We start from the raw sequence: 57,671 nt of genomic DNA on the forward strand, positions 1-57,671 counted from the left end.
TAAACCCAGAGCAGCGCGTGCGGCGTATTCTGCTACAGTGCCAGCCCCCATTATAACTACTTTGCTTGGTGCCACTCCGGTTATGCCGCCAAGTATAACCCCTTTGCCTTCGTTACTGCTGCTCAGGTATTCTGCAGCAATAAGCATCACGGTGCTACCCGCGATCTCGCTCATAGCCCTTACCACCGGCTTCGACTCTGATTTATCACGGATTAGCTCAAACGAAATGGCATTTATCTTTTTACGCAACAGCGCATTCACAAAATCTGCTGTCAGGCTGCCAAACTGAAGGGCGGATATGAGTGTTTGTCCCGGTCTGAAGTATTCAACCTCCTCGTAGGTTGGCGGGGCTATCTTAAGTATAATATCTGCTTCGTATACTTCTTCGGTAGAGTAAACAATTTTGGCGCCTGCCTCTGAGTACTCGTTATCTGAGAATTTGGACGGTCCACCGGCTCCTGCTTCGATGCGGATGCGGTGCCCGTAGTCGGTAAGTTGCTTTACGGCATCAGGTGTCAGGCCAATTCTGTTTTCTTGGAAAGATGATTCCTTAGGTATACCGATAGAAAGGCTTCGGCGACGTTCCTCTACAGCCATCATCGACTCTTTGGGGTAAAGAGCCGGACTTGTGGCAAGTTTTCCCAGGTCTACGGCAAACTTTTGCGTCATGCTATACTTCGTTTATGGTCATGGTACGCACCTGGCCATCGGCATCAGGCTGCAACGTTACAAGCAGGTAGTGCTCCGGCAATAAACTCGGGATCATAGACGGCCACTCGATCAAACAGAGCCTGCCTGAGTCGAAATATTCCAACGCGCCTATGTCCAGTGCCTCACGCTCCTGATTTAACCTATAAAAATCAAAATGGTAAATTAGTTTCCCGTCAGTACCTGCGTATTCGTTCACAAGCGAAAAAGTAGGACTGCTTACATTGTCTTTTACACCTAGTTGGCGACATACTTCTTTTATCAGGGTTGTTTTGCCAGCGCCCATGGGCCCCTCAAAAAGTATGATCGGCTCGCTTTTAGCCTCCTCTATAAGCACAGAAGCCGCCGCTGGCAGATCAGCCAACGACGACATCGTGATAGTTTTTCTTTCTACTCCTGTATTATACATTTTTAGGTGTAAGCGTGATAAACGGAATGATCACCTCCTCCAACGACACACCTCCGTGCTGGAACGTGTCTTTGTAATAATTAACATAGTAATTATAGTTGTTGGGGTACGCAAAAAAGTAATCCTCTATTGCGAACACAAACGTAGTGGAAACGTTTGCTTTTGGCAAGAAAAATCTCTCCGGTTTGCGCACTGTAAACACATCTTTATCGGTGTAACCCAGGTTCTTACCGTGCTTGTACCTTAGGTTGGTATTGGTGTTGCGGTCTCCGATGATTTTAAAAGGCCTTTTTACACGAATAGTACCATGGTCTGTGGTGATTACTAGCTTGCCTTTTTTATCGGCTATCATCTTCAGGGTATCGTACAACGGCGAGTGAAGGAACCATGACCTTGTAATAGAACGGTAAGCCGACTCGTCAGGGGCCAGTTCGCGTACCATGTTACTGTCTGTGCGGGCATGCGAAAGCATATCCACGAAGTTGTAAACGATAACGTTAAGCTTGTTGCTATCCAGGTTACTAAACTTGTTCAGCAGGTCGCGGCCAGCCTGCACGTTGGTAATTTTATGGTAGCTGTGCTTGTCGGTAACCTTGTTCTGCTGAAACTGTATGTCCAGGAATTCGGATTCGTGCAGGTTTTTGCCTTCGTCCTCGTCGTCATATACCCACATATTCGGGTACTTCTTCGCAATCTCGGTTGGCATCATGCCAGAGAAAATAGCGTTACGGGCATAGGCTGTGGTAGTAGGAAGTATAGAGTAGAACATTTCCTCTGAGTCTACACTAAAGTATTCAGAGATCAGCGGTTCCAGAATCTTCCATTGGTCGTAGCGCAGGTTGTCGATCAACACAAAGTATACAGGCCGGTCCGTTTCTTTCATGATCGGAAAAACACGCTCTTTAAACAGCTGATGCGACATAAGCGGTACATCGTCGCTGTCGCCGTTTATCCAGTCTTCGTAGTTATCCATAATAAACTTAGCAAAGTTGGAGTTAGCCTCGTCTTTCTGCATGTTTATTACGTCTGCCATACTTTTATTCTCTGTCTCGTCTATCTCCAGCTCCCAGAAAACAAGTTTCTTGTAAATGTCGGCCCATTCTCCCGGACTAAGGCGTTCGCCAAAAGCCATGCCCAACTGCCTGAAATCGCGCTGATAGCTCATGTTCGTCTTTTCAGACACCAAGCGCTTGTTATCCAGCACTTTTTTAACTGAAAGCAGAATCTGGTTCGGATTGAGAGGCTTTATCAGGTAATCGGTTATCTTAGATCCGATGGCTTCCTCCATAATGTGCTCTTCCTCACTTTTGGTGATCATGATCACAGGCACTGCCGGACGGATGATTTTAAGCTCATTCAGGGTTTCCAGACCACTGATGCCTGGCATGTTTTCATCCAGAAAAACAATATCAAAATTCTTTTCCCGAAACTCCTCAATGGCATCTGCGCCACTGTTAACCGGGGTAATGTCATAGCCCTTATCCTCCAGAAAGAGAATATGTGGCTTAAGCAGGTCGATCTCATCATCGGCCCATAAAATGTTATATCTTTGCATAGTTTTATCTGAATAAATTGCTAAATGGCTTAACTGTTTAGTTTTTACTTAGTTATATTCTCATAAAGTACTGGGTTGGCGGATCTCTAAGAACTATACCTGTATACACGAATAGATTTACTTTAAAGTATAACTTAGGTTACTTTTAATACTAAACATGCTTTTTTATTCTTTCTAATCTGGCTACACTATTTTAAAGTATAAACCTGTATCGTAAAAGTATAGATAGCCGGTTAAAATGCTATGAAAGATTAAATCCGGATGCTTAACCAGCTAACAATTAACCAAATTAACAGTTTAACAATCAAACAACTCAACCACCTGCTCTGTGAATAAAAAGAAAATATTCAATGATCCTGTTTACGGGTTTATAACTGTTCCAACCGATCTTATTTTCGACATCATTGATCACCCCTACTTTCAGCGCCTCCGCCGCATTAAACAGCTGGGCTTAACTGAAATGGTTTACCCCGGTGCACTGCATACGCGTTTTCATCATGCGCTGGGTGCCATGCACCTGATGAACACCGCCTTAAATACTCTAAAGAGTAAAAATAACGAAATTTCCGATAAAGAATTTGAGGCATCGCTTATTGCCATACTTTTGCACGACATCGGCCACGGCCCCTTTTCGCACGCACTTGAGACGGCTATATTTAAAAATGTGCACCACGAGCACCTATCGCTGCACATTATGCATTTACTTAACGAGCAATTTGACGGGAGGCTGAGTCTGGCGATTGAGATATTTACAGGCAATTACCACCGTAAGTTTTTCCACCAACTGGTTTCAAGCCAGCTAGACGTTGACAGACTGGATTACCTGAACCGCGACAGCTTTTATACTGGTGTATACGAAGGAAAGATAGGCGCAGACCGGATTATTAAAATGCTGGATGTTGCCAACGATAAACTGGTGGTAGAGGAAAAAGGTGTTTATAGTATAGAGAACTTCCTGGTAAGCCGTCGCCTGATGTACTGGCAGGTATACTTGCATAAAACGGTTATCAGCGCCGAGAACATGGTGTTGCGTGTAGTGCAGCGTGCCCGCGAACTGGTACAGAAAGGCATCAACGTACCTGCCAGCCCCTGCCTTAAATTTTTTCTGACCTCTGATGTAACCATGCAGGATTTCCAGCAAGACAGCAGCATTCTGGAGCGTTTCGTTAGCCTTGACGACCATGATGTTTGGAGTGGCATCAAAGAATGGGCCTACCACCCTGACAAGATACTCTCTTACCTGGCCAACAGTATACTTAATCGCAAATTGTTTAAAGTGGTTATCTCTAACCAACCTATTGATGCAGAACTGCAACTGGGCATAAGCGAACTGGTGCAATCGCAGTTTAATATTGGAGAGGAAGAAATTAAATACCTGATGATAGCCGGGAAGATAGGCAATAATGCCTATGATGTAGAAGGCCAGACTATTGATATGCTGACCAAGTCAGGTTATGTGATAGATGTAGCTGAGGCTTCTGATCTGCCAAACATCCGGGCACTAAGCAATAAGGTAGAGAAATACTACGTGTGCTACCCGAAGGAGGCGGCGCATTGATTCCACCAGATGCAATTAGAGGTTGCGTTGATGATACAGTTTCAGTAATGCAGCCTGCTTGCGGGCAGAAGGCACAATATATCCTTCCGCTAGCTGAAATCTGGCGGAAGGAATCAACTGGTATCATTTAATCACCGAGATTTTCAAAACTAATATCCGAAGCAGCGGCTTTTTAGACCTAGCAACTTGCGCAGCTCCTGCTAGCGTTTGGCAGGCAACAATAGTATTCAAGCAACTCTCTCCCTCTTCATCCGAAAGTTATATATCAAATAATGAATGGCACTATAGCAACAAGTTGATACCAATGAGTATAGGCAAGTTTACTTTTTTGTTAAGTTTGCATCCCTGAAGCATTAGCACTTTTAAGTTTTTGCTATAATTTTACAAAATGGAATTTACCGTTCAACAGGTTGCTGACCTTCTGCAGGGAAAAGTAGAAGGAGACAATACCATAAAGGTCAGCACATTAGCTAAAATAGAGGAGGCCAAACAAGGTGCTCTTGCTTTTTTATCCAATACTAAATACGAACCATTTCTTTACAATACGCAGGCCAGTGCAGTTATAGTTGCCCATAATCTAGAGCTTAAACAACCTGTAACTGCTGCCCTTATTCGTGTTGAAGATCCTTATACAAGCTTCTCTACTCTACTGCAGTATTACCAGACAGCTGTGATTGCCTCTAAGGCAGGCGCAGAAGAGCCGTGTTTTATCGGCCAGGGATCTGTTGTAGGCGATAATTATTACCGTGGCGCCTTTTCATACATTGGCGCAAACTGCAAAATCGGTGAGAATGTAAAGATATTCCCGCAGGTATACATTGGCGATAACGTTACTATTGGCGATAACACCACCATTTTTGCAGGTGTCAAGCTCTATACCAACACCGTGGTTGGCAACAACTGCACCATCCATAGCGGTGCCGTACTTGGCAGCGATGGCTTTGGCTGGGCGCCTCAGGCAGACGGCACCTACAAAGCTGTGCCGCAAATTGGCAATGTAGTGCTGGAAGACGATATTTCTATTGGCGCCAACACTACTATAGACTGTGCTACCATGGGATCGACTATCATCCGTAAAGGCTCCAAAATAGATAACCTGGTGCAGATTGCCCATAACGTGGAGATTGGCCAGCACACCGTAGTTGCCTCCCAAACAGGAATTTCGGGTTCTACCAAAATTGGAAACAACTGCGTGATTGCCGGCCAGGTTGGTATTGTGGGCCATATTACCATAGCAGATAAAACCACCATTGGTGCACAGTCCGGTGTATCAAAATCAGTAAAAGAATCAGGTAACATTATACAAGGCTCTCCGGCATTCGACTACAAGCAAAACCTGCGTGCCATGACGGTTTTCCGCAAACTGCCGGAGCTACAGCGCGAACTGGAATTGCTGAAAGAGAAAGTATAGCCGGTTTATACTTTGGTAACACGCGTTGCCCATTAAAATAAATTGGCAAGGTGGTGGATTATGTCTTAAGTTTGCAGCGGCAAAAGGTTAAACTCAGCGGCTTACAAATAGAAACAAAGCGTTAGCCCCATAGCCGGCTCCCGTTAACAGAAGAGAGAAATACGACTACAGATACGTGAATGAACGATAAACAGCATACTATCAAGGCCCCGGTAACTGTATCCGGTATAGGTTTGCATACAGGTGTGGTTTCTAACATGACGTTTAAACCGGCTCCTATCAACCATGGGTACAAGTTTCAGCGCATTGATTTACCCGGCCAGCCTATTGTAGCCGCTGACGTTGATAACGTGGTGGATCTTTCGAGAGGCACTACCATTGAGCAGAACGGAGCCAGAGTGCATACTATTGAGCATACTTTAGCTGCGCTGGTTGGTTTACAGATAGATAATGTGCTGATTGAACTGGACGGACCTGAACCTCCGATCATGGATGGTTCTTCTATTGAGTTTGTAAAGCCTCTAATGGAAGTTGGCCTGGAGGAGCAAAACGCGCTTCGCAACTATTTCGAGATCACCAAAGGCCTTAGCTACAAAGATGATAGCCGTGGGGTAGAGATTGCTGCACTTCCGCTGGATGATTATCGCCTTACTACCATGGTAGACTACAACTCGCCTATACTTGGTAGCCAGCATGCTTCTATCACGCACATGGACCAGTTTGTAGATGAGATCGCACCGTGCCGCACATTTGTGTTCCTGCACGAGTTGGAGGCCCTGTACAAGCAAAACCTGATCAAAGGCGGAGATTTGGATAATGCCATCGTAATTGTGGACCGTGTAGTGCAGGATGAAGAACTGGACTATCTGTCTGATCTGCTGAAGAAACCGAAGGTAGAAGTAAAAGAGGAAGGTATACTTAACAATACTGAGCTTCGCTTTAAAAACGAGCCGGCACGCCACAAGCTACTTGACCTGATGGGAGACCTAGCCCTGATCGGACGCCCGATTAAAGGACAGATACTGGCGGCACGCCCTGGCCACGCAGCAAATGTTGCCTTTGCCAAGAAGGTAAAGAGAATGATCCATGAGGCTACGATCAAAAACGTGCCTAACTACGATCCGAAGAAAAAACCGGTGATGGATATCAATCAGATTTCGGCTACTTTGCCGCATCGTTATCCATTTCTGCTGATAGATAAAATCATACACTTAGACGAAACAACGGTTACAGGCGTTAAGAACGTGACCATGAACGAGCCTTTCTTCCAGGGCCACTTCCCCGGGAACCCGGTTTTGCCTGGCGTGATCCAGATTGAGGCCATGGCCCAGACTGGCGGGATTCTTGTTCTGAACACTGTTGAGAACCCTGAAGATTACTGGACTTACTTCCTGGGCATTGATAAATGCCGCTTTAAGCGCAAGGTTATACCTGGCGATACCATAGTATTTAAATGTGAACTGCTGGCTCCAATCAAACGTGGAATTGCCAAAATGAGCGGTCAGGCTTTTGTAGCCGGCCAGCTGGTGATGGAAGCTGAAATGTCGGCAAGTATAGTAAAGAAAGACGTATGAACCAGCCATTAGCTTACGTACACCCAGAGGCAAAAATTGCACAAAACGTTGTAATTGAGCCATTTGCCAGCATTCATAAAAATGTGGAAATTGGCGAAGGCACTTGGATTGGCCCGAACGCGGTAATCATGGAAGGTGCCCGCATTGGCAAAAATTGCAAGATTTTTCCTGGAGCGGTAGTTTCTTCTGTACCACAGGACCTGAAGTTTGCCGGTGAGGTTACCACCACGCACATTGGTGACAATACGGTTATTAGGGAGTGTGTTACGGTCAGCCGCGGCACCATTGATAAAATGAAGACCGTAATCGGCCAGAATTGCCTCATTATGGCTTACGCACACGTAGCCCATGACTGCATTGTAGGAGATAACTGCATTGTAGGCAATGCCGTGCAAATGGCCGGCCACGTAGAGGTTGGCGACCATGCCATTATCAGCGCAGCTACGTTGGTACATCAGTTTGCAAAGATCGGTGTACATGCCATGATCTCCGGTGGCTCTCTTGTTCTTAAGGATGTTCCTCCGTTTGTAAAGGCAGCCCGCGAGCCACTTTCGTATGCAGGAATAAACTCGGTTGGCCTGCGCCGCAGAGGCTTTACCAGCGAGCAGATAAACGAGATACAGCAAATCTACCGTATCCTGTTTATGAGCGGTTTAAACAACTCTCAGGCCCTGGATAAGATAGAACTGGAGTTACCGCCAAGTAAAGAGCGCGACGAAGTGGTTAACTTCCTGCGTAATTCCGGCCGTGGCGTTATCAGAAGCTATTTCTCAAAAGATGCAAATTAACCTAAGCAATTTAGGTAAACGATACAACTACGAGTGGATTTTCCGGAACCTGACTTATACTTTTGAGTCAGGCACCTCTTATGCCATACTTGGGCATAACGGTTCCGGTAAATCCACTCTTCTTACTGTAATAGCCGGGCACAACCTGCATAGCGAAGGCGACATAGCCTATACTTTGGGCTCCAAAACAATTGCCCCCGACGAAGCCTATCGCCACCTATCCCTTACAGCACCATACTTAGAACTGGTAGAGGAGTTTACGCTGTTGGAGATGCTAGAATTCCATACCCGCTTTAAGAAACTGCGCCACAACCTGACCAACCTAGAGTTGGTAGACAGAATGGGCCTGCAACGGTCTAAAAACAAATTTGTAAAAGATTTTTCGTCAGGCATGAAGCAGCGCCTGAAACTGGGCCTTGCCCTATACTCCGACACAAAACTGCTGCTATTGGATGAACCTACCACAAACCTTGACCAGGAAGGTGTAGCCTGGTACCAGGAGCATGTGGATAAAAACAGAGCTGATAGATTGGTAATTGTAGGCTCTAACATTAATCACGAGTATGCCTTCTGTGATCAGCACCTACGCATTTCAGATTACCACTTAGCACCGCGTGTTCGTTAGTTGCTGGTTAGTAGTTATTGGTTAATTGTTAATGTAGAGACGCAATATTTTGCGTCTTGTTTGCTATGGGGTAATCTTTCTAAAAGTATAAAGTATGGCTTTTAGAAGTATAAACTTATACTTTGCACTATCTTAAAGTATAACCTGTGGCTCACGGAAGTCTGAAGACTTCCCATTATTGCAAGCCACAAGTCACGCTATCGCTTATGACTTGTGCCAGAAATAATATACACCCAACAACGAATAACCGACAACCAATAACGAAACCCATCACCCTGTAGTCACCAAGACGCAAAATATTGCGTCTCTACATTCCCGAATAACGATCAACGAATAACCAGCAACCAATAACGAATAACCAAAAAGACTACCAAATTAAACAGAAGCTGCCTAACTTTGTATACCACATAACACACACTATGGGACGCGCATTTGAATTTAGAAAAGCCCGCAAGTTTAAACGCTGGGACAAAATGTCGAAGGCATTTACCCGCATCGGCAAAGAGATAGTAATGGCCGTTAAAGAAAGCGGTCCAAACCCTGAGACAAACTCACGTTTACGTTCGGCTATACAGAACGCCAAAGGCGTTAACATGCCAAAAGACCGTATAGAGGCTGCCATTAAAAGAGCATCTTCTAAAGAGGAAAAAGATTACGAAGAAATTGTATACGAAGGCTATGCACCTCACGGCATTGCAGTGGTAATAGAGTGTGCTACTGATAACCTGAACAGAACGGTAGCCAACGTGCGTATGCACTTTTCTAAAGGCGGCGGCTCACTAGGCAAAACCGGATCCCTGGACTTTATGTTTGACCGCAAGGGTATCTTTAAAATACCTGCCGAAGGCGTTAACCTGGAAGACCTTGAGCTGGAGTTGATCGACTTTGGTGCAGAAGATATTTATGAGCACGAAGGTGAGATTATCATTGAAACCCCTTTTACAGAGTTTGGCACCATGCAGAAAGGCCTTGAAGAAAAAGGGCTTGAGGTAATCAGCTCTGAAGTGCAGCGCATACCTACTACCAGAACGGAGCTGACCGAAGAGCAGGAAGAAGAAGTAATGGGCTTGATTGAGCGTTTCGAAGAAGACGACGACGTACAGGCCGTATATCATAATATGGCTTAAGTCAATAGGTTACTATAAAATATGGCTGCTCAGACAAATGGGCAGCCATATTCTTTTATAGCCTATTGGCCTTATTACCCGTATCATTTCTAAAAATCACCAATCCTAGTTATGCTTTTATACTTTCTGTTTATAGTAGGCTTTATTTTCCTGATCAAAGGCGCTGATATTTTAGTTTCGGGAGCTTCTTCCATCGCCAAGCGTTATGGGCTTTCCGATATGGTGGTAGGCCTTACTATCGTATCATTTGGTACGTCTTTGCCAGAGCTTATCATTAACATACTTTCCAGTTTGCAGGGACAATCGGAACTGGCTATTGGTAACGTGTTCGGAAGCAATGTTGCTAACCTACTGCTGATACTGGGTATAACAGCTCTCATTTGCCCTTTGCCAATTAAGCGTAACACTATACTTACAGAAATTCCCTTTTCGCTAATAGCTACCTTACTCGTTGGCTTTTTAGCGAATGCAACACTTATTGATAACCGAGCTGAATTATACATCAGCCGCACAGACGGTGCTATACTTCTCTTCTTCTTCGTGCTGTTTATGGCTTATATCTACAACATTGCCCGCACTAATAAAGACGAGGTTATACCTGACGATGTAGATGAGGATATGCCAATTGGTAAAGCAATTATATACATTCTACTTGGCGTAACAGGGCTTTTTCTGGGTGGCAAATGGGTAGTAGACGGTGCAGTAGATATTGCCCAGAACTTTGGTTTAAGCGAGTCCTTTATAGGCCTTACGGTTGTTGCCATTGGCACCTCTCTTCCGGAACTGGTTACTTCTGCCATGGCCGCATACCGCCGTAACATCGATATAGCTGTTGGCAATGTGGTAGGTTCCAATATCTTTAACCTGCTGTGGATATTAGGAATAAGTGCGTTGATCAACCCGCTGCCTTTTGATGTGGTAAGCAATTCCGACATTGTCATGATGATCCTGGCAAGTACTTTACTGATCATCACCATGCCAATCGGAAAGAAAAACACGATTGATCGCTGGAACGGAGTACTCTTCCTGGCAGTGTATATTGGCTATATCGTATTTCTGGTTCAGAGAGGGTAAAAAGAGGCGATTTTAGCTTTAAAATCTCAAAATGTAATCAGTTAAATTTTCACTACGATCCAGTTCCAGGCGCTTTCGCAGACGGTAACGGCTAATTTCGACACCGCGTACTGATATACTTAAAAGCTGTGCAATTTCTTTTGTACTTAGGTTAAGGCGCAGGTACGTACTAAGCTTTACCTCCTGCGGGGTCATTTCCGGATAACTGTCCTGCAGGCGTTTGGTAAAGTCTCCGTGCACGTGGTTAAAATGGAGCTCAAACTGCTTCCAATCCGAATCACTGGTTATATTCTGCTCAATATTCTTAATGATTCGCTTTACTTCCTCGCTGTGTTGTTGCAGTTCTCCCTGTTTCACAATGGATTGCAACTCCAGCTTCACGTTATTTAGCAGTTCGTTCTTGTTTATTAAGTGAAAAGTAGAAGATGCAAGTTCGCGATTCATGTGTTCAATCTCAGATTGCTGTTTTTCGTGCTTTAAGCGCAAAATCTTTTTCTCGCTTAGTTTAGCTACCTCTTTTACTTCAGTATCCTTTTCACTTAGAGCACGCTCTTTGTCTTCAATGATCTTTAGTTTTTCTCGCCGGTATCGCTTTTCAAGGTAGTACAGCAAAGTACCTAGTAATAACAAACCTAAAATGATATAGACTACAATGGCTAATCTGCTGCGGTAAAAAGGCGGCGCAACGGTAAAAGCGAAACTTTCTGCCTCGCTTATATTGCCATGAATGTTTTGGGCACGAACATGAAACACATAACTGCCCTCCGGCAAGTTGGTATACTCTTTTTCGGTTTTTGATGTCCAGTTAGACCAGCTTTCGTCAAAATTCTCTAAGTAATATTGATACTGTGTTTTTTCCGGACGCTCATAAAATGAGCTGGAATAGGTAAAGCTGAGTGAGTTTTGTTTATAGGGCAGGTCTAACTTTTCGCCTTCCTTAAATGCCCGCTCAGAAAACAACAGGGAGTCTTTATCAAAAGACGTATTTATAACTTTTGTGATACGTGTGTTGAAAGGGTAAAGCGTTTTGTTCTTTAAACCATCGTAATGTATAAAGCCATCTTTGGCCCCAAGGAGCACATTGTTCAGGTCGAGTATCTTAATGTAAGGCAGGTCATCGTTCAATCTGTCACTGATGGTGTTAAACTCTTTGCTCCTTATCTCCGGCTCACCAAATTTATTCAGGGTCAGGATACCTACACGTTGGTCTGATATAAAGTAAATGTTTCCCTGTACATCCTCTTCCATTTCTGCGATGTGCTCTTCCGGCTTAAAGTATGAAGAAAACACACTGTCTTTCACAAATATTTCTTTACTATAATCAAAGCGGTAAATCCCGGTAAGAGCAGGAAAGTATAATTTCCCCTGCAATCGCTCCATATTTACAAGCTGGTCTGAGGGCAATCCATTTTTAGAGTTAAAAAAGCTAGTAGTCTTTATTTTACTATAATCCGGCGCAAACCTGATCCTGAACACTCCTTTATAACCGTGCGCTATCCAGAGATTTCCCTTTTCATCAAACTCCAGTACCCTAGATGACTCCTCAAAGCCTTTATACTTGCGAACTAACTGAAAGTCATTACCATCTTCCTTTAAAAGACTGATGCCGTCATAAGAGCCTAGTATAAAGTATCCTGGTTTATCGGGAACCGGAATATAGTCCCATGACCCGTTACCAGCCGCAAACTTCTGAGCCTGCCCATTTTTGATGATGTATGGTCCGGTATGATGCCCCATCAGCAGTTTATCGTGATAGTGACGTAGCTTATACACTTGCCCAGTTGAATTCGGTACTGATTTATAGCTGTGGTTTTGTCCTATCTCGGCTTCATACAAACTACTTGTGGTGCCTAAGTACAGCTTATTATCTATTTTAAGGGCGGCATAACCAGCCCCGGATACCCCCATGGCACCGTCAATCCTGCTAAAAGGTGAACTAATCTCTACTAAGGATAAACCATTATTTAAACCAAGCCACAGGTTTTCATGAGCATCCTGGTAAAGCGTATGAATAGTGTTATCGTAAAGTCCGTCAGCTTTTGTAAGATGCAGTAACAGGGCGCCTTGCTTATTCATGATGTACAACCCATCATTCTGTGTACCTATGGCATAAGTACCATCTTTTAACAGCAAGGCCTGATTTATGACAAGATGCTGTAAAACAGCTGCGTCATCCATTTTCATCAAAACAGGGCTGATGCCGTTGTACAGGTACACGCCGTCTTGCACTGTGAAGATAAGCAGGTTGGCCTGGTCAAAAGGAAGTATGGAAGCAATTCGACTTTTGGCAAATTTGTCGCCACCGGGCAACAGTTTTAGCTTGCCACTCTCAAGCTCTGTCAGTCCTACCCCCCACTCCATTGTATAGAGTTTATTCTTTACTTTAAAGGAAAACTCGATAGGATTTTTGGGCGCAACAACAGTTATTTTCTTATCAGGAGTATAAATATAGATGTTCTTGAAAGTAGTGAAGCAGATTTTCCCGTCAATCTCGTAGATGCGCCATACTTCATCAAAATTTCTATGCTGCTCAGGAATCAGGTCCTTCAAAGAGAAATACTGTAGGTTCCCAAGCTTATCTGTCTCAAAGTACCCGAAGTCTGACTGACTTCCAACGTATACCCTTCCCTGCGATTTGGAAGTATACAGCGATCTGACTTTTGTACCGTTGTTGACAGGATACCTGTTCCACTCAGCACCATCATACTCCAGAAGACCGAAGTTATTAGCTACATAAATCACTTCGCGTTCATCTTGTGCAATGCCCCAGCTTTGTATCCCCCCTTTAAAGTCTTCTGTACTAAAGTTCCTGACAAACGGATTACCCCAATAGCGTGACTGTGCCAGCAACGGAAAAACGGATGATAGCACAAACAAAACCGAATAAATGAGGGAAAACTTTACAACAGACTTCATAATTACCTATCTTATAACATAAAGCTATCAATTTCACATTGATGTATTCAATTTATAACAAAAGCCGCACAAATGAAATTATAATTCTTCATTTACAAGCATTAAATAAGCCTTTTTGTCTATTTGATGTATTATTGATGTATATAAAAAACCCTGTTGATGTATTCTTGATGTAGCTAATTTCTGGTTTTTACTGGAATAAATCTAGTACTTCAAGCAAATAAATGATCACTCACCTATAAGCGTTTATTATGAGGAAAATAATACTCTTACTGTTACTTCAACTTTACGGAGTGGCATACGCACAAACTACCATTACCGGGCGGGTAACAGCCGCTAAAGAAGGCATACCACTGCCGGGGGTAAGTATCGTGGTAAAAGACATGACTATAGGCACTACAACTGATGCGGCAGGAAACTTCTCCCTCAGTGTGCCGGAAGCAGGTAAAGTACTACGCTTTTCCTTTATCGGCTATGTTTCGCAAGACGTGCCTATCAACAACAGGGCAGTGATCAACATTAAACTAGCTGAAAACACTAAACTACTGGAAGAAGTGGTGGTGATTGGATACGGTACGCAGCGCCGTAGCGAACTGACAGGTGCCATAAGCTCAGTTAAGCCAGAAGATATTATAGAAACACCAGTGTTACGCGTGGAGCAGGCGCTACAGGGTCGAGTAACAGGTGTACAGGTGTCAAACGTTTCTGGTCAGCCAGGCGATGCTCCTACAGTTCGCATCAGGGGTATAGGTACTTCTGGCAACGCTGCTCCTTTATATATAGTGGACGGCTTTCCTGTTGGTGGTATCGATTACCTTAACCCAAATGATATTGAGTCGATGGAGGTGCTTAAAGATGCGGCTTCTGCTGCTATTTATGGTGCCCGCGCTGCCAATGGTGTAGTTCTTATTAAAACCAAGAGTGGCTCTAAAGATGGCAAAATGCATGTGTCTTATGAAGGTTATGTTGGTGTTCAGAACCCATGGAAAAAGCTTGACCTGCTGGATGCCCGCGAATATGCCATCATGATGAATGAAGGCGCTGCCAACGCAGGCGTTACACCACCATATTCTGATGTAAATAAGTTTTCTGGAGGCACTGACTGGCAAAGTGAGCTTTTCGGAGAAAATGAAAAGATCATGAACCACCAGATCGCTGTAAGCGGCGGCAACGACAAAACCAGCTACTACACCAATTTCTCATACTTCGACCAGAATGGTATTGTAGGAGGTGATAAGTCTAACTTTAAGCGTTATACGTTAAGATTAAATGCAGACAACCAGGTTAAAAGCTTCTTGAGAGTAGGTACTAACTTAGCCTATACTAACATTAACCGCAGGGCCATAGACCCTAACCAGGAATTCGGGGGTCTGCTTAGCAACGCGATCAACCTGGACCCTCTTACTCCGGTTTTTGAAACAGACCCTGCCAGACTAGGATCGTCTCTTTATGCATCTCCTTATATTGTTAGAGACGCTAATGGTAATGTGTATGGCATTTCTCCTTATGTAGCACAGGAAGTAGTAAACCCACTTGCCAGGCTGGCCGTGATGAACGGGACAACTAAAGTAGATAAACTGGTAGCCAACGCTTATGCAGATGTGGAGCTAACGAAAGGCCTTACTTTCAGATCTACTTTTGGTATCGACCTGGCTTATGTTACCAACAATAACTTTAATCCCAGATACTATTTAAACTCTGCCCAGCAAAATACAAACTCCCTGGTTTCTAAAGAGACCATTAAATACTATACCTGGCAGGCAGAAAATGTACTTAACTACTCAAAGGCTTTTGGCGAGCACGACCTGGGGCTAACATTGGGTACTACAGCCTTGAGAAGCGAGGCAGATAATGTTTTTGCTTCTAAAACCGGCTTAGTGACCAATGACCCTGCCATGGCTTACCTAAACCTGGCGACTGATGCAACTGGTGCACAAGCAGGAGGATATTTCGGAGAAAATGCCCTTCTTTCATTCTTTGGCCGGGTAAACTACAATTTCAATGAAAGATACCTGCTGTCAGGTATACTAAGAAGAGACGGTTCTTCCAGATTTGGCCGTGAGAACCAGTTTGCTACCTTCCCTTCTATCTCAGCCGGCTGGATCATCTCAAATGAAAGCTTCTTTCCTGAGCAGAGCATTGTAAACTTTGCCAAGTTGCGCGCTTCCTGGGGGCAAAATGGTAATGAGAACATTGGAAACTACACTTGGGCTTCTGTAATCGGAGTGGGTCGTGGTTATACTTTCTTTGAAGGCGATGAGCGCTATATAAGCGGAGCTTCTCCGGTGAAAGTAGCTAACCCGTTCCTGGAGTGGGAAACTTCGGAGCAGACAGATATTGGTCTTGACCTTTATTTCTTTGATAACCGCTTATCACTGGAAGCAGACTATTATATCAAGACTACCAAAGGTTTACTTGTAGATGCACCTATACCAGGCACAGTAGGTAACAATGCCCCTACGGTAAACGGCGGTGAAGTAAGAAACAAAGGTATAGAACTGGCGCTTACTTACACAGGCAATATCAACGACTTCAGCTATAGAACTTCCATCAACGGTAGCTTTAACCGCAACGAAGTACTAAGTATAAATAACGCGGAAGGTGTATTGATCGGTGCTAACTTCGCAACATATGGCATTGTGTCCAGAAGTATCCCAGGCCAGCCGTTTGCTTATTTCTGGGGATATGAAACAGACGGAATCTTCCAGAATGCAGAAGAGGTAGCGTCTTACAAAAATTCATCAGGAGCTTTGCTTCAGCCAAACGCACAGCCCGGTGATATTCGCTTCAGAGACCTGAATGGTGACGGTGTAATCTCAGATGCTGACAGGACTAACATCGGCAATCCTACTCCAAAGATGGTGCTGGGCTACAACCTGGATCTGAAGTATAAAAACTTTGACTTTAGCGCTTTTTTTAACGGCGCTTTTGGCCACCAGATCTTTAACGGTACACGCCGCCATGACCTGGTTACTTCTAACATGCAGACCAAGTTCCTGAACCGCTGGACTGGAGAAGGATCATCAGACAAGTATCCACGCTTTACCTGGAATGATGCGAACGGTAACTACACCAGGATCTCTGACATCTATATTGAAGACGGGGACTACGTTCGCTTGAAGACTTTACAGGTTGGATACAACTTCTCAAACAATGCCCTGTCTAAAATCTACCTTTCCAATATGCGCGTGTATGTTTCGGCTGACAACCTGCTGACATTTACCGAATACACTGGATTTGATCCAGAGATTGGCGCCCGTAACACACTGGATATTGGCGTGGACAGAGGTATTTACCCGCAAGCCCGCATTTTCAGAGTTGGTCTAAACGCAACTTTCTAAAGACAAGATTTTTATGAGATATATAATCAAAAATACTGCAAGAATTGCTTTTGTAGCCGCACTGGCTCTAAGCACGACAAGCTGCGACGATTTCCTGGATCTTCAGCCTAAAGATGCCCGTGTAGAATCTAACTTCTACCAGACAGAAGCTGACGCCATGGAAGCACTGGTAAGCATTTACGATGTACTGCAATGGAACACGGTAGTAGGCTTCCATCCTACCCCGATGTTTCTGGACATTGCCTCTGATGATGCCTTTGCAGGTGGTGCCAGCCGCACAGATGCCCCGAACATCATTGAAGTGGACATGCACAACATTAGAGTAGCAAACCCAGAAATACAGGGCATGTGGAAAAAGCACTTTATCGGTATTTACCGCGCTAACCTGCTGCTGGAGAAAATTGATGGTGTGAATGCAAGCCAGGAATTTAAAGATAAGGTTACTGCTGAGGCTAAATTCCTAAGAGCACACTTCTATCTTGACCTGGTTCGCATGTATGAAAATGTACCACTTGTACTTAACACACTTGTAAATCCTGGTGAGTATAACCAACCACAAGCTTCGCCGGAAGAAGTATACAACCAAATAGCCAAAGACCTCGAAGAAGCAATTCCTAACCTACCGGAAAGCACGCTTCGCAATAACCAGGGGCGCGTAACCAAATGGGCTGCTAAAGCTTTGTTAGCTCGTACTTACCTGTTCTACAATGGCGTATACAATGCCCAGCTAAAAGCTGGTAGCACCACCGTAGATGCTTCACGTGCTCTTAATCACTTAAAGGATATCATCGACAAAAGTGGTCACATCTTGCTGGCCAACTATGCAGATAACTTTAAAAAGAGCGGAGAGTACAGCTTGGAGTCAGTTTGGGAGATTTCTTACTCAGACAAAAATCCATGGTGGGACTGGGGCTATATACAGGGTGGTGAAGGCAACATGCAGCCGCAAATGCAGGGCCCGCGTGTTGTAAGCCCTGCTATAGAGAGCTACGAACGTGGCTGGAGCTTTGCAACAGCAACCCAAGCTTTATATAATGCCTTCGAAGCCAACGACCCACGCAGAGATGCCACTATTCTGGAACAAGCAGAGCTAAACGGTGAACTGGATAAGGGTTATCAGCACACAGGTTACTTCAGCCAAAAGTATACTACATCTAAAGATTATAAACCAGGAGCCGGTCAGCCGGAGTTGAACTGGGGTAACAACTACCGCTCTGTTCGCTTTAGCGATGTGTTGTTAATGGCAGCAGAACTGGCAGTAAAAACCAGTGGTAATGCACAGCAATACTTTGATATGGTACGCAGCCGGGTTGGTTTAACACCTGTACCAGCTACACTGGATAATATTTACAAAGAAAGACGGGTAGAACTGGCTTTGGAAGGCCACCGTTACTGGGATCTTTTAAGACAAGGGCTAAACGTTACCGAGCAAAGAATTACAGTTAGCGGCTCACGCGGACCGCTGTACGTTGGCGACCAGGTAGATTTCAACGTGACATTTAAACCTGCCACAAAAGGCTTCTTCCCGATACCACAAAGCGAAATTGCTATTTCGAATGGTATCCTTAAGCAAAACGCAGGTTATTAATCATTTAAAAGACTTATATCATGAAAAGATATCTTTCCTATATCGTTGCGCTCCTGCTGCTAACGTTTACTTTCAGCAGCTGTGAAGAAGAAGATGGTAGCTTAGGGCCAGCACCAACTTCCGATGAAATACAATTTACAGCCCAGGCTGACGCCACTAACCCGAACATTATCAATTTCAAAGCAAATGCCCCAGGCTTTAAAGCGGTTTGGGACCTTGGAAACGGGGAAACTGCAACAGGAATGCAGGTAACAGGTTCCTATCCATTAAAAGGTGAGTATATTGTAACACTCACCATGTACACAAGTGGTGGAGCTGCATCTAACAGTAAAAAGGTAACTATCGCGAATACAAACCCTTTAATGCTGGACCGTGATGATTATAATTTTCTGACAGGCGGCGCCAATGCCTTAGAAGGCAAGACATGGGTGTTTGATCCGGTAGGTCCAATGAATTTTGGCGGTCCACCAGAAGCCCCATCATCATGGTGGAATCAGACGCTTGCTTCTCAGAACGACTGCATGAAAGACGATAAATACACCTTTAAACTAATTGGTTTCCAGTTTGAGAATAAGAGTGGGGGCGCTATGTGGGGTATTGATGGCGGGCAGGAAAATGTTTGTGTGCCACAAACCCCAGTAGCCAGCACCTGGAGCATCTATCAGGAAAATGGCAAAACCATGCTTTCTGTTAGTAATGGCGAAACTATTGCCTGGGATGATAACCAAGGAACCTATGAAGTAATGGAACTTTCTGAGAACCGGTTACATATCAGAAAAGTGTGCTGCGGCGGCGGCGGCGTACGAAACTATGTACTTGTGCCGGAAGGATATAAAGCACCTGTGGTAGTTAAGCCCTACAAAGAAGCAATTGATCTGAAAGATGACTTTGACACGCCAGGCAATGTGGTTTGGCAAACAGACAATCTTACATTTAACGAGACTTACGACAACCCTGCTCCCCTACCAATTAATACTTCTGCTAAAGTAGCTCAGTATATAAAGAAAGAAGGTGAAGCCTTTGCGTTTGCAAACCTTTTCTATACACTGGATCACAAAATAGATCTGACTACAAAAAACAAAATCAAATTAAAGGTTTTCATGCCTAGCTACAACGATTATACTAAGGAAGCAGGTTATGACTGGGCTGTTAAAAATCTTCTGAAGCAGGTATCTGTGAAATTGCAGAACGCTGAAAGTGGCGAGCCATGGGTGACGCAGGTAGAAGTAAAACAGCAGGTAACACAGCTTGACAAATGGGTAGAGCTAACCTTCGACTTTAGCAGCGCTGCCAGCCGTAAAGACCTTGACCGTATTGTGATACAGATCGGTGGCGAAGGTCATTTTAATTCTGGCATCTTCTATATTGATGATTTTCAGCTTATCCCTAATTAATTTCTAAGCAGCAGCACTTCAGTCTACACTCTGAAGCGCTGCTGCCTTAAACCTATTTCAATGAATACTTTATATAAAACCATAACAGCACTTACACTGCTGCTATGCTCGTCACTGCCTTTGCTTGCCCAAAGCACAGGCTTTAACGAGATGGTGTGGCACGATGAGTTTGAAGGCGAAGGTGCGCCTGACCCAACTTACTGGAGCTACGACCTTGGAACCGGCCAGGGCGGCTGGGGTAACAATGAAGTGCAGTCTTACACAAACAACAGCAGCAACGTACGACGTAGCGGCGGTAAACTAGTAATTGAAGCTAACAAAACCAATGGCGCCTGGACTTCTGCCCGCATTAAAACACAGGGCAAGTATAACTTTACGTATGGCCGGGTAGAGTTCAGGGCTAAACTACCAAAAGGCGCTGGTACATGGCCTGCGCTCTGGATGCTGGGTGAAAGTATAACTACTAAAGGTTGGCCTGCCTGCGGGGAAATAGATGTGATGGAACATGTAGGCCGTGATCCGGGAAAGATACACGGCACATTGCATACACCATCCAGCTATGGCAACACTGTAAATACCAATTCTACAACAGTTAGTGATTACGGCGACAGCTTTCATGTATATGCTGCCGAATGGACTCCCGAAGCCATAAAGTTTTACGTGGATAATAACCTGTTTTATACTTACGCACCTGTAAACAAGGATGCCGCGACATGGCCTTTTAATGATCCACAGTTTATCATTATCAACCTGGCTATGGGTGGTAACTGGGGCAGCGACACCAGGTATGAAACCAATGGTCTGAAAAACGGCATAGACCCAACCCTTAACACTGCACGCTTCGAAGTAGATTATGTACGCGTTTATCAAACATTCTCTGAGTTAAAACTGACTGGACCTGCATCGGTAAACCCGGGTGCACAGAATTTAACTTTTAAAGCCAGTAACGTAACTGGTGCAACATATACCTGGACCATACCAAACGGAGCCACGATTACATCTGGAGCAGGTACATCTGAAATAAAAGTTAACTGGGGTACAACTGCCGGGCAGGTTAAGGTACAGATGAACCTGAACGGACAAACATACCAGCAGGAGCTGAACGTGAACACCACCAAGACACCCGTAGGCGATGCTTTTTTAATAGAAGACTTCAATACTTTGCCGGCTACTAAACTAAACAGCAGTGGCGGCACTTTTGATTTCAGTCATGAGAACAGCGCCTTAAAAGTCAGCTACCAGGTAACGAATCCGAATTCTCTTCCGCAGATAATTTATACCCTAACAGAGCCGCTCAATATGAGCGGCTATCCTGTTTTAGCAGCCACCATAAAAACCCGCAACGAAAGTAAAAACGTGTTGCTCCGCATCGACTTGGTAGATGAAACCGGGAAAACTACCGGGACAAACAATGTTTTTACACTCACACCACTCATCGACGACAATGAATTTTATACTTACCATTTCGATTATAAAAACCTGTATGGTACAGGCTCCGGGCAAATAGACGGAACCAAAGTAAAGAAGATCAGGATACTTGTTAATTATGGCATCTTAGGCTCTGCAGGAAATGATGTTTTCTGGATTGATCAATTCAAAGTACTGCAAAATACCCCCACTGTTCCTAATCGTCCATCGCACCTGAAACTAACAAAATCAACAAATTCGGTTACGCTAAATTGGCAGGATAATGCTTCTAATGAAGAGAGTATTAGAATATTCCGCTCCCAATCACAAAATGGCCCTTTTACCGAAATAGCCTCCGTCGTAGCCAATGCACGGGAATATACGGATGCAGTTATACCTGAAAATGGTTACGTGTACAAAGTACAGTCAGTGAATAGCAATGGCACTTCCACGTTCTCTAACCTGGTTGCAAGCAATGCTGGCCTGCTAAGTATAAAACAAGAATATGACAATCAACAAGTGCGGGTTTATCCTAATCCCTGCACAGGAGATTTTAACATACAGCTCAACTATACTTTAAATGTAAAGGATATCCGCTTTTACAATGCCTTTGGCAAAGAGGTAGCTGCCAACATCACGCAAGACACTACCAATTTGCTGCGAATAAAAACAGATGTTGCCCCGGGTTTATACTTCTGCCATCTGCACACGCAGGAAAGCATCATCATTAAACGGATACTGATTATTTAATTTTCACTAGCTAATTCCTTTCGCCATACTTTAAGCAAGGGGTTTACTAAAAAGAAATAATATGAGAAAGACATTTATCCCTATCCTTCTGGTAGTCATACTTGGTTCTGCCATGCTCTTCTCTTCTTTTAAGACAGGAGATAAAAAGGATAAAACGGAACAGCGCGTAGAAGACCTGCTCTCGAAAATGACGCTGGAGGAAAAAGCCGGACAGCTGAACTTTGTAGTAGGCGACCTTTTTAACACCGGTCCCACCGTTCGCACTTCCGAGTCTGATAAGTTTAACGAAGCTATCCGTAAAGGTGAGATCACCGGGATATTCAATATACATGGCGCAGCCTATACCGGAAAGTTACAGAAATTAGCAGTAGAAGAATCTCGTCTGGGAATTCCGCTACTGATTGGCGCTGACGTGATTCACGGTTTTAAAACTGTGTTTCCAATTCCGTTGGGCGAAGCTGCAAGCTGGGACCTTACAGCCATAGAGAAGAGTGCCCGGGTTGCTGCCAAGGAATCTGCCGCTTCCGGCATTAACCTGACCTTTGCCCCGATGGCCGATGTGGCCCGTGATGCACGTTGGGGCAGAACAGCAGAAGGTGCCGGCGAAGACCCATACCTGGTGTCATTGATAACGGCTGCCCGCGTTAAAGGATTTCAGGGCAACAGCCTTTCTGATCCGCTAACGATAGCAGCCTGCGTAAAACACTTTGTAGCTTATGGCGCAGCAGAAGCCGGCCGCGACTACAACACAGTAGACATGTCGGAATATGAGCTTCGTAACACTTACCTACCCCCGTTTAAAGCTGCCCTGGATGCTGGGTCTGCCACACTCATGACTGCGTTTAACGAGCTAAACGGTGTGCCAGCCACAGCCCATACGAAAGTAATGCGCCAGATACTGCGTGATGAGTGGGGTTTTAATGGTTTGGTTATTTCAGACTGGCAGAACATCTGGGAAATGACATCGCATGGCTATGCACAGGACAATGCTCATGCCGGAGAACTTGCTTTAAAAGCCGGAACTGATTTAGACATGATGGCTGAAATTTACCTCAAAGAGCTTCCGCAACTGGTGAAGTCTGGTAAAGTAGAACAAAAGTACCTGGATGATGCAGTGCGTAGAGTGCTTTGGCTGAAGTTCAAGCTTGGCCTGTTCGACAACCCATACTTATACAGTAACACTAAAACAGAGAAAAAGCAGGTACGCTCCAAAGAACATTTGCAGGCAGCCTTTGAAGTAGCACAACGCTCTATCGTTCTTCTGAAAAATGAAAACACCTTGCTACCACTTAGCGCATCAAAAAAGCAGAAAATAGCCGTTATCGGTCCGCTGGGCAATAATAAAGAAGACATGAACGGCACCTGGTCTTTCTTCGGAGAAGCGCAGCACCCTGTATCTTTCCTGGAAGGTATAAAGAAGTATGCTAAAGGCACCGAAATAACCTATGCAGAAGGTTGTGAGTTGTACAGCGACTCTAGAGCAAAATTTGATGAAGCTGTGGCTGCCGCTAAAAAGGCCGATATAGTAGTAATGGCGATTGGCGAAAGCGCTGTGATGAACGGTGAAGGCGCATCCAGAGCTAATATTAGTTTACCAGGTGTGCAACTGGACCTTGTAAAAGCAATCCATGCTACAGGTAAGCCAATCATCGCTTTGGTTAGCAGTGGTCGTGCATTGGAGCTTACCTGGCTGGATGAGAACATCCCAACTATACTTGCCACCTGGTCTTTAGGATCTGAAGCTGGAAACGCTGCGGCAAGCGTGTTGTTCGGCGAATATAACCCATCTGGCAAATTACCGGTTTCTTTCCCAAGATCAGTTGGGCAGTTGCCTTTATACTACAATCACAAAAACACAGGCCGTGTTTACGAAGGCGACCATTCAGAGCCGGGTTCTGAGCGGGTATATAAATCTAGGTACCGCGATGTGCCCAACACTGCGCTTTACCCATTCGGTTACGGACTAAGCTATACAACTTTCAAGTATGACAACTTAAAGCTAAGCACTGATAAGCTTGCTCCGGCAGGACAGTTGCAGGTAAGTATAGATGTGACTAACACAGGAAAGTATGCCGGCGAAGAAGTTATTCAGCTGTATACCCGCGACCTGGTTGGCAGCATTACAAGACCTGTTAAAGAACTGAAGAAGTTCCAGAAGCTGACCTTTACTCCTGGCGAGAAAAAAACCGTCATGTTCACTTTAACCCCGGAAGATCTTGCCTTCTGGCGCGCTGACCTTACTTATGGCACAGAGCCTGGTGATTTTAAGGTGTTTGTAGGTCCTAACTCACGTGATGTGCAGGAAGTGTCTTTTACGCTGCTGAAGGATGGATCCGTAAAATATGAATCAAGCATAAAAAACTAACCTAAACGCTAACCACGACTAACATTTATACTATGGCTGTAACCTCACCTTCATCCAAACCTACTGTTGTCTCGTCAGGTACTGATCTGGATAATAGCAAAAGCTTTACCGGACCTTTGATCGTCGTAACGCTGCTGTTCTTTATGTGGGGCTTTATTACCTGCATGAACGACATTCTTATACCAAAACTGCAACAGGTATTTGTATTGCAGCACTGGCAGGCAATGCTAATCCAGACAGCCTTCTTCGGAGCTTATTTTATCATTTCGCTGCTATACTTTGTCTTCTCCATGACAAAAGGAGACCCGATCATGAAGATAGGCTATAAGAACGGCATCATAGTAGGTTTATTAGTTGCTGCTATTGGGTGTGCGCTGTTTTATCCGGCAGCCGATTTCCATAGTTATGGTTTCTTTTTAATGGCGCTTTTTGTGCTGGCTTCAGGCATTACCATACTTCAGATTGCTGCCAACCCTTACGTTACAGTACTCGGAAGACCAGAAGGAGCAGCAAGCCGCCTAAATCTGACTCAAGCCCTAAACTCATTTGGCACAACGGTGGCTCCACTAATTGGCGGTTACCTGATCTTTGAGACTGTGCAAACTATGGATACTGACACTGCAGCATCAGTAAAGCTTCCATACTTAGGGCTAGCCGCTACGCTGTTAGCTATTGCTGTTTTAATTAAACTTGCCAACCTGCCGCATATCAAAGGAGAAGGACGCATTATAGCAGATGCAGGAGCTCTTAAATACCGTCACCTGGTGCTTGGCGTGATCTGTATCTTCATGTATGTAGGCGGCGAAGTAGCCATTGGCAGCATGTTGATCAATTTCTTCAGCTTACCTGAGATTGCCGGTCTTTCGGAAGCGGAAGGCGGACATTACCTGGCATTTTTCTGGGGTGGTGCTATGATCGGAAGATTCTTCGGAGCCGTGGCGCTTGCCGAATTCAAGAACAAAAACCGCAAATACATGATTATCGGGGCTATCACTGCCATTGTGGTTACGATGATATTTGCCATTTATGGGCAGCAGGAAGCGTTGATCGTACTAGGTCTTATTGCTATAAACTTCCTGGTGCTGTTGCTTGGCAGGTTCTTACCTAACAGAACATTGGGTTTCTTTGCCACTGCTGTAATCACCTTACTTCTGATCACGATGCTTACTACAGGTGCTGTAGCTATGTGGTCTGTAATTGCGGTAGGATTGTTCAACTCAATCATGTTCCCCACAATTTTCACGCTTGCCATTAAAGGCTTAGGCGTACATACTAGCCAAGGCTCTTCGCTTTTGGTAATGGCTATAGTAGGTGGTGCAATCATTCCGCCACTGCAGGGGTATGTAGCGGATGTAACAGGTAGTCTTCAGTTATCATTCATCGTACCCCTTATTTGCTATTTATACATTGTATACTATGGTTTTGCGGGCTCGAGAGTAGAGAAAGTAGACCCTAGCGTTGAAGTATAGCCCTTAAGCTGAATATTGGCTTACAAGATAAGATAGCAGCTTTTGTAAGTATAAATCACCAATAGTATTCTCATTTAACAGATCAGAAGCCTGCAGGACTTTGTCGCTGCAGGCTTCTTTCTTAATCGGGAAAAGAGTTTGTGTTTTCTTAATAATTCCACGGATACAGGTCAGGTTCTTTGCCTGAAGTGCTCTTCATGTGGAGTGGATGTACAGCCTCGGTTTCATCAAAATAAACAAAGGCATCGTAGCGACCTGGTATAACAGTAGGCACGTAATTACCGAACATTTCATATTTAGGATCATACACTACGCCTATGGCACGGTTGACAATTTTCTGCCGCAATGCGGGTACATCTGCCAGGTCTCTTGAAAGTATGATCTTATCTTCTGTGCTTATTTCGTGCAGCATGTGCTCCCAACTACCCTCAACAGCTGGCGGCACTTCCATTTTCTGCATAGGCGCACCCCAAGATTTACTTGCAATTACACTGCCCTGGTAAGTGCCAAAGCCAACTAGTTTCACCTGATTCTGCCCATACTGTTTACGTGCTAGTTCGCCTATATTATACATCCCATCGTCGGCCATATCGGTAAAGCTGGCATCCCCTATGTGGGTATTATGCTCCCATACTATAGCTTTGGAATCAGGCCCATGCAGTTCAAGCAGCCTGTCCAGGGTTTCCATCATGTGGCTGTCGCGCACATTCCAGGAGCTGCCGCCGCCCCGTATCATGGCACGGTAATATTTCTCGGCGTTAACTGCCACCAGTGCGTTCTGCCGGGTGTTAAAATCACTTTCGGGATCGTCGGTAAAAGTGCGGTGGTGCTGTATTTTCTGCAACATCTCAACCACTTCGTTCTCGCAGTCAGTAGGTACAAAGGCTGTGGCCCTTGCGTAGGTCTGCGGATCGCGGTTAAAGGGCTCAAAGCAGTTTATGGCCATTCTGGCAGCTTCAGCAGCCTGCCCATCGTTGTTCTCCAGAAACTTGAGAATCTGCTCCAGTGATTCCCACAAACTGTACACATCAAGACCGTAAAAACCGATTTTCTCGCTACCATTACGCAGGTGGTTAAAATCCCGCATCCATTCTATTAACGCTGCTACTTCCCAGTTTGCCCACATCCAGGTTGGCCATCGCCTGAACACCTGCAGCACATCGGCTATCTTACTGCCTGATTTCTGATACCCTTTAATAAAGCGGTTTACTGCATAACACTCCGGCCAGTCGCCTTCTACAGCCACAAAGCTAAAGCCTTTTTCCTGCACAAGGCGTTTGGTAATGGCTGTGCGCCATGTATAATACTCCGAGGTGCCATGCGATGCCTCTCCTAACATTACAATGCGTGCATCCCCGATCTCCTCAATCAGTATATCTAAATCTCTTTCCTTCGTGATCGGACTGTACTTTATAGATTTGTTTTCCATAGTATAATAAGCTGGTATTCAGGCAATCTAGTAAATGGCAATTTTGCTGTATTGTACTTTTATTCAACAGTTTATGTTCCACAAAAAAAAGCACCCGCCTTACTTCTGAGTAAAACGGGTGCATAGCCTTGTAAAAGCCTCTATATCTTAAGACTGATTTTCTTTTGTAAAAACGCGGCGCAATAGCTCTGTCGTCCGTGCAATGGGGTTTTCACGAATTTCTGCCTCTTCCTGGGCTACAAGTATAAAAAGTCCGTCAATCGCTTTTTGCGTTGCATAGTCGTCCAGGTCCGGGTTAATTTTTTGTACCAATGGGATTTTATTGTATTGGTTAACCAGGTCTGCATAGTGCTTGGTGGCATTGGTTTTCTCCAGCGACTTTACCATAACCGGATTAAATGCATTGTACAATTGCTGCGATGTGGTACGCTTCAGGTACTGCGTAGCTGCATCTCTGTCGCCTTTAAGTATAGCCCATGCATCGGCAATGGTCATTTGCTTAATGGCACTCACGAAAATTGGCACAGCGCTTCTGGCCGCATCTTCCGCCCCACGATTAAGGGTAAGTATAAACTTATCTACCTCGTTACCCAAGCCAACCTGCCGCAAGGTGTTCTCCACGCGTTGTACATCCTTCGGAAAAGGAATCCGGATAAGAGAGTTTTTATAAAAGCCATCGGTTTGCGAAGCCTGGTTCGCCCCATTTTTAATGCCAACTTCCAAAGCCTGCTTTAAACCGGAAGCAACTTCCGTCTGGGTTACAGGGCCTCCGGTGGTTCCGGCCAGCACGCCATCTACAGTGCGCTGTATATCAGTTACCGTACAGGCAGAGGCACCAAGGGCTACAGCTATAAAAGAAGTGTAAAGTAGTTTTTTCATATCGCTAGAACATCTTTAACTTGAATCAGTTTAACAGACCTACGCATAAATCAGACCAAAATATATATGAAAGCCGTTATTGCCGAAATTATCACCATCGGAGACGAAATTCTCTACGGCCAGATAGTGGACACAAACTCCGCCTGGATGGGTGCAGAACTCTCTAAATTGGGCATTAGAGTAAATCAGATTACCTCCATTTCAGATAATGCCGATCATATTACAGAGGCTTTGGATAATGCCGGAGCCAGGGCCGATATTATACTTATGACAGGAGGCCTAGGCCCAACCAAAGACGACCTGACAAAAGACGTTCTGACTTCATACTTTAACACCACTTTAAAGTTACACGAGCCTTCGCTGGCAGATATTGCTGAGATCTTTAAAAACCGTTGCCGCGAACTTACAGAGCTAAACCGTGAACAGGCATACTTACCAGCCGCCTGCACCCCTGTTCGAAATGTATTGGGTACTGCCCCGGGCATGTGGTTTGAGCACGAAGGCAAAGTATACGTGTCTATGCCGGGTGTGCCTTTTGAGATGAAGCACATGATGACGGATATTGTGCTGCCGCAATTAAAAGCATACTTTAAAACGCCAGAGATAATCCATAAAGTGGTTCAGACTGTTGGCATAGCCGAATCCATACTTGCCGCTAAACTGGAGAACTGGGAAACAAGCCTACCGCCACACCTCAAGCTGGCATACCTGCCGCACCTGGGTACTGTGCGCCTGCGCCTTACAGGCCATGGAAGCGATGCAAAGGTGTTGGACCAAGAAATGCAGGAAGAGGTAAACAAACTACAGCAGATCATTCCGGGCTATATTTTTGCCTTTGGCGAGATAAGTCTGGAAGCAGCCGTGGGACAGATGCTAAAAGAACGAGGTTTAACCATTGCCACCGCCGAAAGTTGCACAGGAGGTTACCTGGCGCACAAAATAACAAGTATAAGCGGAAGTTCAGCCTATTACCAAGGTAGCGTTATTGCCTACCACAACGAAGTAAAAACCCGTGAACTTGATGTAAAACCTGAAACCCTGCAGCAGCATGGTGCCGTAAGCGAACCTACTGTAAAAGAAATGGCAGAAAATGTTAGGAAAAAGTTCGGCACCGACATAGGGGTGGCTACCAGCGGTATTGCCGGCCCTGATGGCGGCACACCCGATAAACCTGTTGGCACGATCTGGATAGCTTACGCTGACAAGTATAAAACTGAAACAAAACTGCTGCAATTTAACAAAGACAGGTTACTGAACATTGAGTATACAACGCTGGCCTTACTTAACCTGGTGCGCCAAAGTTTAACCGCAACCGTTGAGGAATAGGCTAAAATCCTTAACTTTGTCTGGGTTTTTAAGAAAAAAGAGTATTTGACAAAGGATAAAAGACTCATTTACTGCTTGCTTCCTTTGTCTTTTGTCCTTTATCTTTTATCATAAAAGAACAAAAAAAACGATCAACTATCAACAACAAAATATGGCACTTGTAGAAATGGTTATGCCCAAAATGGGCGAAAGTATCATGGAAGGTACTGTACTTAAATGGCTCAAAAACGTGGGTGATACCATTGAGCAAGATGAGTCGGTGCTGGAAGTTGCTACAGATAAAGTTGACACTGAAGTTCCTGCTATACAGGGTGGTGTTTTAAAGGAGATACTTGTACAAGAAGGTGATGTGGTTGCCGTGGGTGCGCCTATCGCCATCATTTCTACCAACGGAGAAGACACAGGCGCTGCTGCTCCTGCTGCTTCCGAAGCTCCAGCCGTTGCTGCTCCACAGGCCACTGCGCCACAGGAAACAGCTGCTCCTGCTGCAACTGCCTCTTCTGCTGCTAAACTAGATCAGCCTGCATCTGGCCGTTTCTACTCTCCGCTGGTGCTGAACATTGCCCGCGAAGAAGGTATCTCGATGCAGGAACTGGAGTACGTGCCAGGTACTGGTAGCGAAGGCCGCGTGTCTAAAAAAGACATCATGGCTTACCTACAGAACCGTGGCGCTGAACCTCAGCAGGCAGCTGCTCCGCAGGCACCGCCACAGGCACAATCACAAGCTTCTGCCGCTGCACCAACTCCTGCTGCCCAGCCACAGGCTGCGCCTCAGGTTAAGCCTGCTGCCTCTTACGGCGGCAACGTAGAGCTTATTGAAATGGACCGCATGCGTAAAATGATCGCTGACCGTATGGTTGACAGCAAGCGCATCTCGCCGCACGTTACCTCGTTTGTAGAGGCAGATGTTACGAACATTGTGAACTGGAGAAACAAGTGGAAGAATGAGTACAAGAAGCGCGAAGGCGAGAACTTAACCTTCACTCCTATCTTTATTGATGCCATTGCCAAAGCGATCAAAGACTATCCAATGATCAACGTGTCTGTAGACGGTGGTACCATTATTCGCCACAAAGACATTAACATTGGCATGGCTGTAGCGTTGCCAAGTGGTAACCTGATCGTACCAAACATCAAGAACGCTGACCAGTTGAACCTGAACGGCCTGACCAAGAAAGTAAACGATCTGGCAAACCGTGGCCGTATGAACAAACTTACGCCAGACGATCTTGCCGGTGGTACTTATACCGTTTCTAACGTTGGATCTTTCGGTAACGTAATGGGTACGCCTATCATCATGCAGCCGCAGGTGGCTATTATGGCCGTTGGTGCTATCAAGAAAAAGCCAGCTGTTATCGAAACTCCGGAAGGTGACCTGATCGGTATCCGTCACTTTATGTACTTGTCGCACTCTTACGACCACCGCGTTGTAGATGGATCGCTGGGTGGCATGTTCGTGCGTCGCGTGGCTGATTACCTGGAGAACTTTGACGTAAACCAGACGATCTAATTTTTGACAAAGGAGTTTTTTGAATTTAGGACAAAGGACTTAGAGTATAAAAGCCTGCTTCGGTTATCGAGGCAGGCTTTCTTTTTAGATGATCATAAAAAGCTGTCCCCAGTTTTTCTACTACTTTTCTTCCTGTTATCCTGGAAGAATCTTGTGCGAAGGGAGGTTAAGCTCTTACTACAACCTCCCCAACTATAGCTTTACAAATATCTTTTTCCTAATATTAAAAGTATAAGCTAAAGCTGCTACCTAAAGCAGCAAGTATAAACAACCTAAAATTATGAAAAGTATACTTCCCTGGCTATTAGTGGCTACTTTCCTGTTTCTGGCCCTATACTTTTACTGGCAGAAAAACGAGGCCGAAAGCAGGCTGAACATTGCCGATAACAAGGTAGCTGAGATAGATAGGGAGCTGAAGCAGGAGCGAACTGAGGCAGACTCACTGGAAGGTATGATGCTACCACCCGACACCATGCAGATGACTACTCCGCAGAGTGCCGCTTTTGTAGATGAACTGGGCTCTCTGAGCCAAAGCGACATGCAGCGTCTGAAACGCAAGGGCCTGCGCAACCCGGAGTCGGACCTGATGAATGACCTGAACCGCAAGCAAAGCCAGCTTATTCCTGTAGATGGTACCATGGGTGGCACCATGGCCATCCGCGACAGCCGCATTTTAAATGACCGCTACGCTATGGCTTACTATGAAGACGGCCACAACGGCGGTTACCTGTTGCTAAAGTATGAAGTAAACAACGGCAACATCAACTGGAAGGTAGTAGATCATTCTAAACTGTAAATTTCTAGCACAACATTTGAGCAGGAGAAGTATAAAGTATAAACCATTTACTAAAATGATGTTACTACACGCTATACTTCCCCTGCTCTTTGCATTTATACTTGCCGATACCAGCCAACTTAAACTGCAGCAGGACATACAGAAAGATGTTGCCAAGCTGCAGCAAAGCAATAGTTACTTTATCAGCGACAATACTTCCGAAACAGCATCGCTGCAAAGTATATTCAACGACCTGCAATTATTCGGCATGGTCTCTAACCTGGACCTTAGCAAGGCAAAGTATAGCCAGCACCAGCAAGGGCCACACCAGATACAGCAATGGATATTTGACCAGGGACAGATCAAAAGTATAACTCAACTGGAAAGCATCATTGCTCTTGATACGGTAGTTACCCAGCATTACCTGGAGAACCGCCCTCCTTCCCAGCATCGCATAACCAACAACTTTGTATTCAGGGCGTACCAGGTTTCTACTGCTACCGAGCCGGCAAAGCTTTTTTACCTGACAGAGTCAGAGCAAGGTTTGTTGGCTTACCACCTTGAAGAAAAACAGGCACACATAAGCTATACTTCATCTAAAAACGGGCTCAACCACCTTTTGCCGAAGTATCATGCCGAGGTAGAGGCTATTTTAAAGCAAAGTATAAAGTAGCATTTTTCTGTAAAAGTTGCCCAACCGCCCCTGCCTCAATGCCGTCAATTTTAGGATTCAAGTATCCGTGTTGTCATTTCGAACACAGTGAGAAATCTATTTAGAATTAGTACAGAAAGAGCTTTGAAAAGATCTCTCCTTTCGTCGAGATGACAGCTTTTGCTAGTGTTGACGGCATAGGAGGTCAAGGGTGGTTGTATTAGGTACTGCAAAAAACAAAAAAAGGCCACTGCTTTTACAGCAGCGGCCTTTCCCATACTTAAAAACTATACTTTACAGCGATGCTAAACTTTGCTCAATGGCATTGATCTTAGCTTCTGCATCAGCTTTTTTCTTACGCTCGTTGGCGATAACAGACTCTGGTGCACCGCTAACAAAACGTTCGTTGCTCAGCTTTTTATCTACTGAGATCAGGAAGCCTTTAGTATACTCCAGTTCCTTGGTTAAACGCTCACGCTCTGCTTCAACATCAATGTTTCCTTCCATCGGAATAAAGAACTCGTCGCCGGAAACGATGAAGCTGACAGCGCCTTCGATATTCTCCTCTACATACTGCACTTCGCTAAGGTTTGCCAGCTTACGCATAACACCAAAGTATGGCTCATATTGATCATGGCTCATTACTTTAATAAACAGCTCGAGTGGCTTGGTATTAGGGATATTTTTAGAATTACGGATATTACGAACAGACCCGACAATGTTTATCACACTCTCCATCTGCTCGACAATATGCTTGTCAAATTTATCCTTCTTAGGCCAAGGCGCTACAATCAGGTACTCTTTCTCTTTACGCTCTTTCAGGTCGTGCCAGATTTCTTCGGTGATAAACGGCATAAACGGGTGCAGCACCTTCAGCACATCTTCCAGGAAATCAACTGTTGTATCCAGCGTTTGCTTATCAATTGGTTGTTGGTAAGCAGGCTTGATCATCTCTAAGTAGTTAGAGCAGAAATCATCCCACACCAACTTGTAAACTGTTAGCAACGCATCTGAAATACGGAATTTGCTGAAGTGGTCTTCTATCTGAACAAAAGCCTCGTTAAAGCGAGAATCAAACCACTTGATGGCGGTTTCGTTCGGGCATGGCAGGTTCTCGTCTACTTCCCATCCTTTAATCAGCCTATAGGCGTTCCAGATTTTATTACTAAAGTTACGTCCCTGCTCCACCAGTTTCTCGTCGAACAGCAGGTCGTTACCAGCCGGTGAGCTGAACAGCATACCCGCACGCACACCATCGGCTCCGTATTGCTCTATCAGATCGAGCGGGTCTGGTGAGTTACCCAACGATTTAGACATTTTACGGCCCTGCGCATCGCGCACGATACCAGTCAGGTACACGTTTTTAAATGGCATCTCGTTACGGAACTCGTAACCTGCCATGATCATACGCGCTACCCAGAAGAACAGGATCTCAGGGGCAGTTACCAGGTCGTTGGTTGGGTAATAGTATAAAATATCCTTGTTGTCGGGATCTTTAAAGCCATCAAATACAGAGATAGGCCACAACCACGACGAGAACCAGGTATCCAAAACGTCTTCGTCCTGGCGCAGATCAGATAGCTGCAGGTTCTCGTTGCCGCTCTCTTTGCGGGCCAGTACCAGAGCCTCCTCAGCGGTTGTTGCCACTACATAAGAGCCATCCGGCAGGTAATAAGCCGGAATCTGCTGGCCCCACCATAGCTGGCGAGAAACGCACCAATCACGCACGTTCTCCATCCAGGAGCGGTACATGTTCTTAAACTTAGGCGGATGCAGGCGAATCTCATCGTTCATCACCGACTCCAGCGCTGGGCCAGCCATTTTGTCCATCTTGCACCACCACTGCATAGACAAGCGCGGCTCTATTACAGCACCGGTACGCTCTGATGTCTGCAGTACGCTGGCATACTCTTCTACCTTAACCAGTAAACCGGCTTCCTGAAGATCTTTTACAATATTACGGCGTGCCGCGAAACGGTCCTGCCCTACATACAGCTGTGCCTGTTCGTTTAGCGTACCGTTGTTGTTCAGGATGTCGATGGTTGGCAGCTTGTGCTTCTGGCCCAGTTCGTAGTCGTTAAGGTCGTGAGCAGGGGTTACTTTAAGGGCTCCCGTACCAAAATCTATACTTACATACTCATCCAGTATAACCGGAATCTCCTTGCCCAGCAACGGAATGCGGACAGACTTGCCATGCAGGTGTTTGTAACGCTCATCGTTCGGGTTAACGGCCACTGCTACGTCGGCCATAATAGTCTCAGGGCGTGAGGTAGCTACGGTTATATAAGTTGGTTCTGCTGCACTGTTTGCTACTACTTCGTAGTTCAGGTGGTACATTTTAGCCATCGTGTCTTTCGGGATAACCTCTTCGTCAGAAAGAGCAGTCTGGCCCTGCGGGTCCCAGTTTACCATGCGCACGCCACGGTAAATCTGACCTTTGCGGTACAGGTCTACGAACACCTCTATTACAGCCGCGCTTAGGTCGTCTTCCATGGTAAAGCGGGTGCGGTCCCAGTCGCAGGAAGCGCCTAGTTTTTTCAACTGCTCCAGAATTATGCCGCCATACTTCTCTTTCCACTCCCAGGCGTACTTCAGGAATTCCTCGCGGGTAAGGTCGCTTTTGTTAATGCCTTTTTCCTTCAGCATAGCCACTACCTTTGCCTCCGTAGCAATAGAAGCATGGTCGGTGCCTGGTACCCAACATGCCTCTTTGCCCTGCATACGCGCACGACGGATAAGCACATCCTGGATGGTATTGTTGAGCATGTGGCCCATGTGCAGCACACCTGTAACGTTTGGCGGCGGAATTACAATGGTATATGGCTCTTTATTCGGGTTAGGCTCTGAGTGGAAGAAGCCGCGCTGCATCCAGCTATCGTACCACTTCTTCTCTACTTCCTTAGGGTTATATTTTGTTGAAATCGACATCTTAATACTTTATTTTGCTGCTTTTCGCGCTAAAAAGCAAAAATAGGCAATTTACCTTAAATTGTTGATCGTTAATTGTTGATTGTTATCTTGACCACAGATTAATGGGGATTTGATTGATTAAAAGGATTTATGATCGTAAATGATCTGGTTAATCTGTGGATCAGCATCATCTAACCCATTTAAAATCGTTTTCAATGAAATCTTTCTTGAAGATACTGGAATGCCCTGCTGTGGTGCATTTTAAATCTTACTAATCAATCAAATCCCCATTAATCTGTGGTTCAGACTATTTGCAGGTTATACTTTGTAAGCAGGCCCTGCAAGCTATACTGCGAGAATTTTGCTTTTTTGATGGCGTTGATCTCCGGATCAATGTCAAAGTTGAAGGCTGTGGAAAGGTCTGCACCGGTCAGGTTGGTGTTATGGAAGATTGCCCGCTCCAGGTTTGTATCGTCAAGTATAGCGTTGCTTAAATTTGTACCAGAAAAATCAACGCCTTTTAATGTGCATTTAATAAACCTGGTTTTAGCCATTTTAATCCTGGCAAACGACGCATAATCCAGCAGGCAGTTTTCAAAGTATACTGTAAACAACGTGTCTTCGCACTCGCTGAAGTTTATACCTGTAAGCTTGCACTCTTTAAAAATCACATTGTTTAGCGAAGTATGGTTGAGTTTTAGCATGGCCAGGTTACAGCCTATAAAAGTACAGTCGGTAAAGCGGTTCTGCGAAAAATTGCTGCCCGAAAAATCACAAAGCCTGAAAGCACATTTCTCAAACTCCCTATTTTTAATCTCTTTAACCGGGTAAACGATCTTTTCAAAAACTTTGCCTTCGTGAGTTAACTCTTCCATTGTCTTATGCCCTGCGCTATACTTTAAACAAAAAAACCTGCCCTTTTACAGACAGGTTTATACTTTGCTGGTGCTTTTATACTTAGGCCTCCTGGTGTAGCCAGGATTTCTTGGCCAGCAGTTCTTCCTCTGTTTCGCGGTAGTCAGGATCGTCTACGCAGCAATCAACAGGGCAAACGGCGGCGCACTGCGGCTCTTCATGGAAGCCCATGCACTCAGTACATTTATCTGACACGATGTAGTAAAACTCATCTGAAATAGGCGTTTGAGCAGCATCTCCGGGAATAACTTCTCCGCCGTCGATCTCTACCTCTTTCAGCGCTGTACCTCCACCCCAGGTCCAATCCGCACCGCCTTCGTAAATGGCAGTATTCGGGCATTCCGGTTCGCAGGCACCGCAGTTAATACACTCGTCAGTTATCATTATCGCCATAGTCGTATCTCCTGTATATTTTATACTTTTGTACTTCTTCGTTTATTAATTAACAAAATTAGGAACAATCGGTATCCTTATCAAATAATTTTTCGCTATACCTACTGCCATGACGTTAGAGAACCGCATAGAAGCCTTTATAAAACTAGGCCAGCAGATACAGAACCTTACCCCAGAAGACCGCAAAACGTGGGCATACCAGGCTGCATCGCGTAATACTTGGTTTGATGAGCAAAACGTTTCTGCTGCCATTAAAGGTGTTGCCACGCTCTTGAACGAGCAGTACGTCCGTGAATGGCTTTACCCGTACCACCTGAAACAGGTTACACCCAAAAAAGTTGGTGTTGTAATGGCAGGGAATGTGCCGATGGCAGGCTTCCACGATTTTATGGCGGTGTTACTAAGCGGACACTACCTGCTGGCCAAACTGAGCCCTGAGGATGAAGTACTGATGAAACGACTGGCTGACATGCTGATCGCCATTGAGCCTGCCTTTGCCAACCAGATAGAATTTGTGGATAGGTTAAACAACGTGGATGCCATTATCCTAACAGGAGCCGACAACACAGCCCGTTACCTGGAGCAGTACTTTGATAACCGCCCTCACATTATACGCAAAACCACCAAATGCATTGGCGTGCTTACCGGCCACGAAGAAACAGATGACCTGAAAGCCTTAGGCAACGACGTAATGCAATATTTTGGCCTTAACTGCCGAAACGTATCAAAGGTATTTGTGCCGGAAGGGTATACTTTTGATAAGTTTTTTGAGGCAAATGCCCACCGCAGCAACATACTGGACCTGCACAAGTACCAGAACAATTACGATTACAACAAATCTATACTGCTGGTTAACCGCGTACCTCATTTCGACAACGGTTTTATGCTGGTACAGGAAAGCGAAAACCTGATCTCTCCTATCTCGGTGCTCTTTTACGAGACGTTTACCTCACTGGCAGACCTGAGGCAAAAACTGGCGGCAATAAAAGACAAGACACAATGCATTGTGTCGGCGCACGGTTGGCTGGAGGGTAGCATCCCATTTGGCGAAGCGCAATACCCCATGCCATGGGACTATACAGATGGGGTAGATACAATGGCTTTCCTTCAAAAAATTTAGTCAATCTATATTCCGTACCGCTGTAGCTTTCGTACTTAAGTAGTATAGTCTTAGGTGTTTTACATTAAAATGCACCACTCATGAAAGCTCAGGTAAACAGAATACCCATGGTGGAGAAGGAGATGATTCCGTTCTTCCATTTTACCCACGACGATGTGCTGGAGAACACAGAAGCCAGAAAAAAGCGCTTGTGGGATTTAAACCGCGCTTCTATACTGGGCAACGGCTACCGCGGAAAAGTTGAAATAACATTCAGAACGGCAGAGGGAGAACTAAAGCGCGTAGATACAACTATTTGGGCTGTAGATGACAAATACATGATTCTTAAAGCCGGTTGCTTTATACCTATTGCCTCTGTTGTTGGTGTAGAGTTCTTTTAAAAGTTTATCTTACCAGGTATAAAAACTGCCCCCTTTCCGGCTGTTGCTGAAAAGGGGGCAGTTTTTATGGTTTATACATTCTAAATTCTATCCAGCACTTTCAGGATCAGGTCATCGATCACGGCTTCGGCGTTTTCGGCGAACTTTTGCGAGATACGGTTAGCAACAATAGCATTAAGCGACAGCACCTCGTGGCCCAACAGGCGGCCCATGCTGTAGTAGCCTGCTGTCTCCATTTCAAAGTTAGTCAGCCTGAAATCGCATACCCTGAACTCGTTATAGGTTTTAAGTAGATTTTGATTTTTTAACCCGGCACGTAGCACACGCCCTTGTGGCGCATAAAATCCTGGGCAGGTAAGTGTATTCCCCGGTATCATGTCAAAAGCGATCTTCTGGATCAGTTCCTGAGAACCATTTACACAATAAGGTCTGAAGCTAAGGCCCAGGTCTTTTTGCAAAGCCTCTGTTATACTTTGCTCGTTCTCATCCTGCTCCAGCGGGTAAAATTCCATCAAGCTATCAATACCAATGGCATAATGCGACGCTAACAGGCTACCCAAGGGCACATCATCCTGCAAAGCTCCGGAAGTACCCACACGTACGATCTTCAGCTTTATCTTTTCCTCGTTTACTTCTCTGCTCGTAAAATCGATGTTCACCAACGCGTCCAGCTCATTCATGAGTATATCGATGTTATCAGTGCCCATACCTGTTGAGATAACCGTAATGCGCTTGCCTTTGTAGTAGCCTGTGTGGGTTACAAACTCACGCTTTGCGATCTGCACATCCATCTCATCAAAGTGCCTGCTTACGCGTTCTACCCTGTCCGGGTCGCCTACGGTTATAATGGTATCTGATATGTGCTCTGGTAGCAGGTTGAGATGATACACGCTACCATCTTTGTTTATGATCAGTTCTGATTCCGGGATTACAGCCATTCGTTTCTGGTGTTGTTATTTTGTCGTTATGCTTTGGTGCTCAACTATTTTTTGTACAAGATCTGCTAGTATGACGAAATCTCATGTAATTGTTATTTACAAGATACATAAAAAACGAAAAGCGCGGCCATACAAAGGCTGCGCTTTTCTTGAGCTTTAGAGAATACTTATACTTGTACGTCAGTTTTCTTCTTTCGGTTGAAACCTTTTAACGGATTATAGCCATTCATCTCTTTTTGGTAGTAACCGGTGCCATCGTAAGGGCGCTTTTCCGGGTGCTCCTGGCACTCTACAGAACAGGCTCCGTCTAGCTTTACGCCACATTCCTCACAGATAGGCACATGCAGGTTGCAAACCGGGTTGGCGCAGTTCACCATTCTGTCGGATTTGGTGCTGCACACGTGGCAGGTAGAGATTATTGTTGGATTCACCTTATTCACATCCACAGCTACGCGGTTATCGAACACATAGCATTTGCCCTCGAAATCTTCGCCGCCGGCTTCCATGCCATACTTGATAATGCCTCCGTGCAACTGGTACACGTTCTCAAACCCCTGGTCCAGCAAAAAGGCACTTGCCTTCTCGCACTTAATGCCACCGGTGCAGTAGGTTAATATTTTCTTGTCCTTATACTTCTCTTTCAGTTCGCCCACCTTCTCCGGAAACTCACGGAAGTTCTCGATATCCAGCGTAACGGCATTTTTAAAACGGCCCACGCTGTGCTCATAGTCAGAGCGAACATCCAGCACCACTACATCTTCCTTGTCCTTGAGTTCTTTGAACTCCTGAGGCGAAAGATGCACACCGGTTCTTTCATTTGGGTTGATGTGTCGCAGGCCAGAGTGTACGATTTCAGGCTTATAACGCACATGCAGCTTGGTGAAGGCATGTTCCTCAGCCGGATCAACTTTAAAGTCGGTGTGGGCAAAACGCGGGTCTGCGTGCAGGCGTCTCATGTACTCGTCGCAGTCCTCTTTCAGGCCCGACACAGTACCGTTTAAGCCCTCGTCGGATACAATGATGCGGCCCAGCAGGTTAAGCTCCAGGCAAAGCAGGTGGTGTTCGTCGCGGTAAGCTTCCGCGTTCTCAATCTGCGCGTAGCAGTAGTAAAGTAGTATGCTGTATGGTTTGTTCATAACTGCTTAGTTTCTCGCTAAGTGTTAAATTTTAATTGTTGATCAGGATTTTCAGGATTAAAGGATAAATAGGATGACCTTCATATATCATTCACTCATCCACTCAATCACTCATTCAAAATTATTCTGCAAAAGTACAAGCTGCTCCTATACCTGAAAATAATTTTTATCAGTTCTGTAACAGCTTAAGCAAGTATAAAAGTTTACTTTACCTGTGCAGCAGGGTTTCCGAAAACTGTGGCTTTGGCTGGCACGTCGGCAATTACAACGGCACCTGCACCTACACGGGCATTTTTACCAATCTTAACGCCAGAAACAACTACGGCACCAGACCCTATAAAGGCTCCTTCTTCCACTTTCACTTCTGAGTTGATCACAGCGCCTGCACCTACCTGCACAAAATCAGCGATCTCGGCATATGTATCAACCACAGCGTTAGAGTGGATCAACGTATAGTTTCCGACCTTCGCATTGTTGTTTACTACCGCACCGGCGGCAACCATATTACCGTGGCCCAGCCAGGCAGATTCAGATACCGCACTAAATTTGTGAATAGCGTTTACAGGTACAACTTTCTGCTCGTCCTTCAGCATTTTGATAAGGCCTTTGCGTGCAGCTGAGTCTTCTACGGCTACGAATACGTCGCACTTTTTGCCAACAAGCTTCAGGAATTCATTATCCTCTGTGCTGCTCATTACGGCCACGTTGTTCACCTCCTGCTGCTGCAGGTCTTTGCTATCGTCGAGGAAGCAGTACACCACCACGTTGTTGCTGTTAAAAATATCTAATGCTGCGGTACCCAACTTCTGGGCACCTAGTATGATGACAGGATTTTGCATAGCTCTCTTAAATAAAGCGCAAAGGTACGAAGAAGCGCGGGAGTTTGAAAATAGACAGGTTTGTGGTTGTTGGTTGCTAGTTTTTGGTTGTTGGTTATTCAGCAAGAGCTTATCAGAACCTGCTGTATTGTCGGGAGCATTTTTTTGTAGGGACAGGTCGCGACCTGTCCGTGTTTCTGTTAACACGGCCTTTGCTATAACACATCCCTACCCCTCTCAAGAGGGGAATTCTGTTACTGCTTTAGTAGAAGTATACGTTTTATAGCCTCTGCCAATCTGCGGACAGGTCGCGACCTGTCCCTACGAAGGGAATGGCTACAGCAGCTATGAATTAATTTTGCATACCTATGCTTCACACAAATTTTACAACCGCAGTTTAGCCAGCAGCTTATGGATATATTGGTTCTGCAGGAGCAGGTACACCAGGAAAGGCAGTAATACAATGCGGTAACGGCTAAGCGTACCAAAATTAGGTGTGGTTAGCCCGATGATCACCCCAAAGCAGATAATCATCAGCACAAAACACACCTGCAAAAGGGTAATCTGTTTTAAGCCGTTTTTAAACAGGCTGAAAGTGGCAAGTATAGCAAGTGCAAGTATAAGCAGGTTCTCCAGGCTCATGAGCAAGTATAAAACATTTACCGCTTCCCAGATAAATGGCCGGAACACAGCGCTTAAAAAAGCCTTTGGTGCATTGACAAGTATACTTCCTACAGTAGGCTCTAGACTACTAAAGGAAATGTGTGGCCGTTCTTGTGATAGCTCCAGAATGCCCTCGTAAGTATAAACCAGGTTACGTAAGAAGAAAGCATCATTAATATTCACGGCCAGGTATAAACCCACCAAAGCTAGTGCACTAAAGCCAATCAACAGCACCGCTATCTGACTTTTTATTTGCTTTAAGGAACCTGATCGTTTTGCTATAAACCTGATCAATAAGAATAAAACCAGTAGCGGCAGTAGGATAAGCGCCAGGAAAAACTTGATACGAATAAACAGGTAAAGTATAAATGGCAGCAGCAACCAGTTAAGTATACGAAGGCGCTTACCTTCTGAGAGTTCTACAGCCACAGCAAATACCCAACACATGCTCCCGAAAAGTATGGCATCTTTCAGCACACCGGAACTCCAGAACACCACCGACGGAAAGTATAAAAACGCCAGCATAGCAGCCGATTTATACTTTGGGAAGTGCTTAACCAGTGTAGCAACCAGTGCTGCCGTGCCCCAGAAGCTAAAAAGAGAGAAGTACAGTGAGTTGAGGTAATATTGACTGTTGGTAAGCAGGTTGAGCAGGCTCAGGAGTTTTGTAAAGAAGAAGGAGTTTGAAAAATCAGGTAATCTCGAAAAAGGCACAGTAGCCCTGAAAGCCTCACTTTCGAACTCGTTGAAAAGTATGAGTTTTACATAACCCGCTGGATTTTGTAGAGCGTACTCAGAAAGTATAAGAGAGGCATTTTTGAAAGTAAGTGTGTCGCCTTCGTGGTAATAGTGGTGGTAGAGCAGGCCCAAAAGTATACCAGCCAGCAACTTTAGCACCAACGCCGGCAACAGGTGTTTTTTTATACTTTGTAAGCCTGGATTCCTGTACAGTAGCGAGATCAGTCCACAGATTAGCAAAGCATTTAGTAAGTATAAAAACACCTCCATACTTAGCTTGCCCGCTGTTTCATGATTTTATTCCCGATGCCACACTGCATGCAGTTTACCGGCTCGCAATAGAACCTGAACAAGCCCAGCGCCGCCTGGTTATCTGACGCAGATTTTGCCTGCCAGCCTAGTTCCTCGTAAAGGCGCGTGTACTTATTGCTTTCCTCCTTTACTTGCTCCAGCAATGCAATGGCTTTTTCCTGGTATTGTCTGTTGCCGGTATGCCTAGCGTAAGCAGTTAACAGGGGCACCACTACATTAATTACCAGGTTATGCGCACTGCTTCTACCCATACTTTGCTGCTTGCCCTTGGCCTTTCTGCCCAACATATAATGCTGCTGCCAGTACTCCGACACCTGCGCCCTGAAAAGTATCTCATAGGCTTTAATAGTATCAAGCTCCAGCAAAGTAGCAAAAAGCGATGGCCGATTATGAAGTACAGCCGCCAGTTGTGCCAGCCGCACCGTAGGAAAGTTGCCGGGGCGCATGCGCAGGAAATTCCATTGATGCGGTTGCATGGGCTGCAGCTTATACTTATACGCCAGGAAAGTATACTCCTTTGCCAGCTGCGCCGCATAATCATCTTCAGGCTCAACCAGAAAACCTGCCAGCCCAAACAGCAAAGCCTCCAACTGATGCTGCGATGCCACATGCTGCCGCACTACTTTAAAAGGTAGAGCCTTGGCCAATAGCTCAAAGGCTAATTGGTTCGTTTTAAAGCCGAAGCTGCGAAGCAAAGTATAGTAAGCCGTTTGTTCCCAATCGTTGCCGGTACTATGGTAAGTTTGCAGCACCTCCTCCCCTTTCAGCTCAAGCCGTTCGATCAGGGCGCGCTCCATCATGGCGAGTTTGGTAACCTCCGGCACCGTTGGCCAGAAAGCAGCGCAAGGTATAGCATGATGCGCCTGCTGTAGTTGCTGGTACCTATGCAGCATCTGAAGATTCACCTTCCCCTGAAGCTCAAGCACAGGTATTAGCGAATCGTCCTGCCTGTAAACTGGTTTATCGGCCTCCCATACTACATGCAGCACCACCTGGTCATACTTGCCATCGGTGTGGTGCTGGTGGCGTTGCCAATCAGACGCTTTTAAATGGATCTCCACACTACCCGACCACTCTACCCCACCTATTTTGATGATGGCTTCTTTAAAATCGGGACCGGCTTCGGTGTTGTAAAAGCCGGTTCTGATTACCTGCACAGGTTCCCCATCGGTGGTGGCTACCTCCGTTTTCTCGAAATACTGATGCCGCCAAATGTAGTGCAGGAAATCTTCTTTCACGATGGGAAATGGGTTGGTGAAGTATGATTAGCTTTCCTGGCCGTGGTACTTCAGCTGCATGCCGTGCAGGAAGTTGCGCAGTATCTGATCTTTTAACGGACGGTACTGGCTCTGGCTCGGGTTACGGAAAAAGGCACTTAACTCAGGCTTGCTAACTCTAAACCTTACCAGCTCAAGTATGTTTATAATGTCCTCATCCTTCAGGTTAAGGGCAATCTTGAGCTTGCGAAGTATAATATTGTTATTCAGTTTCTTCTCCGGTGCAGGCTGCTCTCCTTCTTTTTTGCCGCGCTTCTCGTTGATAAACCCATTAAGGAAGGCCGCCAAGTGCTCATCGCCTATCTCTTTTGTCTCCGGGTCGTCCTCTTTCTTAAGCCAGTCGCTTACCTCGGCACGTGTTACCTGCATACCCCCAGAGGCAAACAGCTCAATCATCTGAGCGTCGTTGTAGTCGAAAGTATAGCGGATGCGGCGAAGTACGTCGTTGTTAGTCATGATGTTAAGTTCTTAAAAAATATTCTTTTGCAGTTCTTTCTGCTCTTTCGGACTTCCAAGTCCGGAAGCTTTCTGCCGGGGACTTCCTTGTCCCCATATTTACTAACATTACACAGACAAGAATGTCCGTAACGGCAGTTATCAGACTACTTTATTTTAATTCCTTTTTAAAACAAAGGCTGATTTTTATTTCTGCATACTGTCCGAAGTTCGGTATTTGCTTATAGCCTAAACCTGAATACAGGCCAATTGCCTCCGGTTGCTTAATGCCTGTTTCTAATATAGAAAAAGTATAACCCAGCTCTATAGCCCATGCCTCCAGCGCTTCTAAAACTGCTTTCGCAACGCCACTCCCTCTAAAACGTGGATGCACAAACATACGCTTAATCTCTGCGGTTTCGCCATCATACTTTTTGATTGCTCCACAACCTGCAAGCTCCCCGTTTATATAAGCTACGATTACGTGCTTAATATCATCCAGTTTGTTAAATGGCGCAATAGCAGCATGTTCCTCCCCGTACCTGCCTTGTACCTCCTTGTCCAGCAGTTGTACCAGGCATAGAAAGTCGCGATTGCTGGAATCGGTTCGGGTTAGGGTAAGCATTTTACGTACTATACTGATGTGGATGCAGAAAGTAAAAAGCGTGAATGAAAAGATATTTTATTCCTACTGCTCCAACACCTTCTCGAAGCACAAACTGTTTACTACTCCGGCGTACTGGCCGTAGTTTGGTATTTGCCTGTAGCCGCTGCTCCTGTACAATGCTATGGCCTCCGGTTGTTTTGTACCTGTTTCCAGGATAGTTGCTTTATACTTCAGCTCCTTTGCCCATGCCTCTAAGCCTGCCAGTATACTTTTAGCAATACCCTGCCCTCTGAAATCCGGGTGCACGAACATGCGCTTTACCTCAGCCACGCCATCGGCATATTGTTTTATAGCACCGCAACCAGCAGCTTTACCGTCTACATACGCCATGATTACATGCTTTATACTATCAATCTTATTAAACTGCGCATAAAAAGCATGCTCTTCACCGTCTCTGATGGCAAGGTCCTGGTCCAATAAAACGATAAGGCTCCGGAAATCGGGGTTGTCGGAAGTGGTGTGAGTTAGGGTGAGCATTTTCAAAATTCCCTTAAAATATTCTAGTAATTGATTCGTTGTTTTCGATACGTCTAAGATAATCTTGTGCCCTTTCTACACCTTTAGTTATATTCTTGTATCTGTATGTATTAACTGCAGATTTTAGTTGGCTTATTACTCCATCTTTATCTCCTAACTTTAAGTAGATGTCGGCATAAGGAAAAAATCTATAATTGTAAGTCTTTCCATAATAAACTAAGTTAGCTCCAGGTGTGGCTTTACTTTTAAGTGCTTTTTTATATTCTAATTTGGCCCCTTCTATATCATTGAGTTGCATTTTAGCATCACCACAATACACATGTACAGAAAAACGATATGGATATTTCTTTATACATTCATTTGCTTCTTTAATAGCATCTATATAGTTCTCTTTATTAATTAACCTTTTTATTACTTCACAATAATCTGAATAGCTTTTCTTATTTAATATTTCTTCAGAATTTGATGTTATTGATTTGTACAGTTCCAAGTATAACTCATCTCCTTCATTAATCTTTGCACTTAGAAAACTGTTTGCAGTTTTAGTATCCTTTGCATTAACAATCTTTAATATATTTAATACATCAGCTACATCCCCCTTTTTATGGAGATAATTAGCACTAGCCACATATTCTTCTACCTTAATATCATCATAATTCATTATTCTTCCAAAGTCAGTAGCTTGACTTCTAGAGAATTGATTAATTGAGTTCTCAGGTTGTTTATTCACTATAAGCCTACCAAACTCTGAATTAAAGCAATTAATGAGATGAGCATTATCTTTTATGATTGTAATATTTTCGTTATTACTTGATTCTGCTAAATAAGTCCAATTATAAGACCCATTGATCAACACTCTATCATCAATGACACAAAATTTATGGTGCATTAACGTATCAGATTCACTTAGAAAAACATTACCTCCATTTTCTATTAGTAAATTGAAGTCAATACCGTAAGGTCTGATATTGATTGAATCACCAATAATAATAAGCTCTACTTTTATCTTCTCAGCTTTACATTTTAGAAGTAGTGCGTCAAAAATTTCAGCATTTGTAAACCAGGCAACAGCAATTTTAATAGAATACTTTGCTAATGAAATCTCTTTTATAAGTTCATTTTTAATATTCTTGAAATGAGCTGAAATCATACTACAAGCATTTATAAAATGTTAATAAATATTAAGATAATCACCATTACACATGCTGCACATACTGCTCTAGGTACTGCTCCATCTCTTTCTGAATTTCCAGCGCAGCCTCTCTTGCTTTTTCGGCGAAATCGCGGCCAGAGGAGGCGTAGATAATGCCACGGGATGAGTTTACCAACAGGCCGCAACGCTGGTTCATGCCCAGTCTTGAGATCTCTTCTAGGCTACCGCCCTGTGCTCCCACACCCGGTACCAACAGGAAGTGCTCCGGTACAATTTGCCTCACGCGCTGTATATACTCTGCCTGCGTAGCACCTACCACAAACATCAGCTGGCCTGGTGTGCCCCATTCAGAGCTTTCGCGCAGCACCTGCTCAAACAGGTATTCTTCGCTGCCATCAGAAAGGCGTAGCATCTGGAAATCTTTGCTGCCTGGGTTAGAGGTAAGCGCCAGAAGTATAACCCACTTGCCACCCTGCATCAAAAATGGCTTCACTGAGTCAGAGCCCATGTATGGCGCTACGGTTACTGAGTCAAAATTCATCGTCTCGAAGAAGGCTCGGGCATAAAGCTCAGAGGTATTGCCAATATCGCCGCGCTTGGCATCGGCAATGGTAAAGATCTCTTTCGGGATATACTCCAGCGTTTTTTCCAGACTTACCCAACCTTTTGGCCCCTGCGCCTCATAAAAAGCGATGTTTGGTTTGTAAGCCACACACAGGTCAGCAGTCGCCTCTATAATTTGCCTGTTAAACTCCAGCACAGGATCTTCTGTGTCCAGGAGGTGCTGCGGCAATTTTTTAGGGTCAGTATCAAGGCCAACGCACAAGTATGATTTCTTTAGCAGGATTTGCTCGAAAAGATGTTCTCTGGTCATGGGGCTTTGCAGGAAAGGTTTATACAAAAGTAAAAGAATAAGCGATGGTGCAAAAACTGATTTTTTGGTGAGGTATGGTTGAAGTATACTTTGTTTTCAGCTGCGCTTGGTCCAACCACCCCTAGCCCCTCCTTATCCAAGGCGGGGAATTTTTACTTACTGCATTTCACGCCATCAAAATAGTAGCTGTCATATAACCTCCTGTAGGGACAGGTCGCGACCTGTCCGAGGAATAGCTGCAGCAATGAAACCTATACTTTAACTAAAGTAATAGCAGGCTCCCCGCCTTAGATAAGGAGGGGCAGGGGTGGTTGGACCCGGTGCTGCAGAAAAGCTCCTGTTATTAAGAGAGGGCTGGGGTGAGATAAAACAAAAAGGCTGCTCCCAAACCGGGAACAGCCTTTCTAATTCATAAAAGGTTGGTATTTCTATCTAAGGTCAACCACACTCACACCTTTATACTTTGCCTTGTTGAAAGTGAAAGCATCAGAAGCAAGGGTTGGGTTAGCTTGAAAGTTCTTAATAGTATAAGTATAGCGATTTCCGTTGTTACGGAACATCTGCCAGCTCTTCAGGGTGCTGTCTTTCTGGTTGATGAACAGGCGTACTTTAAAGATCGGGTTGCTACGGTCTTCAGGGGCCATCTCGATCACATCATACTTTACACCATCCATCGTCTCGGTACCGGCGTGGGCATACTTGTAGCCTTTTTTATACATCTCAAAGATCTTGCTCGGCGACATAGCTTCTGCCTCTGCGTCAGTCTCTGTGATCGTTACTTCGTTGGCATCCTTCAGATAAGTATACATTAGTTTACCATCGTTAAGGATCTCCTGGCCGCTTACGCCTAAACGGTATTTGTTGCCGCTTACCAGTATATCGCCGTTCATAGTTTCCTTAACCTTGGCAGAAGGATTCTCCAGCGTTTGGCTAAAATTTGCCTTAAAGGCCTTCATAGTCTTATACTTCTGGCTCATGGCATTCAAAATTTTGCCTGCCTTAGGGTCCTGCTGCGCATTTGCCAGGTTTACAAAAAGCACCAACGCCAGCAATAGAGAGAATAATCGTTTCATGTTCAAAATTTACTTGTAAGGTATATCTACCCCATTGTATTCAATAACTGTTCCAAACTGTATTCGTCCGGAATTAAAACTTCGCGGGCCTTGCTTCCTTCAAACGGACCCACAATACCAGCCGACTCTAATTGGTCAATTAAACGGCCTGCGCGGTTGTAGCCCAGCTTCAGGCGGCGCTGCAGCAGCGAGGTACTTCCCTGCTGGTGCTGTACAATAATTCTGGCGGCCTCTTCAAATAATGGGTCTTTTGAGCTTGGGTCGAAGTCTGCTTTTTCGTTGCCGCCTTCATCGCCCACAAATTCTGGCAACAGGTAAGCATCACTGTAACCTTGCTGCTCGCCAATAAAGTCACAGATTCTATCAACTTCCGGGGTATCCACGAAAGCACACTGAATACGCACCATATCCGAACCGATAGAGAAGAGCATATCACCCTGGCCTATGAGTTGGTCGGCTCCGCCGGCATCCAAAATAGTGCGGGAGTCGATTTTAGAGGTTACTTTAAAGGAGATACGCGCCGGGAAGTTAGCTTTGATGATACCCGTAATTACGTTTACCGACGGACGCTGCGTAGCTACTACCAGGTGTATGCCAATGGCTCTGGCCAGCTGTGCCAGACGCGCAATCGGGGTTTCTACTTCTTTACCGGCAGTCATCATTAAGTCGGCCAACTCGTCTATCACCAACACGATGAACGGCATAAAGCGGTGGCCTTTTTTAGGGTTCAGCTTACGCTCTACAAACTTGCGGTTATACTCTTTCAGGTTACGGCAACCAGCATCTTTCAGCAGGTCGTAGCGCATATCCATCTCCATACAAAGCGAGTTCAGCGTGTTCACTACTTTTTTGGTGTCGGTGATAATAGGCTCTTCGCTATCCGGCAGCTTAGCTAGGAAGTGGCGCTCAATCTTATTGAACAGCGATAATTCCACTTTCTTAGGGTCGACTAACACAAACTTCAGCTGCGAAGGATGGCGCTTGTACAGTAAAGAAGTGAGTATAGCGTTAAGTCCAACTGACTTACCCTGACCTGTAGCACCGGCCATCAGCAAGTGCGGCATTTTAGCCAGGTCGGTGATAAATACTTCGTTGGTGATGGTTTTACCAAAGGCGATTGGCAGGTCCATGTCACTCTTCATGAACTTCTCTGTAGAAAGTATGGACTTAATGGAAACCATCTCTTTCTTCGTGTTCGGCACCTCAATACCAATCGTACCCTTACCCGGAATTGGCGCAATAATACGGATACCCAGGGCCGCTAAGCTAAGGGCAATATCATCCTCCAGGTTTTTGATCTTGGAGATACGCACACCGGCATCCGGCACTATCTCGTAAAGTGTAACAGTTGGTCCAATGGTGGCTTTAATGCTGGCAATACCAATGTTATAATGGCCCAGCGTAGCTACGATCTTGTCTTTATTTTCTTCTAATTCTTCTTTTGTTACCTGTATTTTACTTGTGCCGTAATCGTTCAGCAGGTCGATGTGTGGGTACTGGTAACGGGCAAGGTCCAGGGTTGGGTCGTAGTTTTCACCTGAGATTACGTCAGCCTCGGCTTCTTCTGGCACCTGCTTGATCTCCAGTTCCATCTCTGGCTCAAATTCAGGTTCTTCGGTATTGTCAAACTCTTCTTCTTCCAGTAAAGCTTCGTCTATATCCAGCTCCAGGGTTGGGCCAGCTGATTTAGCAGGAACTTCTTCAATGGTAGTGAGGGCACTCAGCTCCATTTCTAGGGCACGATTGATTTCCTCGTCGTCCTCGTCGTAAAGCTCTTCTTCTTCCTCCTCATACTCCAGCGAAGCCGTTGGGTCTGCGTTATGGTTTATGCTGCGGCTGCCGTTGCCCAACACATCGCCAAGGGACTGCGCAGAAGCGTAGTTACCAAGTGGCTTGTCTTCGTCCTCTTCTTCAACTTCTTTAGCCTTCGAACCCCAGTTTATACTTGTTATGTTAAAAAAGCCGACCAGGAACACCAGCAGCAAAAAGCCTAACACCAGCCACGAACCCCAGCCAATCAGGCTGTTCATCCAGATAGCTGACTCAATGCCAATACCACCTCCTAAAAAGCCTAAAGGCCCCACAGCATCCAGTGCAAACACCACATAACCCAGCTTCAGGCAAAGCCATAGCGTGCTAAAGCTGCAAAGGCCAAGTATGTACGACATGGAGATGTTAACGCGCTTGAAAACGATGCGCAACCCTGCAAAAAAGAAAACAGGTATGATAAAGAAGGCGCCGAGGCCTACCAGTTTATAGATAAAGATATGCGACAGCCAGGCTCCAAATAAGCCTAACCAGTTCTCAGCCTCTCTGCCCGACTCTTTTAAACCAGTGCCGCTTACATAATCTACCACGCTTTGGTCGGCCTTGCCTGTAAACAGGTACGACACGAATGCAATGGTCATGCAGAAGGATATCAACAAAAACGTAAAGCCTACCGAAAGTTTAAAACGGCGGTCTTGTAAAAAAGCTATATTAACAGTTGGCAGCGATGGTAGCGAAAAAGATGGCATTTTGAAAGACCATTTTTTCTTATCCTTCTTGCCCATCTCGCTTTTAGGCACATTTGCCCTGCGTGGCTCGTTCTTACCCCGCACCTCATTCTGCCGCCCAACATTAAGCGTATCGTTTCTGTAAGTGTTCTTGGCCATACCCTCTGACTAATTAAGATTTCAAATTTACATTTTTTTGGATAGATGCACCCAGCAAAAGGGAAGGCTTTTACTCAAATTTGTGAAATAATTTGATTGTTGATTGCTGATAGTTGAATGGCTAAATTGTTTAATTGTTAAATTGTTGTTGGTTGAACGATGAACTTTGTCTTTGTTTTACTGAATGATAAAGACCTCGCAGCGTCCGGAGGTCCTGCGAGTGTCTGGGTTGGAATGGCATTTGCTTGTGAGGGGTTATTACTTTTTAGCAGGCAGGTTAGACGCTCGCGGGTCATAAAGACGCCGCGAGGTCTTTGCGTTTATTCTTAATACTATACAAGACGAAGCAGCATTAAAACTTAACAGTGTTACGTCTCTACAGATATGAATAACGAATAACTAACTTCCCAGCAACTTCTTATTTATCCGGGTAACCAACGATGGGCCTTCGTAGATAAAGCCAGTATACAATTGCACCAGGTCGGCGCCAGACTGCATTTTCTCTACAGCATCCTCAGCCGTCATGATACCGCCTACACCGATCAACTTGATTTCTTTTGGCAGGTAGGTGCGCAGGTGCTGTATGATCTGGGTAGCGTGCTGTGTAAGTGGCTTTCCGCTTAGGCCACCCATTCCGATCTTCTCAATTTCTGCTGCAGAAGTATGCAATCCGGCTCTGCTCACAGTAGTATTGGTAGCAATAATGCCACTAAGCTTTGCCTCTGTGGCTATTTCTATGATATCGTTGAGTTGGTCCATGTTAAGATCCGGGGCGATCTTGAGCAGCAGCGGCTTTGGTTTGGCGTGCTTGTTATTTTCTTCTTGTAGCGTCAGCAAAAGCTTTTTTAGCGGTTCTTTGTCCTGGAGGGCGCGCAGATCCGGGGTGTTGGGCGAGCTTACGTTTACTACAAAGTAATCTACTACATCAAACAAAGCTTTAAAGCTGTACAGGTAATCGCTGGTAGCCTCTTCGTTAGGTGTAACTTTATTTTTGCCGATGTTTCCGCCTACGATAATGTTGCTTTTACGCTTCTCAAGCCTTCTGACTGCTGCATCAACGCCTTCGTTGTTAAAGCCCATGCGGTTAATAATGGCCTTATCTTTTGGCAAGCGGAAAAGGCGTGGCTTTTCATTACCGGCCTGTGGTTTAGGAGTAAGCGTACCAATTTCAATAAACCCAAATCCGAAATTGGCAAACTCATCTATCAGCTTGGCATCTTTATCAAAGCCAGCTGCCAGGCCAACCGGGTTCGGAAACTTTAAGCCAAACAGCTCGCGCTCCAGCCGTTGGTCCTGCACCTGAAATATACTTTGGGTTATACTTTCTACCAGGGGCAGCTTGTAACCGAATTTAACGGCATCAGCGGTAAGATAATGAACTTTTTCGGGGTCTAGCTGGAACAGCAGCGGACGGATGAGGCTTTTATACACGGCAGCAGGGTTTGGGTTGGTTTGCTGCTTCAAATATAAGGTCAGAATTTTAGGAAAGCAGGAAGTATAGTGATTTTTAAGAAGATGAAGACGCAATAAGTATAAACCAGCATCATCAACAAAGAATAATTTGTCTTTTCGAGCACAGCGAGAAATCTCTATAGAATTCCAGATAGATCTCTCCTTCTGTCGAGATGCTAAATTAACTTGATATGTTTCACCTGAACAAACCCTCCAATACAGCGCCAGCATAATAAGCCAATATAGCTGCAATACCACCCAGAAACAGTGTTTCGGCAATTCCTCTTACAATCTTTTTCTGGGTAACTATACTTTTAAGTATTCCGATTATTACCATTGCCAAACCTGTTAGCAGACAGGCGTAGATAAACAGGTTCGCTTTACTGGTATCAAAAACCAATGCATATACATAAGCCGCCAAAGGTATAAATCCGATCAGCAGAAAAGAGAAAAAAGTCATGCCGGCGGTTTGATAAGGCGATTTATCATCTTTGGTCATGTTCAGTTCTTCCTTCATCATGGTTTCAACCCATACTTCCTTATCAGAAGTTATCACCTCTACAACCTGCTCCAGCAAGTCGCCTTCAAAGCCTTTTTTCCGGTAAATGTCCCGTATCTCCTCTACCTCTGTTTCGCGCTTGTTTTCTACTTCCCAGTATTCTGTGGCTTTGTGTTTCTCATAGTTATCCAGACTGGCTTTGGTAGAAAAGAAATTACCCACCGACATAGAGAAGCCATCTGCAATCAGGTTGGCAAACCCAAGTATGATCACTACGGGTATGTCGAGGTTGGCACCTGTAGCTCCGGCCACCACAGCAAACGTAGTAATGGCGCCATCTATGCCTCCATAAACAAACTCTGGTAAAAAATCTTTGTTAATACCCAGCAGTTTACCTGTATCATGCGCTTCAGCCATAGTTAAATGGGTAGGTTTATATCATACTAAACTTAAGTAAAGATTTACAGAATAGCTACACTGTGCGCGGCCATACTTTACCACCACAGCATTACACGTATAAAAGCTATACCTTTGCAGCGAACAGGAAGTATAAACGTACTTTCTCATACTTAATCTATACTTTATGTCCTTTGCCTCTCTTGGTTTATCTGCACCGCTTGTTATAAGTATAGCTGCTCAGCAGTACGAAAAACCTTACCCTGTTCAGCAGCAGGCCATACCAGCCATACTTAAGGGAAGAGATGTACTGGGAATTGCACAGACAGGCTCCGGTAAAACAGCAGGTTTTGTATTACCGATACTGGAGTTGTTCCAGAAAACCGAGCCATCGCGCAACAGGTTTGTAAAGGCGCTTATACTTGTGCCCACCCGCGAACTGGCAGCCCAGGTAAAGGATGTAGTTCATACTTTTAGCGCAGATCTGCCTCGAAAAGTAAAAACGCTCGCCGTGTATGGTGGTGTATCGATAAACCCGCAAATGAAGCAATTGCAAGGTACCGATGTGCTGGTGGCCACGCCTGGCCGTTTACTGGACCTGGTAGAATCTAAAGCGGTGCATTTATCGCAGGTAGAGGTGCTGGTGCTCGACGAAGCGGACAAAATGCTTAACCTGGGTTTTAAAGAAGAGATGGACAAAATTTTTTCGTTGCTGCCCGCTAAACGCCAAAGTATACTTTTCTCCGCCACCCTCAGCACCGATGTTCAAAGTATAAACGAAAGGCTGCTGCACAACCCGGTTATTGTACAAATAGAGGCCGAAAGTATAAGTCCGGAGCAGATAAACCAGGTAGCTTATAATATTGCACCTGAGAAGAAAGGTCCGTTCCTGCGTTACCTCATCAAACAAGGCGACTGGCAGCAGGTACTGGTGTTTGTATCATCTACGCGTACTGCTGACAATGTCGCGGATAAACTAAGTAAGAATGGTATACAAGCCGCAGCCATGCACAGTAAGAAAAGCCAGGGTGCCAGAACCGATGCTTTGCAAAAATTTAAAGCAGGCAAATTACGCGTGCTAGTAGCCACCGACCTGGCCTCAAGAGGTATCGACATAGACCAGCTGTCTCACGTTGTAAATTACGACCTGCCGCGCTCTCCCAAAGATTACATTCACCGCATTGGCCGCACCGGACGCGCAGGCGCCACTGGCGAGGCTATTTCACTTATCACCCCCGAAGACCAGCACCACTTCAAGATCATTCAGAAGAAAATGGGTAAGCGGGTTGAGATAAAGGAAACGGAAAGTATAAATCTAGCTGGACATTAGTCTGGACTAGGTAGGATTCGAGGATTGGCAGGATTATTTTCAAAGTCCATTGCGTTTGCTCAAAAGACCTCACAGTGTTTTCCAAACCTGTGAGGTCTGCTTAAGAGCGCGGGTGATAATCCTTGATCACCTGCTTCAGGTAATCCCTGTCTAGGTGGGTATAAATTTCGGTGGTGGTGATGGATTCGTGGCCCAGCATTTCCTGCACAGCGCGCAGATCAGCGCCGCCTTCAATTAAATGCGTTGCAAAGGAATGCCTGAAAGTATGGGGGCTAACCGTTTTCTGTATTCCAGCTTTGGCCGCCAAATCTTTGATAATGGTAAATACCATAATGCGCGTTAGCTGGGCACCGCGGCGGTTGAGAAAAATAATGTCTTCGTGGCCTTTTTTAATGTTAAGATGGCAGCGTACACCTTCTTTGTAGAGTTTTATGTGCTTTAGCGCATCACGTCCGATCGGCACAAGGCGTTCCTTGTCTCCCTTGCCAGCTACTTTTAAAAAACCCATGTCCTCGTATAGGTTGCTCAGGCGCAGATCCAGTAGTTCGGATACACGCAAACCTGAACTGTAAAGCGTTTCCAGCATGGCGCGGTTTCGTGCACCTTCCGGGGTAGACATATCAATGGCACTCAGTAACTGCTCAATCTCATGGAAATTTAGCGTATCGGGTAGCTTACGGCTTAGCTTTGGTGCCTCCACAGTATCAGTAGGGTCAGTCTGCAGCATATCCTCCATGATCATGAACTTGTAAAAAGCCCTGATGCCGGATAAAGTGCGTGCCTGCGAGTGCGGCGTCATACCCAGCTCCGCCACCCATTCCAGAAACTCACGTATCTGTGCTGGCTTAACCTGTTGGGGTGTAACCTTTAGTCCCTTCAAACCCAGGAAGTCGGTTAGCTTGGAAACATCACGCAAATAAGCTTCGACGGAATGCTTCGACAGCGACTTTTCCAGTTTGAGGTATTCGCCGAATTGCTTTGTTGTGATAGACCAGGACATTGTTGGGAGTTAGAGAGTTTTGGAGTTAGAAAGTTAAAAAGTTAGTTTATCAACAAACAATTTAACCATCCAACAATTCAACAATTATTATGTAAAGCAAATATAGTTAATCCTTACCTTTGCTAACTCGGAAATTTACCGGAAAAATCAATTTGCTTCTTCTATGAAAATACTCATCCTGAACGGCCCTAACCTGAACCTGTTGGGCGTGCGCGAAAAAGCTGTTTACGGCAGCCGCTCTTTCGAAGATTATTTTGATGAACTGAAAGAAGCATTCCCGGGGCTGGAGCTTACCTACTTTCAGTCTAACACAGAAGGCACTTTGATTGATAAGCTGCACGAGGTAGGTTTTAGCTACAAAGGCATTGTATTAAACGCCGGGGCTTACACTCATACTTCTGTAGCCCTCTCGGATGCAATAAAGGCCATTGATACGCCTGTAATTGAGGTGCATATATCTAATGTATACAAGCGCGAAGCATTCAGGCATAAAAGTATGCTGGCCCCTTACTGTGATGGCGTAATTGTAGGTTTTGGCCTAGAAAGCTACCGCCTCGCATTACAGTACTTTGAGCGCCTTAAGCCAAAACAAATCGGCTTTAACATGTAACAAAAGTATAAATCCCCGTTATCTACAAACTTAATTTTTAAACCTAAGTATAGTATAAGCGCTATATATTTACGATATTTCTCTATGCTTAACTTCTATCCAGGGCCGTCTAAAGTTTATACAGAAATACGCACGTATTTACAAGATGCGTACGACGAAGATATTCTGAGTATTCCCCATAGAGGTGAGCAGTTTGTGCAGCTGTCGCGGGCTGTGGTGGGCTCTATCAAGCGCAAGCTCAATATCCCCCAGGATTATACTATCTTCTTTACCTCTTCGGCTACAGAGTGCTGGGAAATCCTGATCCAAAGCCTTACAAAGCACAAGAGCTATCATATTTACAACGGCTCTTTCGGGGAAAAATGGTGCCAGTACGCCAAAAGCCTTAGGCCAAAGTCAGAAGGCTTTAAGTTTGATGTGAATGAGCCGATGCCAGTAGACCAGCTGGACATTAGTACTGACACCGAACTTATTTGCTTTACACAAAACGAGACCTCTAACGGCACACAGGTAACCGCCACCACCATACTTAACCTGCACAACCGCTACCGCGATACTTTAATTGCCGTGGATGCCACCTCATCTATGGCGGGTTTAAACCTGAAGCTGATAAAGGCTGACATCTGGTATGCATCGGTGCAGAAATGTTTTGGCCTGCCGGCCGGCCTGGGCATCATGGCATGTTCGCCGAGGGCAATTTTCAGGGCTAAGCAAATGAACGAGCGCGGGCATTACAACAGCCTGGTAAGTATGTACGAGAAAATGCTGAACTATCAGACTACCCACACACCCAATGTGTTGGATATTTACCTGCTGAAGCG

46 protein-coding genes (2 of these 46 cut by a window edge) are annotated in these 57,671 nt (G+C 45.1%); 22 read left to right on the forward strand and 24 right to left on the reverse strand.

Annotated elements, in window-relative coordinates; all coding sequences use genetic code 11:
* The 3 genes in view from K0O23_RS11455 to porX are tightly spaced (at most 1 nt apart) and all read right to left on the reverse strand, a layout consistent with a single transcriptional unit that may run on beyond the window.
* Positions 1-669 carry the 5' portion of an alanine dehydrogenase gene (locus K0O23_RS11455; protein WP_219877562.1) on the reverse strand. It extends 558 nt beyond the left edge of the window, so the window shows 669 of its 1,227 coding nt (coding positions 1-669); it begins with the start codon at positions 667-669; the stop codon falls past the left edge of the window.
* Between the two features lies 1 nt (position 670).
* Positions 671-1,117: a tRNA (adenosine(37)-N6)-threonylcarbamoyltransferase complex ATPase subunit type 1 TsaE gene (tsaE, locus tag K0O23_RS11460; protein WP_246597055.1), complete on the reverse strand. Its 447-nt coding sequence runs from the start codon at positions 1,115-1,117 to the stop codon at positions 671-673.
* Complete coding sequence (porX, locus tag K0O23_RS11465; RefSeq protein WP_219877563.1) at positions 1,110-2,672, reverse strand: T9SS response regulator signal transducer PorX; 1,563 nt, start codon at positions 2,670-2,672, stop codon at positions 1,110-1,112. Before porX ends, tsaE begins: the two co-directional genes overlap by 8 nt.
* A gap of 328 nt (positions 2,673-3,000) precedes the next feature.
* Here porX and K0O23_RS11470 point away from each other — a divergent pair, with 328 nt between their 5' ends.
* From K0O23_RS11470 to K0O23_RS11500, 7 genes are all read left to right on the forward strand, one after another.
* Complete coding sequence (locus K0O23_RS11470) at positions 3,001-4,230, forward strand: HD domain-containing protein (protein WP_219877564.1); 1,230 nt, start codon at positions 3,001-3,003, stop codon at positions 4,228-4,230.
* A 388-nt stretch (positions 4,231-4,618) separates the two neighbouring features.
* Positions 4,619-5,641, forward strand: a complete 1,023-nt coding sequence (lpxD, locus tag K0O23_RS11475) for a UDP-3-O-(3-hydroxymyristoyl)glucosamine N-acyltransferase (protein WP_219877565.1) — start codon at positions 4,619-4,621, stop codon at positions 5,639-5,641.
* Between the two features lie 179 nt (positions 5,642-5,820).
* The gene (locus K0O23_RS11480; RefSeq protein WP_219877566.1) at positions 5,821-7,215 is read left to right on the forward strand and encodes a bifunctional UDP-3-O-[3-hydroxymyristoyl] N-acetylglucosamine deacetylase/3-hydroxyacyl-ACP dehydratase; all 1,395 of its coding nucleotides are present in this window, start codon (positions 5,821-5,823) and stop codon (positions 7,213-7,215) included.
* Complete coding sequence (lpxA, locus tag K0O23_RS11485; RefSeq protein WP_219877567.1) at positions 7,212-8,003, forward strand: acyl-ACP--UDP-N-acetylglucosamine O-acyltransferase; 792 nt, start codon at positions 7,212-7,214, stop codon at positions 8,001-8,003. The genes K0O23_RS11480 and lpxA overlap by 4 nt, the downstream gene beginning before the upstream one ends.
* A complete protein-coding gene (locus K0O23_RS11490) occupies positions 7,993-8,628 on the forward strand; it encodes an ABC transporter ATP-binding protein (protein ID WP_219877568.1) in 636 nt (211 codons plus the stop codon). Before lpxA ends, K0O23_RS11490 begins: the two co-directional genes overlap by 11 nt.
* Before the next feature lie 419 nt (positions 8,629-9,047).
* A complete protein-coding gene (locus K0O23_RS11495; protein WP_219877569.1) occupies positions 9,048-9,755 on the forward strand; it encodes a YebC/PmpR family DNA-binding transcriptional regulator in 708 nt (235 codons plus the stop codon).
* Positions 9,756-9,866: 111 nt separating this feature from the next.
* A complete protein-coding gene (locus K0O23_RS11500) occupies positions 9,867-10,829 on the forward strand; it encodes a calcium/sodium antiporter (protein ID WP_219877570.1) in 963 nt (320 codons plus the stop codon).
* Between the two features lie 18 nt (positions 10,830-10,847).
* Here K0O23_RS11500 and K0O23_RS11505 read toward each other — a convergent pair whose 3' ends face one another.
* Positions 10,848-13,745, reverse strand: a complete 2,898-nt coding sequence (locus tag K0O23_RS11505) for a triple tyrosine motif-containing protein (RefSeq protein ID WP_219877571.1) — start codon at positions 13,743-13,745, stop codon at positions 10,848-10,850.
* Positions 13,746-14,038: 293 nt separating this feature from the next.
* Between K0O23_RS11505 and K0O23_RS11510 the strand changes: the two genes are divergently transcribed.
* The 6 genes from K0O23_RS11510 to K0O23_RS11535 all read left to right on the forward strand — a co-directional run bounded on the left by K0O23_RS11510 (position 14,039) and on the right by K0O23_RS11535 (position 26,059).
* Positions 14,039-17,086, forward strand: a complete 3,048-nt coding sequence (locus K0O23_RS11510; RefSeq protein WP_219877572.1) for a SusC/RagA family TonB-linked outer membrane protein — start codon at positions 14,039-14,041, stop codon at positions 17,084-17,086.
* Positions 17,087-17,099: 13 nt separating this feature from the next.
* On the forward strand, positions 17,100-18,674 hold the full coding sequence (locus K0O23_RS11515; protein WP_219877573.1) for a RagB/SusD family nutrient uptake outer membrane protein: 1,575 nt from the start codon (positions 17,100-17,102) through the stop codon (positions 18,672-18,674).
* 20 nt (positions 18,675-18,694) lie between these two features.
* A complete protein-coding gene (locus K0O23_RS11520) occupies positions 18,695-20,068 on the forward strand; it encodes a PKD domain-containing protein (protein ID WP_219877574.1) in 1,374 nt (457 codons plus the stop codon).
* A gap of 60 nt (positions 20,069-20,128) precedes the next feature.
* The gene (locus K0O23_RS11525) at positions 20,129-22,225 is read left to right on the forward strand and encodes a family 16 glycosylhydrolase (RefSeq protein ID WP_219877575.1); all 2,097 of its coding nucleotides are present in this window, start codon (positions 20,129-20,131) and stop codon (positions 22,223-22,225) included.
* A gap of 61 nt (positions 22,226-22,286) precedes the next feature.
* Positions 22,287-24,590 (forward strand): beta-glucosidase BglX, encoded by a 2,304-nt coding sequence (gene bglX, locus K0O23_RS11530; RefSeq protein ID WP_219877576.1) that lies wholly within the window; start codon positions 22,287-22,289, stop codon positions 24,588-24,590.
* Between the two features lie 32 nt (positions 24,591-24,622).
* A complete protein-coding gene (locus K0O23_RS11535) occupies positions 24,623-26,059 on the forward strand; it encodes a sugar MFS transporter (RefSeq protein ID WP_219877577.1) in 1,437 nt (478 codons plus the stop codon).
* A gap of 148 nt (positions 26,060-26,207) precedes the next feature.
* Here K0O23_RS11535 and K0O23_RS11540 read toward each other — a convergent pair whose 3' ends face one another.
* The gene (locus tag K0O23_RS11540) at positions 26,208-27,488 is read right to left on the reverse strand and encodes an erythromycin esterase family protein (RefSeq protein ID WP_219877578.1); all 1,281 of its coding nucleotides are present in this window, start codon (positions 27,486-27,488) and stop codon (positions 26,208-26,210) included.
* Between the two features lie 147 nt (positions 27,489-27,635).
* Positions 27,636-28,367 (reverse strand): DUF4197 domain-containing protein, encoded by a 732-nt coding sequence (locus K0O23_RS11545; RefSeq protein WP_219877579.1) that lies wholly within the window; start codon positions 28,365-28,367, stop codon positions 27,636-27,638.
* A gap of 66 nt (positions 28,368-28,433) precedes the next feature.
* Between K0O23_RS11545 and K0O23_RS11550 the strand changes: the two genes are divergently transcribed.
* The 4 genes from K0O23_RS11550 (at position 28,434) to K0O23_RS11565 (ending at position 32,651) form a co-directional block, all read left to right on the forward strand.
* Positions 28,434-29,693, forward strand: coding sequence for a competence/damage-inducible protein A (locus K0O23_RS11550; protein ID WP_219877580.1), 1,260 nt, complete (start codon positions 28,434-28,436; stop codon positions 29,691-29,693).
* 151 nt (positions 29,694-29,844) lie between these two features.
* Positions 29,845-31,203 (forward strand): dihydrolipoamide acetyltransferase family protein, encoded by a 1,359-nt coding sequence (locus K0O23_RS11555; RefSeq protein WP_219877581.1) that lies wholly within the window; start codon positions 29,845-29,847, stop codon positions 31,201-31,203.
* A gap of 280 nt (positions 31,204-31,483) precedes the next feature.
* Entirely contained in the window at positions 31,484-31,999 is a 516-nt protein-coding gene (locus K0O23_RS11560; RefSeq protein WP_219877582.1) for a hypothetical protein, read from the forward strand.
* Positions 32,000-32,054: 55 nt separating this feature from the next.
* The gene (locus K0O23_RS11565) at positions 32,055-32,651 is read left to right on the forward strand and encodes a hypothetical protein (protein ID WP_219877583.1); all 597 of its coding nucleotides are present in this window, start codon (positions 32,055-32,057) and stop codon (positions 32,649-32,651) included.
* Between the two features lie 273 nt (positions 32,652-32,924).
* Here K0O23_RS11565 and K0O23_RS11570 read toward each other — a convergent pair whose 3' ends face one another.
* The 3 genes from K0O23_RS11570 to K0O23_RS11580 all read right to left on the reverse strand — a co-directional run bounded on the left by K0O23_RS11570 (position 32,925) and on the right by K0O23_RS11580 (position 36,848).
* Positions 32,925-35,558 (reverse strand): valine--tRNA ligase, encoded by a 2,634-nt coding sequence (locus tag K0O23_RS11570; RefSeq protein WP_219877584.1) that lies wholly within the window; start codon positions 35,556-35,558, stop codon positions 32,925-32,927.
* A gap of 284 nt (positions 35,559-35,842) precedes the next feature.
* On the reverse strand, positions 35,843-36,415 hold the full coding sequence (locus K0O23_RS11575) for a pentapeptide repeat-containing protein (RefSeq protein ID WP_219877585.1): 573 nt from the start codon (positions 36,413-36,415) through the stop codon (positions 35,843-35,845).
* 82 nt (positions 36,416-36,497) lie between these two features.
* Positions 36,498-36,848 carry a 4Fe-4S dicluster domain-containing protein gene (locus K0O23_RS11580; RefSeq protein ID WP_219877586.1) on the reverse strand — a complete coding sequence of 117 codons (351 nt, stop codon included), beginning with the start codon at positions 36,846-36,848 and terminating at the stop codon, positions 36,498-36,500.
* A 109-nt stretch (positions 36,849-36,957) separates the two neighbouring features.
* On the opposite strand from K0O23_RS11580, the gene K0O23_RS11585 reads away from it, so the two are divergent.
* Positions 36,958-37,968 (forward strand): aldehyde dehydrogenase family protein, encoded by a 1,011-nt coding sequence (locus tag K0O23_RS11585; protein ID WP_219877587.1) that lies wholly within the window; start codon positions 36,958-36,960, stop codon positions 37,966-37,968.
* Between the two features lie 80 nt (positions 37,969-38,048).
* On the forward strand, positions 38,049-38,348 hold the full coding sequence (locus tag K0O23_RS11590) for a hypothetical protein (protein ID WP_219877588.1): 300 nt from the start codon (positions 38,049-38,051) through the stop codon (positions 38,346-38,348).
* An 80-nt stretch (positions 38,349-38,428) separates the two neighbouring features.
* On the opposite strand, the gene K0O23_RS11595 is transcribed toward K0O23_RS11590, so the two are convergent.
* From K0O23_RS11595 to K0O23_RS11660, 14 genes are all read right to left on the reverse strand, one after another.
* Entirely contained in the window at positions 38,429-39,286 is an 858-nt protein-coding gene (locus K0O23_RS11595; protein ID WP_219877589.1) for a nucleoside phosphorylase, read from the reverse strand.
* Positions 39,287-39,453: 167 nt separating this feature from the next.
* Positions 39,454-40,422, reverse strand: coding sequence for an oxygen-dependent tRNA uridine(34) hydroxylase TrhO (gene trhO / locus K0O23_RS11600; protein WP_219877590.1), 969 nt, complete (start codon positions 40,420-40,422; stop codon positions 39,454-39,456).
* Between the two features lie 203 nt (positions 40,423-40,625).
* Positions 40,626-41,261 (reverse strand): NeuD/PglB/VioB family sugar acetyltransferase, encoded by a 636-nt coding sequence (locus tag K0O23_RS11605; protein WP_219877591.1) that lies wholly within the window; start codon positions 41,259-41,261, stop codon positions 40,626-40,628.
* Between the two features lie 363 nt (positions 41,262-41,624).
* Complete coding sequence (locus K0O23_RS11610) at positions 41,625-42,911, reverse strand: hypothetical protein (RefSeq protein WP_219877592.1); 1,287 nt, start codon at positions 42,909-42,911, stop codon at positions 41,625-41,627.
* Positions 42,912-42,913: 2 nt separating this feature from the next.
* A complete protein-coding gene (locus K0O23_RS11615; RefSeq protein ID WP_219877593.1) occupies positions 42,914-44,191 on the reverse strand; it encodes a DUF2851 family protein in 1,278 nt (425 codons plus the stop codon).
* 27 nt (positions 44,192-44,218) lie between these two features.
* Entirely contained in the window at positions 44,219-44,686 is a 468-nt protein-coding gene (locus K0O23_RS11620) for a YehS family protein (protein ID WP_219877594.1), read from the reverse strand.
* A 151-nt stretch (positions 44,687-44,837) separates the two neighbouring features.
* Entirely contained in the window at positions 44,838-45,290 is a 453-nt protein-coding gene (locus tag K0O23_RS11625; RefSeq protein ID WP_219877595.1) for a GNAT family N-acetyltransferase, read from the reverse strand.
* Between the two features lie 63 nt (positions 45,291-45,353).
* The gene (locus K0O23_RS11630) at positions 45,354-45,809 is read right to left on the reverse strand and encodes a GNAT family N-acetyltransferase (RefSeq protein ID WP_219877596.1); all 456 of its coding nucleotides are present in this window, start codon (positions 45,807-45,809) and stop codon (positions 45,354-45,356) included.
* A 13-nt stretch (positions 45,810-45,822) separates the two neighbouring features.
* Positions 45,823-46,959, reverse strand: a complete 1,137-nt coding sequence (locus K0O23_RS11635; RefSeq protein ID WP_219877597.1) for a phospholipase D-like domain-containing protein — start codon at positions 46,957-46,959, stop codon at positions 45,823-45,825.
* Positions 46,960-47,005: 46 nt separating this feature from the next.
* Positions 47,006-47,836: an orotidine-5'-phosphate decarboxylase gene (gene pyrF, locus K0O23_RS11640; protein WP_219877598.1), complete on the reverse strand. Its 831-nt coding sequence runs from the start codon at positions 47,834-47,836 to the stop codon at positions 47,006-47,008.
* 428 nt (positions 47,837-48,264) lie between these two features.
* Complete coding sequence (locus K0O23_RS11645; RefSeq protein ID WP_219877599.1) at positions 48,265-48,909, reverse strand: LolA family protein; 645 nt, start codon at positions 48,907-48,909, stop codon at positions 48,265-48,267.
* Between the two features lie 26 nt (positions 48,910-48,935).
* Positions 48,936-51,563 carry an FtsK/SpoIIIE family DNA translocase gene (locus tag K0O23_RS11650; RefSeq protein WP_219877600.1) on the reverse strand — a complete coding sequence of 876 codons (2,628 nt, stop codon included), beginning with the start codon at positions 51,561-51,563 and terminating at the stop codon, positions 48,936-48,938.
* Between the two features lie 399 nt (positions 51,564-51,962).
* Positions 51,963-52,994: a quinone-dependent dihydroorotate dehydrogenase gene (locus K0O23_RS11655; RefSeq protein ID WP_219877647.1), complete on the reverse strand. Its 1,032-nt coding sequence runs from the start codon at positions 52,992-52,994 to the stop codon at positions 51,963-51,965.
* Between the two features lie 217 nt (positions 52,995-53,211).
* Positions 53,212-53,931 (reverse strand): VIT1/CCC1 transporter family protein, encoded by a 720-nt coding sequence (locus K0O23_RS11660; protein WP_219877601.1) that lies wholly within the window; start codon positions 53,929-53,931, stop codon positions 53,212-53,214.
* Between the two features lie 166 nt (positions 53,932-54,097).
* Between K0O23_RS11660 and K0O23_RS11665 the strand changes: the two genes are divergently transcribed.
* On the forward strand, positions 54,098-55,240 hold the full coding sequence (locus K0O23_RS11665; protein ID WP_219877602.1) for a DEAD/DEAH box helicase: 1,143 nt from the start codon (positions 54,098-54,100) through the stop codon (positions 55,238-55,240).
* Positions 55,241-55,340: 100 nt separating this feature from the next.
* Here the strand turns inward: K0O23_RS11665 and xerD are convergent, their stop codons facing one another.
* Positions 55,341-56,240: a site-specific tyrosine recombinase XerD gene (xerD, locus tag K0O23_RS11670; RefSeq protein ID WP_219877603.1), complete on the reverse strand. Its 900-nt coding sequence runs from the start codon at positions 56,238-56,240 to the stop codon at positions 55,341-55,343.
* Positions 56,241-56,403: 163 nt separating this feature from the next.
* Here xerD and aroQ point away from each other — a divergent pair, with 163 nt between their 5' ends.
* Together aroQ and K0O23_RS11680 are read left to right on the forward strand one after the other, a co-directional pair.
* Positions 56,404-56,850: a type II 3-dehydroquinate dehydratase gene (aroQ, locus tag K0O23_RS11675; RefSeq protein ID WP_219877604.1), complete on the forward strand. Its 447-nt coding sequence runs from the start codon at positions 56,404-56,406 to the stop codon at positions 56,848-56,850.
* A gap of 84 nt (positions 56,851-56,934) precedes the next feature.
* On the forward strand, positions 56,935-57,671 hold the 5' portion of the coding sequence (locus K0O23_RS11680; RefSeq protein WP_219877605.1) for an aminotransferase class V-fold PLP-dependent enzyme. The gene runs 325 nt beyond the window's last position; 737 of the gene's 1,062 nt are visible here — the first part of the coding sequence; it begins with the start codon at positions 56,935-56,937; its stop codon lies off the right edge, out of view.

This window comes from Pontibacter aydingkolensis (assembly GCF_019443125.1).
Lineage (GTDB): Bacteria > Bacteroidota > Bacteroidia > Cytophagales > Hymenobacteraceae > Pontibacter > Pontibacter aydingkolensis.

What these genes read in the sequence shown, in the direction of transcription:
- tsaE (WP_246597055.1), bottom strand. Translation starts at nt 1,117, where the DNA reads ATGTATAATACAGGAGTAGAAAGAAAAACTATCACGATGTCGTCGTTG.
- porX (WP_219877563.1), bottom strand. Translation starts at nt 2,672, where the DNA reads ATGCAAAGATATAACATTTTATGGGCCGATGATGAGATCGACCTGCTT.
- lpxD (WP_219877565.1), top strand. Translation starts at nt 4,619, where the DNA reads ATGGAATTTACCGTTCAACAGGTTGCTGACCTTCTGCAGGGAAAAGTA.
- K0O23_RS11480 (WP_219877566.1), top strand. Translation starts at nt 5,821, where the DNA reads ATGAACGATAAACAGCATACTATCAAGGCCCCGGTAACTGTATCCGGT.
- lpxA (WP_219877567.1), top strand. Translation starts at nt 7,212, where the DNA reads ATGAACCAGCCATTAGCTTACGTACACCCAGAGGCAAAAATTGCACAA.
- K0O23_RS11490 (WP_219877568.1), top strand. Translation starts at nt 7,993, where the DNA reads ATGCAAATTAACCTAAGCAATTTAGGTAAACGATACAACTACGAGTGG.
- K0O23_RS11495 (WP_219877569.1), top strand. Translation starts at nt 9,048, where the DNA reads ATGGGACGCGCATTTGAATTTAGAAAAGCCCGCAAGTTTAAACGCTGG.
- K0O23_RS11500 (WP_219877570.1), top strand. Translation starts at nt 9,867, where the DNA reads ATGCTTTTATACTTTCTGTTTATAGTAGGCTTTATTTTCCTGATCAAA.
- K0O23_RS11505 (WP_219877571.1), bottom strand. Translation starts at nt 13,745, where the DNA reads ATGAAGTCTGTTGTAAAGTTTTCCCTCATTTATTCGGTTTTGTTTGTG.
- K0O23_RS11515 (WP_219877573.1), top strand. Translation starts at nt 17,100, where the DNA reads ATGAGATATATAATCAAAAATACTGCAAGAATTGCTTTTGTAGCCGCA.
- K0O23_RS11520 (WP_219877574.1), top strand. Translation starts at nt 18,695, where the DNA reads ATGAAAAGATATCTTTCCTATATCGTTGCGCTCCTGCTGCTAACGTTT.
- K0O23_RS11525 (WP_219877575.1), top strand. Translation starts at nt 20,129, where the DNA reads ATGAATACTTTATATAAAACCATAACAGCACTTACACTGCTGCTATGC.
- bglX (WP_219877576.1), top strand. Translation starts at nt 22,287, where the DNA reads ATGAGAAAGACATTTATCCCTATCCTTCTGGTAGTCATACTTGGTTCT.
- K0O23_RS11535 (WP_219877577.1), top strand. Translation starts at nt 24,623, where the DNA reads ATGGCTGTAACCTCACCTTCATCCAAACCTACTGTTGTCTCGTCAGGT.
- K0O23_RS11540 (WP_219877578.1), bottom strand. Translation starts at nt 27,488, where the DNA reads ATGGAAAACAAATCTATAAAGTACAGTCCGATCACGAAGGAAAGAGAT.
- K0O23_RS11545 (WP_219877579.1), bottom strand. Translation starts at nt 28,367, where the DNA reads ATGAAAAAACTACTTTACACTTCTTTTATAGCTGTAGCCCTTGGTGCC.
- K0O23_RS11550 (WP_219877580.1), top strand. Translation starts at nt 28,434, where the DNA reads ATGAAAGCCGTTATTGCCGAAATTATCACCATCGGAGACGAAATTCTC.
- K0O23_RS11555 (WP_219877581.1), top strand. Translation starts at nt 29,845, where the DNA reads ATGGCACTTGTAGAAATGGTTATGCCCAAAATGGGCGAAAGTATCATG.
- K0O23_RS11560 (WP_219877582.1), top strand. Translation starts at nt 31,484, where the DNA reads ATGAAAAGTATACTTCCCTGGCTATTAGTGGCTACTTTCCTGTTTCTG.
- K0O23_RS11565 (WP_219877583.1), top strand. Translation starts at nt 32,055, where the DNA reads ATGATGTTACTACACGCTATACTTCCCCTGCTCTTTGCATTTATACTT.
- K0O23_RS11570 (WP_219877584.1), bottom strand. Translation starts at nt 35,558, where the DNA reads ATGTCGATTTCAACAAAATATAACCCTAAGGAAGTAGAGAAGAAGTGG.
- K0O23_RS11575 (WP_219877585.1), bottom strand. Translation starts at nt 36,415, where the DNA reads ATGGAAGAGTTAACTCACGAAGGCAAAGTTTTTGAAAAGATCGTTTAC.
- K0O23_RS11580 (WP_219877586.1), bottom strand. Translation starts at nt 36,848, where the DNA reads ATGGCGATAATGATAACTGACGAGTGTATTAACTGCGGTGCCTGCGAA.
- K0O23_RS11585 (WP_219877587.1), top strand. Translation starts at nt 36,958, where the DNA reads ATGACGTTAGAGAACCGCATAGAAGCCTTTATAAAACTAGGCCAGCAG.
- K0O23_RS11590 (WP_219877588.1), top strand. Translation starts at nt 38,049, where the DNA reads ATGAAAGCTCAGGTAAACAGAATACCCATGGTGGAGAAGGAGATGATT.
- K0O23_RS11595 (WP_219877589.1), bottom strand. Translation starts at nt 39,286, where the DNA reads ATGGCTGTAATCCCGGAATCAGAACTGATCATAAACAAAGATGGTAGC.
- trhO (WP_219877590.1), bottom strand. Translation starts at nt 40,422, where the DNA reads ATGAACAAACCATACAGCATACTACTTTACTACTGCTACGCGCAGATT.
- K0O23_RS11605 (WP_219877591.1), bottom strand. Translation starts at nt 41,261, where the DNA reads ATGCAAAATCCTGTCATCATACTAGGTGCCCAGAAGTTGGGTACCGCA.
- K0O23_RS11610 (WP_219877592.1), bottom strand. Translation starts at nt 42,911, where the DNA reads ATGGAGGTGTTTTTATACTTACTAAATGCTTTGCTAATCTGTGGACTG.
- K0O23_RS11620 (WP_219877594.1), bottom strand. Translation starts at nt 44,686, where the DNA reads ATGACTAACAACGACGTACTTCGCCGCATCCGCTATACTTTCGACTAC.
- K0O23_RS11625 (WP_219877595.1), bottom strand. Translation starts at nt 45,290, where the DNA reads ATGCTTACCCTAACCCGAACCGATTCCAGCAATCGCGACTTTCTATGC.
- K0O23_RS11630 (WP_219877596.1), bottom strand. Translation starts at nt 45,809, where the DNA reads ATGCTCACCCTAACTCACACCACTTCCGACAACCCCGATTTCCGGAGC.
- K0O23_RS11635 (WP_219877597.1), bottom strand. Translation starts at nt 46,959, where the DNA reads ATGATTTCAGCTCATTTCAAGAATATTAAAAATGAACTTATAAAAGAG.
- pyrF (WP_219877598.1), bottom strand. Translation starts at nt 47,836, where the DNA reads ATGACCAGAGAACATCTTTTCGAGCAAATCCTGCTAAAGAAATCATAC.
- K0O23_RS11645 (WP_219877599.1), bottom strand. Translation starts at nt 48,909, where the DNA reads ATGAAACGATTATTCTCTCTATTGCTGGCGTTGGTGCTTTTTGTAAAC.
- K0O23_RS11650 (WP_219877600.1), bottom strand. Translation starts at nt 51,563, where the DNA reads ATGGCCAAGAACACTTACAGAAACGATACGCTTAATGTTGGGCGGCAG.
- K0O23_RS11660 (WP_219877601.1), bottom strand. Translation starts at nt 53,931, where the DNA reads ATGGCTGAAGCGCATGATACAGGTAAACTGCTGGGTATTAACAAAGAT.
- K0O23_RS11665 (WP_219877602.1), top strand. Translation starts at nt 54,098, where the DNA reads ATGTCCTTTGCCTCTCTTGGTTTATCTGCACCGCTTGTTATAAGTATA.
- xerD (WP_219877603.1), bottom strand. Translation starts at nt 56,240, where the DNA reads ATGTCCTGGTCTATCACAACAAAGCAATTCGGCGAATACCTCAAACTG.
- aroQ (WP_219877604.1), top strand. Translation starts at nt 56,404, where the DNA reads ATGAAAATACTCATCCTGAACGGCCCTAACCTGAACCTGTTGGGCGTG.